Here is a 57,671-nt window from a genome sequence, read left to right as displayed (position 1 = left end):
AGTACCCGTAAAGGTTATTTCTCTTCAAACAAAAAAGGTGGTATCGGAAATGATGATATCTACAAATTTACAGAAACAAAAAAACTGATTTGTGAAAGAACACTTACTGGAACCATTTTAGATAGCAAAACGAATGAAGCCATAGAAGGGGCGAAAGTAACACTATTAGACGAAAATAATCAAGTCATTCAGGAAATTGTTACCGGAAAAGACGGAACCTACAATGTAAAAGTAAATTGCAACAAAAAGTATTCGGTTAAAGTGGAAAGAAAAGGCTATCCAGTCAAAGAAAGCCAGATTACAATTTCAACAAATATTGAAAATAAATTAGATTTTACTTTAGAAAAAGAGAAAATTACTACGATAGAAATTCCAGAAATAAAAGGAATCAAAGCAGGAACAGATTTAGCTAAAATACTAAATATTTCGATGATTTATTTTGATTTAGCAAAATGGAATATAACAGATAAAGCAGCAATTGAGCTAGAGAAAATTCTAGCCGTAATGCAGGAATATCCACAGATGAAAATCGAAATCCGTTCACATACCGATAGCAGATCATCGACAAAATCAAATCTTGTTTTATCTGATAAAAGAGCCAAATCGATTATGGCATGGCTGGTTCAAAAAGGAATCACTGCTGATAGATTAAAAGGTAAAGGATTTGGCGAAAGTAAATTAATAAATAAATGTAAAGACGGTGTTAAATGTTCTGAAGAAGAACATTTGAAGAACAGAAGAAGTGAGTTTTTAATTTTACAGAACTAACTTGTAATTGTTATATTATCCTGGAGAAATGAAAAAAAATAAATGGAGCAGTGGATATACAAACAAAAACTATACCTCTAGTTAAGTTACATTTTGTATTTAATTTGTCTGTTTTTTAATAAATTAGAAAGCTTTGAGAAGTAAAATTTTCTAGAAAAGGAGTTAAATCATTGCTAAAAATAATCTTTGGATTTTTGATTTCTTTTAATATCCTGTCGTAGTTTTCTAAAATATATTTTGGCTTCATATATTAAGGGTGGATTCAACATATAAATGCAACAGTATTCAATTTATTGATTTTTTCGGCGAAAATTTCATTAGGTGTTTTATAGCCAAATCTTTTTCTGGGTCTGTTGTTTAATGTATTAACTACTGTTTTTATTTGTTGTTCTTCGATGTTTTCAAAGTTAGATTTTTTAGGAAAATATTGTCTTATTAATCCGTTTAAATTTTCATTGGCTCCTCGTTCCCAGCTATGGTAGGGTTTGGCAAAATAATAATCGATATCTAAATCTTCTGCAATGGCCCGATGATTGGCAAATTCCTTTCCATTATCCGAAGTAATGGTCTTGATTATTGGTTTCCAATCTTTCAATAATTCAATTGTTTTCTGCTGTATTGCACTAGCTTCTTTGCTTTCTACTTTTCCCATAAAAAGTATTCCAGAGGCTCTGTCATTGATAGTTAGTAACGCTCCTTTGTGATTCTTACCAATGACCAAATCAATCTCTAAATCGCCCAATCTACTTTTCTTTTCTACAATCTTTGGACGCTCGCTAATATCGACCCTACCAATAATAAGTCCTCTTTTATCCTTTAAATGTCCTCTTTTTTTATACTTTTTACCCTTGGTCCTAAGATGTTTATATAAGAGTCCTCCTTTGCGTTTATTTTCCCAAATATATTGATAGATTCTTTCTTTAGAAACCATTGCTCTTTTGTCAATTTTTGCTCTGCCAACAATTTGTTCAGGACTGTAATCTTGCTTTAAATAAAACAAAATATTTGCTTCAACTTCTGAGGTTAAAGTGCATTTTTTGATCTTAACCTTATGCCTGTTTAAAGCTTTTTTATCCGCCAAAACAGCTTTATAAACACCACTTCTTTGATCAGAATTACGTTTTATTTCTCGAGAAATAACTGATTTGTTTTTATCTACCAATTCAGCAATTTCGGAAATACTGATACCGGCATTTCTATATACTTCTATTTTGTATCTTTGTTCTAACGTTAAATGTGCCATCTATTTTGAGTGTTGCAACCCAAAGATATGATGATTTTTTCGCCAACTCTAGTGTTATTCTTTTGACCTAGGTCAAAAGAATAACACTAGAGTTTTTTTTCACGTTGCATTTATTACTTGAATCTAAGAAGGATAGAAATTTAGGTTTAAAAAAAAGACAACCAATAATTAAATAATATTAAAGTTATTACATAAAGAAGCCCTGCGTGTGTCAGCATCAACAGGGCTTCATACTAACCAATTTAAAATAAATCCGGATCACTTTTTAACGAATATATTTCTGTAAATGGCAGTGTTTTTTAGAATACCCTGTTTAAAAAATATTTATCCAGGGTATTCAGACCAATTCTATGGAAATGAAACTTAGAGCCTGTTTAAATTTTATTCAATAATAATTTTATAGTTGAAATTTTGACCATATTCTCGGATGTTTCAAAAAGTAGTTCATAATTTCTACATAATCTTCGGTCGTTGTCAAACCAAGAGAATGTTCTCTCTACAATCCATCTTTTATGTATAGGTTTAAACCCTATTTTTCTATCATCTGAACGCATTACCACTTGAATAATATAGCCAAATTTATTTTTTATGTTTTCAATCACTTCGCCTCTGTAACCACCATCGGCAAGGATTACTTTTATAGGACATAAAAAATAGTGAAGCGTCCTCATTAGTAAATCTGCCGCTTTACTATCATGGACATTGGCAACTGTTACCATTATTGCCAAAAGAAACCCATTTTTATCAACCACAATATGCCGTTTAATTCCTTTTACTTTTTTATTGCCATCAAAACTATTTAAGTAACGATTGTTTCCCCATCGTACACTTTGACTATCCATTATTCCTAGACTTGGCATTGTATTTTGACCTCTATTAAACCTGACTTTTTCTCGCAATTTTGGCAGTAATAAATCAAAACATTCCAAATTTGACCATTTCCAATAGTAATAATACACTAATTGCCATTTTGGAAAATCTTTAGGTAACATTCGCTACTGACAACCTGTTTTTACGAGATAATTAATCGCATTCCAAATGACTTTCAAATTATATTTCCGATTTCTATTATCGATTTCTAAAGTCTTTTTTATAAATTGCCACTGGGTTTCTGTCAAATCGGTTGGATACATCTTTTTATGGTTTGGTCACTACAAAAAGACAAATTTCAATCGGTTTCTTTAACCCATAACAATTATTTATTTTAAATTTTTAAACAGGCTCTAAATATGTAAAGTTTTGGTTATTAGTTCTTTGTTTTTTTTTATGTAAATATAATTAACACTTAGTCTTTAAATATTTTTTTATTTAGAAAAAGACACTATATTTGCACTCGCAATCAGGAATTGATGGCAACATACTGGAGAAATGGCAGAGCGGTCGAATGCGGCAGTCTTGAAAACTGTTGACTGTAACAGGTCCGGGGGTTCGAATCCCTCTTTCTCCGCGAGCTGAAAAGCAAATGGTTACAAGACCCACTAAATTCAACGATTTAGTGGGTTTTTTCTTTTTGGGTTATATCAAATTATTCATTAAATCTCAAAGTTTAGGTGTCTAAAAACCATTAAGCATAGGATAGGAGAGTTTATAAGCGATCCTAAAAAAAATATAACCCCTGAAAATCAAATGAGTTGCAGGGGTCTGTTTTAATTATAAAAATGTTTGTCTATTTTTTTGCATCACTGGCGTTGGTCTCCTCAGGTTTTGTTTCCTCGCTTTTTACTTCAGTAGTCTTATCTTTTTCTGGAGTTACTTCTGGTGCAGGCTGCGTTTTCTTTGAAAGACTGAAGGGTATATTATAAGAAATACCAATAGCGGGTCGGACACTAAATTTTGAAACATATTTAATGGTGGTTTCCGTTGAAGGGATAAGGCCATAGTCAGATCCAGGCAAACCATTATTGTCATCTTTTCTATATACATTGCTTATCTGATCAACATTTCCGGCTGCAATTCCCAGATTGATAGCTATTCTGCCGCTCTCCCGCCCAAATAACAAACTTAAACCTGTAAAATAACGCGGTCGTACCTGATTATTTAAACTTAGTCCGACACCAATATGACCTCCCAAGCTAAACGATGGCATGTATTTTCTATAAAAGTGAAGATAGCTACTAAATCCGAATTCACCTGAATTGGTCCTGTCTTTAATAATCTTTTTATACTTGAGAGTATCATTTACAGTACCATTAGTTACAATAGAAGTGGTATCACGAAGATTGTAAACATCATCTTTCAACCAAGCATAATATAAGCCGGTGCTTACATCAACTTTAAAATTACCTGTAATATAAACTTGTATTGTTTCATCTTTTGCTTTGTCCATGAACGGAGTATTTTCTCGTGCGAGAATACTGTATTTAAAATCAATCCTGTCTTTATCATATTTAGCTCTGGTTAGATACTCCATATGGTATGGAGATGCCGGCAATAAATTATAAAGGTCTTTTGCTATTTTATAAAGTGTAGAATCTGATTTTTTAATTTCCAGTTCCGACTGCATAAACTTATCAAAAGATATACCTACAGGCTTATGTACCTCAGTTTCTAAAAAATTATCAATATTTAGCTTCGCTGTTGTTTTACTTTCAATAAGCTTGAAATGTAAGTTATCACAGCTACTGGATAATTTCTGCTGAAGTTCCATTAACCTTGCAACAATAAGAATTACTGCTGCACGAACCTCGTCTATGCGTTTAGCCGTTTTAGCTTCTGGCTGCTCTGCGCCGTCTGCAGTAGGAATGCCTGTATTAGTAAAGTTCAAATACTTTAATAACATCTCATTGGCGTCCTGCCATATGGATACCGATGTTTGATCAATAGACAGTTTGTAAGATGAGGGATTAACATTTATTATTTCAAACGCAATATTGTTGCCGGCTTTAACCTCAAAATATTTACGTTTCTTTTGGGAAAGCACAGAGGTTATGCCTTCAAAATCAAACCAATAGATATCATTTGCTTTAGCATCATATATTAAACGATTTTTGATTTTTGTGCCCTCATCCTTTAATTTCAAGATTTCTGTCTGTCTGGTGGTAATTAAACCTTTAAGATTATCAACATCTTCTGGTAGTTGGTCTTTGCTGAGGCTAGTAACTTTAGTTTTGTTTATTTTATTAATTTTGCCTTGGTATCTAACTATTAACGGATCAGAAATAATTTTTATATATTCAGCAACACTGCTATTCAGACAAGGGTAGGTATCCTCCTCACAGCAGGAACTCGCAGTAGGAAAAAGACCGCTCAAATCGAGACTGTATTTCAGCGTTTCAATCAGAGCTACATAATCAATTTTTGCTTCAGTACCATCTTTTGACCCTTCCTCTACAAGATCACTCTCATCATCTGGACTTAGCTCAAAGCTATATACACATTCCAGTTCTTTAGGCTTTTTTTTATTTTTTATATATAAAATCTTATAGCTGATTTTTTTAGTATTAGATTCAACTCCTGAAAACGGATCTCCAGTATCTAATATCAAATTCTTATCAGACAGGTCAAATTTATTTGGTAAAGGCTTACCATCTCTTTCTAATGAGTATCTGTCGAGAACTTCTTTTGCTTTCGCTGCTGTTGGGAATTGTATATAAATCTGATGTGTCTCGCCCTTTTTAAGTTTAAGCGGATTTTTTTGCGGTGATTTACTGCAATTTTCCGGCTTTAGTTCTTCAAATTCTATAGATGTCATTTTTTGCGCACAGAGAAGCAGTGGGCAAAACATTACAAGGGCAACCATAGAACAAGTTTTTAGTAATTTATTCATAGCTTAAGGATTTAATTAATCAATAGTGAATGGAAATCTATTAAAAATACTGCGCATCGGGATTGCCCAAGCATATCCGTTACCGGAAGCAAATATCATGGCTAAAAGCTTATTGTCTTCAGTTAATACAACTGAACCGCTGTCACCTTTGTCACATTTTATCTCCAATTGAATAACATCAGTAAAATTGAAATTAGTTGTGCCAAAATAATTAACGGTTTGAGTACAATAAATAGAAAAAACTTTTCCCCCTTCTACCTTTCCTGAAGTTCGTCCGCAAAATTTTACTGTAAGTTCTTTTTCATCTGATTTTTTCAGATCGTGAATCATTGTAGCATGAGGAAAATTATAAATGGTACTACCAATATCCTCGTCAGTTGTTCTAAAAAATGCGCAATCCATTTTCCGATCAAAAACACCATGACTTACTTTACCTAAAAAACTAAATTTTTTATTTACTTCGCCGCCGTCAATGGAAGCGGGAGAAATAATATTACTTTCGTCAATAATTTTCTGAGTTTCGTCCTGTATTATTTCGTGCGTACCTTTTAATAATTCTTCCGGAAATATCACATGATAACAACTAAGGCCATATAGCTTTCCATCAGATAATCTAACTCGCATCCCTAACGTTCCGGCGCTATTAATATTTTGTCTTCCTATGCTGACACCGGGAGGTTTGGGAAGTTGAAGATCTTTACCTGAAAAAATACTGCTTTTTGCAATCCCGGTTTCAATTACATCGGTTGGAATCTTGTAACCACGTGAGTAAATGAATGGTGGTATCGCATGAATGTGTTGATTTGTAAAATCAGATTCTTTTACAGATACATTAAATTGCAGGCAGTACGTTCCAGGATTTATAACAGTTTGGTCGATACCCTGTACTTTCTTGGCAATTGATACGCCGGTAAAACCTTTAATATTTTGTCTCCATGCATCTCCGTTTTCATATATAACGGCTTTTAGCAATTCGAATTGATCCTCTTCATTGAGTCTGGGAAAGGAATTTTCTCTTGACTCTGCATTTGCAGAAGTAACTTTACTTCGTTCCTTTTGCTCTTCAATATCGGCCTTGAGAGCTTCACTATGGGATTTAATCGATGCTGCTAATTCAGCTAGGTTTTCCTGAAATTCTTTCGCCCATGTTTCAGTTTCCTTTCTGATCGCATTATTGAAACTTTCTTGGAATTTTAGTTGCGCATCAATCATTATGGCAAAACCTTCAGGTGCTAACGGGAAATTATTAAGATAGAGAACTTGCCAGTTTACAATAAAAGAGTTTGTCATATTCTCCAAATCCATCTTTATTAGTGTAAATCTGATCCAGCTATTAGAAAAACCATAATATTTATCAAATAAAAGAATCCCCCCCGCCAGAGCAGCTAAAAAATAACCTATGTACAGGTTTTCTGGGTCATTAGAATGTAAAGAAATGTAAGGTACGAGTGAACTGCACATTAAGAGTAAGATTGCAAAAAAACGAATCCATTTAGATACTCTGCCTTTCCATACACGTTGTTTTTCGTACCACTTAATTTTACTTTTAGCCAATAAAATTGCTTGTGTATAAATCTCATTTACTTTTTTTTTGGCCTCCTGATTATCCCAGTCACTGAGTGGAATAAACTTGATAAAACTACTCATGATGTCATTTTTTTAAAATATTTTAATTATATATTTTTCTCTAAAAATCATTAGAGACTAGTGAGTTTAAAATTTTATAGATTTTAAAATTATCTATAACATAAACTTCAAAAAATAGGAGGAAAGGTTTTAAAAGAAACTAAATGATTATACCTCTCAACATATACATTATATTTTGATGATCTATTGTTAGATTGCAATAATCATCAACATTTTTATCCTTTATATATAAGCGGTATCAATAAAGTATAGAGGATCAATACCAAGGAAATAATTAAATCAGAGCTATAACCATCAATTACATTTGTAATAGTAATTGGTGCTGCTGTGGCAAAGGCCCAAATTAAAAATCCAATTGTTGAAAATATAATTTGGCCTATCTTGGAAATTTGCAAGATTTTCATCTGATAAACGGGGGTAAGGATTACTAAGATCAGGATGACAATAAGCAATAAATGATTGAGCTCATCAAGCTTACCGTTCGAAGAACTTTTTATTATACCCGCTATTGTGATGTATGCGGTTATAATTTCTACCGGAATCAGTTTTAATAATCGGTCTTTAAAATCATTTGGGGCAGCAGCTGGCAATTGCTGATTTGCTGATTTAATTTCTCTGGACATGATTTCTAATATTTAATTCTGCCTACTCTATATTACCCTTTTCGGCAACCTGGCATGATTCTTTGAATGTGTATCCCAAAACTACTTTGATCGGCAAATGGATTACTTAGGGAAATACCTAAAAGAGTTAAGGTTTTTACCTAAAAATTTGATTTTTAGTTAAATAAGTATTTTTTTGAAGAAAAATCGCTATTTTAGCCAGTAAATTGATTAGTAGGGAAAAAATCTGATGAATTAGGGTTTTACCCTAAAAGATAGAATTGGGAAATTGTAAAATTTGAAAAATAAATTATTAACCCATAAATAACTTTAATCATGAAAAAATGTATCGTATTATTATTGGTTCTTTTTGCTATAGCAGCATGTAAAAAAGGAGAAGTGAACACAGTTGAAGTTCAAACCGATGCCGTTAAGGCAGCTTCCTTGACTGATTCTTTAACTTTAGAAGATTATGACACAATAAAGGATATTGCAAAAAAAGCAGACTGGCTACGAGAGAAAGGCGATCGTGTTAAGCGTAAAATATTAGAAGCGGCCGTATTAAGAGATCATAAATTGAAAAGTAATATTATTCGTCTGGATGAGACTTATACTATTTCATGGAAAAAACTTAAAGGCACAATAGGGTCTTACGGATACGATAAATATCTTATTGTGGAACATAGAGGAAAAAAAATTGATACATTAAAAATGGTAGATAGATTTATTCCTAATAATAAGGCAGAATCTCAATATCGTTTTTCCACAACTTTAATAAGAACTCTGGCAAAAGTAGATGGTAAAAATGATGATAAGGCAGAGTTTAAATTCAGTTTTGCTCTCATAGAGGACGAAACTAAAAAATCACAACAGACTGCAGTTGTCATTCAAGTCAATGGAAACCCATATTATGATTATTCAACCGATCCTAAAAAAGTAGGTGAGGTTCCTACTCTTACTATGCCATTATAATAAATACGATTGAACATACTAGATATTATAAATCCAATAAAAGCGTGCGTTTTAATAACGCTGCTTTTGGGTTTATGGAATCTTCGATGGGAAATTAAAATGCATCGCTATTTGTTGTACATCCTGTTGGTAGTTTTTATTACCGAACTGGTAAATTCTATTTTAGTATATAATAATAAACCTATCCGAATACCATTTAACATCAGTATTATTTTTCATGATATTTTATGGATGGCCGCGTTTAGAGAAAATATAAACAGAAAAAAGACACCTAATGTTGTGCTATCCATTTTTGTGCTTTTTTCTGTTATTAATTTCATTGTTATTGAAATAATTGATATTTATAACTATTATACTTTTGTCTTTGGCGCCCTTCTGTATGTCATACTTTTTATTTATGAAAGTTACAGGCAGCTGAGAGAAGAGAATTTAATGTATTTCCTCTCCAATAATTATTTACTACTGTTTGCACCGGTATATTTCTTTTTTGGCATGGGTTTACTGATAGGATTTAAACCACTGAATGTTACTGGAGAAATTTTATTTGGCCAGGTTACATTATATGTTTTCATTGTCAATATAGTCTGTATCGCCTACTATACTTTAATTAATATTTACATCTACAGAGAAAAAAATAACCACAAATGAACCAAATCGTACTAGGAATAATAATTGCCTTTATATTTATTGGTTTAATACTTTTTTTTTGTGTTATACTGATTCGTCTTTATTTTAATAAAATAAAAAAATATACCAAGTTATTACATCAAAAAGATCTCGATTTTCAAAAAACAATCACCCAAACTGTAATTGAAACCCAGGAGCAGGTATTAAATAATATTTCTCAGGATCTTCATGATGATGCTGGTCAGCAGTTGACTTACATCAATTTTCAAATTGAAAATATGAAACTGGATTCCCTGGAACTGGAAAAAAAATTAGACCCTGTATCACAATCACTAGGCCATTTATCCAAATCCATACGAAGTATCAGTCATGCCCTGAACAGTCAATTGTTATTACAGCAGGATGTCATAAAAGCTATAGAAACAGAAATAATACGACTGCAAAAAAACAATAAAGTTGACATTAAATACTCTTTTGAAGAAATCGTGTTTAAGAAATTTGATGATAATGAAAAAATAATCATTTACCGTATTTTTCAAGAATGTATTAGTAATATTTTTAAACATGCTAAAGCTTCGACAATGAGTATTTTGATAACGACTAACCCTGATTTTAAAATGATTATTGCGGATAATGGTAAAGGATTTGATTCTTCCGATAAAAAAAACAAATTATCTTTAGGATTACTAAACATGATCAACAGGGCCAATAGTATAGACTATATTTTAGAGGTAGAAAGTCAAATAGGATCTGGTACTAAAATTATCCTTTCCGAAAATAAAAGAATTTAAAGTATGGAACAGACTACTATTTGTATAATCGATGATCATGCTATTGTAAGACAAGGCTTGAAAGAGTTACTACATAAAATAGGCAACTTCAAAGTAATTAATGAGTTTGATGATGGTGATGATTTCCTGCAGGCATTGCCGATAAATCCTACCCCAGATATTTACATTTTGGATTATTCCATGCCCAATATGAATGGTATTGAAGTATTAAAAACACTTGAAGAAAAGCAAGAAGAGTTCAAGGTGCTACTTTTGACACAGCATCTTGACGAGCAAATAATCGATGCTGCTTATCATCATGGCGCCAGAGGTTTTTTACACAAAAACTGTACAGCTCACGATTTGAAATTTGCTATTGATAACATTATTAAAATAGGGTATAATAATGTTTCCGAAATTCTTAAACGCGTACGTAATTATGATAACAACAGTGAGAAAAAAGAGAATATTATTTTAACGCAGCGGGAATTCGATTTCCTTAGACTGGTTTGCGATGAAAGGGAATTAACCTATGAACAGATGGCCGAAATTATGAATTTGTCTATAAAATCTATTGAAGTTTACAGAGCCGCTTTATTTGAAAAATACAATATAAGATCAAAAGTTGGACTTGTTTTATTTTCTTTTAAACACAGGCTAACTGAACCGTTCTTATAATTCAGGCAGCTATTTAGTAGAGAATTGCTTCTATTTCATATGCATATTTATTTTGGAGCGATCTCCAACAGTGCCAAAAAACTTTAATAAACTTCTTAAAGCTTTTACCAAGTTAAGTTTTGTGGCAGAATCGTGGCACATTATAAATTCTAGATTAAAAACCGATAAAAACAGCATCTTAGAATTAGGGTTCGAATCGGAGTGAGACCGATATGTTTGCTGATTTGGGTGCAGCAGATTCGTATCTTGTAATTTGTTCACTTTTTTAATAGTTCAAGTTTCGTGAACAATACGAAAAAATGAACATGATTTAACTTCATATAAGTTAGCTAAAAATAAATGCACTTTCCAGTTGTGATGTTATATCTTAAAAACACTCTAATTTTGAAAGGTGGGTAGAAAAGTAGGCAGATAACCTTATCAACAATTGAATTACAATCCTTGGGAAAGTTCAAATCCTGGTCTTCTATTAAAGACAAAAGTAGATAAGGTGGGCAGAACATGGGTAGAAAAAACTAGATTTCGATGTCACTTACATTGATCACCATTAAAACCTTCAATGAGCGTTAGTTGTAAAATATCTTCCAGTAAAATAGCATTTTCATATCCTATTAAGAATTAAAGTAATAAATTGTATCCGTCGAAATAGCTTTACACCATGAAATTCAGAAAATTAAAACTTTGTCACTGCAAAACCTGTCATTTTCACCTCGTTGGATATATCCAAGCTGGTTTGTTACTATATTTGTATTTCCAATTTTAAAATCCTTATTATTATAATGACTGTGTCCATAAATCCAGTAAATTGGCTGGAACTGTTTAATAAGCTCTGAAAGTTCTACAGCAAAAGCTTCGTTCAAGGGACTATTTTAATACATTTTTGGATATTCTTTGAAAGTCGGAACATGATGAGTTGTGACAACAGTTTTTTTAGACTCTGGAGTCTGTAGAATCTTCGTGATAAACTCTAGATTCTCAAAATATAACTTATTATAATCAATTGCTGAAAAGCTTGCCCCATTATATTTAATAACATGAAAATCACTGAGCCCTCTTTCAATATTTAATCTGGAAATCGGACTAATATGGGACCATAGAGTCGAGAAAACCAGTTTTAAATTATCATATTCTACAACATAATTATTTAGAAGGATTACATTATTTCTAATCTTTTCATAAAAAGTTCCTATTTTCAGAAGAGCATCAAAATAGTAATACTCATGATTTCCAGGAATCCAATATGTCATTTGGAAATTATCGGACAAGAAATCAAAAAAATCGTGATGTTTATCCATGAGCGAAAAAGGTACAATATCCCCAGCCAGAATTAAGATATCTCCGTTTGGAATTAAGGGATTATCTCTCAGGAATTCTTTGTTTTTAATAAACTCCAGATGCAGATCTGAAGCATATTGAATTCTGTTTATCTCCATATTATTATTATTTTTAAGAACCAAGACTCGCAAAAAGAAAGAAAGTTGCTCTTTATATTGTTATAAAAAAAAGATTCATTCAGATACAATTCTTACGAAGAGTTTCCTCAATCTTCACACTATCGTATAGAAATATATCTCCTAGTTTAGTATGTGGAAGAATCCCAGTCTGCCTGTATTTTATAATAGTATTATTAGACAGTCCAAATATTTTTTTTAAATCCTCATTTCTGTAATAAGCAGGTCTCAAGGTTTTTCCTTTACTGATTTTTGAATCGATCGCTTCCAGTTTTAACATTAAAGGATCAATAATATTTTTAATCTCCATTATAAAAGCTTGCCTCTTTTCTTTCTTTGTCATAATTGAATTGTTTGTTGATATTATATTTTTTTTTCCAGCTTACCAGTTCTCAAGTTTTCTTTTCCGCTCCGTCAATATCCCAATCAAGTCATCTAAAAATATCATCTGTTTCTCTTTATAAGTATAACCTTTACACTCGGAAAACTGTCTGCTTATCCTAGTTATTTTTTTCTGAACTCCTTCATTATCTCTATATGTGAAATTGCTACTTATGAATTCCTGAATACTGATTCGATTTTTTTTCACATCAGATGGATCAAAAAAGAACAGACCTTCATCCATCAGAATATAGAACAGAATTGCAAGCTCACTTTTACTATAAGAGCTTTTGCACCTTTCGTATGATAATAGATTAATCTGCGATTCGTTTAAGAGCAACAAATTTTCTATCTTATTTAATCTCTGATCAAGTTTAAAAAATTTATTGATAATCTTGTATCTCTTAGCTTTTTTCATTTAAGTAAGTTAGAATTCTAATTGTTTACTTGATTGAAGTTTTTATTCTAATATCAACAAAAACCTTAGTGGTTAGCCTTATAAAATTAATTTGATTTTTTAAAGACTGCTAAAATAGTTTTCGAATTGGAAATTATATGTATCTTTTGTCACAGTCTACTTTTTTATTTCTCTAACTTTTAAGTTTTTACTCTTCATTTATATAGATTCAAAAAAGAATAATTCCAACTGAGATGATCATGTTGATGAGATTTGGTATCTCCAACAACAACAACAAGAACAAGAACAAGAACAACAAGAACAACAAGAACAAGAAGAAGAATAGAAAGAAAACAAACAAATTGATTGTTATTTCAAACAAATTGATTAATTTTGTATGAAATAACAATCAACAGTAACATTAGTAATACATTGCAAAGATGAACAGGAAGAAACAAATCATTTATCCTAAATATAAGGAGGTGATGGAACAAATGGGAGAGAATATTAAACTAGCGAGAAAAAGACGTAAACTTACCACTAATCAAGTAGCTGAACGTGCAGATATCGCAAGATCTACATTGTATCTAATAGAACAAGGAAATGAAGGTGTAGCTATGGGTGCTTATTTTAATGTACTTCGGGTCTTAGGTCTTCATGAGGATTTTCTTAAACTTGCAGCGGATGATACCTTTGGACGAAAATTACAAGACCTAGAGTTATTATAATTAGAAGAGATGGCACAGAACAAATTCGACATATATGTTTATGCACACTGGATAGGTATGCAGGAACCTGAGTTAACAGGCATACTGTCGGCACATTTTGCCAAAGGCAAAAAATCATTCAGCTTTGAATACGACAGAACATGGATTAAATCAAAAGATCAGATGCTTTTTGATCCGGATATTCAGTTTTATTCAGGTCCACAATTCCCAAGTGATAAAGAAAACTTTGGAATTTTCCTTGATAGTATGCCAGATACATGGGGGCGAACACTAATGAAAAGACGAGTCAGCCAGCAGGCAAAAGAGAATGGAGAAAAACCACGGACACTTTACGATATAGATTATCTTCTTGGTGTTTACGATGAAAGCCGCATGGGAGCGTTGCGTTTTAAGACTGAGCCCGACGGACCATTTTTAGACAATAATAATACAAGCCCTACTCCACCATGGTCTTCCATCCGTGAACTTCAGAACGCCGCAAAAATGCTGGAGAATGACGATGATAACAAGGAGACCCAAAAATGGCTCTCTGTTCTCATGGCTCCAGGCTCTTCTCTTGGAGGAGCCAGGCCAAAAGCTAATATTCTTGATGAGAATAAGGAGCTCTGGATAGCAAAATTCCCTTCAAAAAATGATACGATTGATAAGGGAGCATGGGAAATGCTTGCCTATGAACTAGCACTTAAAGCGGGCATAAATATGACGCCAAGCAAAATAGATAAGATTGCCGGAAAGTACAACACTTTTTTCACAAAGCGTTTCGATCGGGAAAAAGAACAAAGAATACATTTTGCGTCGGCAATGACGATGACTTCTAATAGTGAAGATACAATTCGCAATAATACACCAAGTTATCTTGACATTGCTGATTTTATTCAAAACTATGGAGTGAATATTAATGAAAACTTACAGCAGCTATGGCGCAGGATTATTTTTAATATTGCTGTTTCTAACACTGATGACCACCTTAGAAATCATGGATTCATATTAACTAACGAAGGTTGGACACTATCTCCAGCCTATGATATTAATCCCTCAATAGATAAGGATGGCCTTGCCTTGAATATTGATACTCACAACAACGAGCTTGATTTTAATCTTGCAATAAGTGTTGGAGAATATTTTAGGCTAGATAACAGCCAAATGGATAAAATCATAAATGAAGTTATTGAGGCCGTAAGCAGTTGGAAAGTCATTGCGCAAAAAATTGGAATCTCTAGAGCAGAACAAGAATTAATGGCCGCCGCATTCAAAGTATCTTAATGCTATTATTAAAGTAAATTTCATTATATGCAAAAGCATATATTTTTAAAATTATATGTTTTTTTATATTCAAAAGCATATAATTAGGTGAACAGTAAAATATCGGAAGTAGCTATAATAATCTATTCTCATTAAACACAAATGCAAATAAGTGCGTCAGAAATTGATTACATTATAAAAAAATGTATTTTTGCCATATTAAAAAAATAGAATTATAACATGTTAAAAAAACAAGGTTTTACATGCAAAATTAACACGTTTTAAAGTTTGTGGCAGAATCGTGGCGCAGCAGGTAAAAAAATATTAGAAATGCAGTATAAGAGCGGGATGCTGAATTTAGGTTCTGATCCCTCTTTCTCCGCCAGTAGAAATACAAATTGAATTAAAACCCTTTAAATCATAGGATTTAAAGGTTTTTTTCTTTTACCCTATCGTCAAAATATTCATTAATGCGTGAACTGAAAGGGATAAATTCGGATCAGGTGCAAAAGTTGGGGATTAGGCAAAAATATTAGATAATCTGAATAGAAAGAAATCTATCTTTCTTACACCTCTAAACTGACTTCTAAATGCTTTTATTTTGGCATTAAAAGATTCTGCAGAAGCATTGGTACTCCTGTTATCAAAGTAGTTTAAAATTGTCTGATAGTTAATAGTTACCGTATTGAGTAATATATTAAAGTTTTTAAACCCTGATTCTTCTACATTCCTGTACCAATGTGCTAGTTTTGTCATCGCAACGTGCTTGTCGTTGTTGTTATTGTAAATACCTCGAAGTTGTTGACTCAAACCGTAAGCTTTCTTTATATCTGGATATAATTCAAATAACAATTGCGCTCTCTCATTTTGGTGCTCAGTCCATTTTTCGCGAGATTTATAAAGTACATATCTGCTTCTTGCCAAAAGCTGTTTTAAGGAATCTCCATTAGGCAAGAGCTCCTGTATAAATGTTTTATTCTCTTTTTTGGCTTGCATTATCAATTGATTCTCAAGATCCATAGCTTCCCAGCGATGTTTGATTCTGATTTCTTGCATGGCTTCCAATGCTAATTTTTGAACATGGAATCTGTCAGTGACCTGTATTGCTTTTGGGAAGCATTTTTTGGAGATCAGTTTCATAGAATTAGCCATGTCCAGTGTTATCTCTTGAACACCACTTCTTTTTTTATAATCAATCTTACTGATGTGTTCTATGACTTGATCTGCCTTTGTTCCAGCAATAATAGCCACTAAGCAACCTTGTTTGCCTTTGAACTTCTTGTTGGTTACAATGGTGTAAAGCTCTCCCTGAGACAAAGCTACTTCATCAATCGATAAGTGTGTACCTATGTTTTCAGGGTAAAGAATCCACTGATGGGCATGTTCTCGTGGAGCCCAGGTATTAAAGGAGCTCAGGTGTTTTTTATACTGTCTTTGAAGTTTTTTTCCGTTGACCCCGAAAAACCTTCCGATGGTATGGCAGTCGGTGGCGCTGTTATCTATTGATTTCTTTTAAAAAAGCCGCAAACTCTTGAGTCATGCGGGTTCCTTTAGCAACTAAGGTCCAATCTCTTTTAAGGATTTCTCCATTGGTTTTATTAGTCCAACGACGTCTTTTGATATGTAAATACACAAACTTACCTCGTAGAGGGAAATCCTGAATGGTAATTTCATCCACAAATCCCTTTGATACTAATTCAAGTGTATCAAACTCTTTAGGGGCTTTGGCTTTTTCCTCAAAGTATAGGTGTAATATCTCCTGAGTTTCATTAGCAGAAACTACCTCAAAGTGGTCAACTAAAAAATCAGGCAGCATAAATTTCAAAAGGTCTATAGAAGTCATTACAAATTGTTAGAGCGACAAATTTCTAATTTTTTTTCGACATTTCCTCCCCAGACTTTGTTCTTGATCCATAAATTCGGTTACCCTAAACTATCCAAAATTAGGGTAACCGATTTTTGTCTCAGACTAGCATTTACAAGGTATTGCAACCAGTTCAATGACCTGTTTAAAAACTGTACATCTTGTGTGCTAGCCTTATTAAAATTAAATTTAGTAATAACGAAAAGGTTACCACGATGAAAACAAAAGTATCTATTCTCTTTTACGCAAAGAAAGCAAAAGCCAATGTAAATGGTTTAATTCCTATTTACACTCGAATTACTATTGATGGCAAAAGAATTGAATTAAGTTCTAACAGATTTGTAGAAATATCTAAATGGTCCACAGAAGCCGGCAAAATGAAAGGCAACTCAGAAGAAGCTCGTTCAATAAACAATCATCTCAATATGTTGAGAATTCAAATTATTGATATGCAAATGGAATTAGTTCACAAGAAAATTCCAGTAACTGCCGAAACTCTCAAAAGTAAAATACTGGGAGTAGATGAACGAGTAAGGATACTGGTTCCAATCTTTCAAGACCATAACAATAATATCAAAGAACTCGTTGGTAAAGAATACGCTCCAGGAACATTAGAACGCTATAAAACATCTTTAAGTCACACCGTAGAGTTTTTACAGTGGAAATATAAAGTTTCCGATATTGATATTAATAAAATAGATCACGCCTTTGTAACCGATTATGAATTTTGGTTGCGAAGTGTCCGAAACTGTGCTAATAATACAGCTGTCAAGTATCTCAAAAACTTCAATAAAATAATTAAGATTTGTTTGGACAATGACTGGTTAGATAAAAATCCATTTGCAAATTACAAATCGAAAGTTAAAGAAGTGGAAAGAGTTTATTTATCTGAAGAAGAAATTCAAAACATTATCAACAAGGATTTAAAAACAGAGAGATTAGAATTAGTTCGTGACATTTTTCTTTTTAGCTGCTTTACTGGTTTGGCTTATATAGATGTCAAAAACTTAACAAAGTCCCAATAAGTCTTGGAATCTACGGTGAGAAATGGATATTCACACATCGCCAGAAAACCGAGAGCGCTTCAAAAATCCCAATCCTTCCAATTACACAAATGATAATCGATAAATACGAAAATCATCCACAATGTAATAATGAAGATAGACTACTGCCAATCTTATCAAATCAAAAAATGAATGCCTATCTAAAAGAAATAGCTGGTGTTTGCGAGATTGAAAAAGAACTAACCTTTCATATTGCCCGACATACTTTTGCAACGACTGTAACACTCACAAATGGCGTTCCTATCGAAAGTGTGAGTAAAATGCTAGGTCATAAAAACTTGCGAACTACGCAGCACTATGCAAAGGTATTGGATAGAAAAGTGAGTGAGGATATGAAAATATTGAAAGATAAATTTGCATTTAAAAATTCAACTGCTAAAGCAGCTAAGTCCATTTAATTTAGCGAGATAGCTATCTCTTCAAAGCAAAATGGCCTTTGAAACTTCTGCCGTCTTCCAGTTGAATCGTGTACCAATAATCAGTAGCTGGCATTTGCTGGCCTATATAAGTTCCGTCCCAGCCTTCTCCCATGGGATTGATTTCTTTTATCAATTTTCCGTAACGATCAAAAATCCGCACTGTTGTTCTTGCATTGAAAACAGTATTAACTCCTTTTAGATTCCAAGTATCATTATATCCATCTTGATTAGGTGTGAAATAATTTGGAATCCCTAAAATGGCAACTTCTTTAGGGACAATTCCACAACCATTTACGTCTTTTACATACACTATATGAATGCCTGCAGAAACATTGGCAAAAATATTACTGCTTTGATAGTCTGTAAATTCATTATCCAAAGAATAGATATAATTACCAGCACCGGCTGCCAAAACAGTTATGCTGTTTTCCGAAGATAAATCAACAATATTGACTTGCACTGTTGCTTTATCTGATGCATTTACAGTGATGATTCTTGTTGCAGAACAGCCTTGACTATTGGTTGTTTTTACCGTGTAGATTCCTTTTTTATTGACAGTTAAATCATAATTGGTTTGATCAGCAATTGGGTTTTCGTCTAATGCCCAATTATAACTAAAATTGCCTTTTTGGATTTCGTTCAATAATCCAGCATTGATAATTTTGGTAAAAGTTGGTAAGTCACTGCATACTAATTCATCTCCTGTTAATTGAATTTTTGGCACTGGGTTAACCACAAACGGAATAATTGCAGTTGCTATACAAGAAGGATTTAAGGGGTTTACAACTTCTACTTTTACATTTTGTGTGCCAGTTATAAAAGGATTCGGCAACGGACTGGAAAGTGAATTATTATTCCCGTCAAAATAGTTTACGATCATTCCAGTTTGCCCTTTCAAAATTGAAGTTTGAAAACTGGAAGTGTCAAAAGCATACTTTCCGTCCTGCAAAACAGGATCAGCTTCATCATCGCAAACAGTTGTTAATGATGGAGCAATTGGGAAAGCTTCGGGCAAATCATCCACAATAAACTGTAAAGTAGTCTCAAATGAACAAGCTGCTGGAGTATTGTTTTTTACAGCTGCTTTTAGCGTCTGTGAACCTGTTAAAAACGGATTTGGTAATGGACTCGGCAATGGATTATTATTTTGGTCAAAATAAGAAACCGTTACATTGGTCAATCCATTCAATAGCTTGGCTTGAATAGTCGAAGTGTCAAAAGCATACAGCCCATCCTGATTGTCATCACAGTGATTTTGTTTCATAGATTGTACAATAGGAATAGGTTCTACAGTAAGTGTAATATGGCTTCCTAATCCCAAACAATCATTATTTAGTTTGCTATCAACACGGATATAGATATTTTGTGTTTTTGGAGAGCTTGTATTTCTGTAATTCGAAATATCAGCAATTGCATTTTTTTCAGCTAAAGCATCGGCTACATTTTGATAATAGGTAATATTTAATTGCTGTCCAACAGGAAATATGCTCTGGATTTGATTCGCAACGCTGCTAAAATCAAAAGAAGTAATACCATCAGTATTCGTGCCAAAATCAATATCGTCACACTGTATAAAATCTCTCTTAAAAGTCAACGGAATTTGAGTGGTAGAAACAATAAGATTCAGTTGCGCCACTCTGAAACAGCCGTTGCTATTGGTTACTCTTGCAAAAACCTTGTCAATGCTGACGGTTTGATTGGTATAGTTTGTTTGATTTAGAATAGGGTTGGTGTTGTTTTGGGCATCTAAAGCCGTTTCAAAAAAAGCAATTGTTTCAGTTGCTGCATTAGCCGTTATTTTATTGATGGCTTCTTCCAGATTAAAAACACTAAATCCATCAATATCATCGTCACATTGTTTTAAATCCTCAACTGAAGTTACCATGGGTAAGGCAAATACCTCAATTTTGAATGAAGTAGTCGCTGTACAATTCGGATTATCTTTGTTAGCCACTTTTATATGAATAGTTTCTATTGGAATGGTATTTTGATAAGCTGTTGGATTCAATATGGGTTGTGTCAACCCAGCATCTTTGTAATATGAAATCAAAAATTGGCCAGCAGATTGACCATTTAGAATACTAGTGCCTTTTTGAGTCAAATCAAAGATGACTTTACCGTCATGATCCGTCCCGAAACTGATATTGTCGCAACTCGTCAGACTGGAAATAATTGTATTCGGTTTTGGTGTATCAAAAACATCAATGTTAAATGTGGTGTTGCTTTTGCATTCACCATTTGCTTTGTTGGAAACTTCGGCTGTTATGGTTTCTTGGTGATACGCAGCTGTATTAATATAAGAAGTTGGCGAAGGAATGGCTGTATTATTAGCAAAATAATTTACCGAGTATAAATTAGGGTCTTGTCCGTTTAAAATAGCGGTATTTTGTGTGGTTAAATCAAAAAGATGCAAACCATCATTATTGTCATCGCAAACCAATATATCTTGTGGTTTTGTTGAACTTGGCATTTGATAGATAATTACGTTCTTAGTTTTGGTACTAGTTCCAGTTGTATTAGTTGCTGTGACAGAAACGTTATATGTACCAGCCACGGAATAGATATGGGTTGGATTTAGATCTGTTGATGTAGTCCCATCACCGAAATTCCAATTGGCAGTGTTTATGGTTTGGGATCCACTTAATGTAAATTCGGTAGCGGCACCCAGACATACATTTTTGATTGAAAAAGAAGGGTTGAAGTAGGATTGAGAAAAAGCAGGCAAACCTAGCAGCGACCTTTTTCCTCCCAAATCTACGGCACTTGTTTGTACATCACAACCTAATCCTAGAACATTCGGATTATTAATTACTCCAAGGCTAGAGGTTTTATAATTTGCTATATAAATTTTATTGTTAACCTGAACTCGATTAATAAAATACAGCCAATTGGTTAGTTTTAATCGTTTCGTATTTCAAAGAAGGTTTTTTAGGCAGAAAATTATAAGCAATTATTCCAGCGATAAGATTTGACAAAAAGTTGGTAAATGAACGATGTCTAGAATGTTCAACTTGGCAAATATTTTTAAGTTCATCGTTAACCGTTTCTATTATTGAACGTTTACGGAGTAAAATTTTATCACTCATTTCCATCAAACTATTTTTCATATTATTTCGAATACTTGTAATTAATTGGATTCCATCAACAAATAATAATTGAGAGAGTTTCTCGCTTATATATCCTTTATCACCAAATAGTTTTCCGAAAATAGCATTCAAAAAGCCCTCATTTTTCAGTGGCTCTCTATCATCTACGTTGGCTTGAGTTACAGCAAAACTTAACAATTCTCCTTTGTCATTAATGATGATGTGGAGTTTAAACCCATGAAACCAGCCCATTGTAGATTTCCCTGTAGTGGCAATACCTTTAAAAACTTTGTTTCTACTGATTCGTTTGTTTTTACAAACTCTAATTGGTGTTGAGTCTACAAACGAAATGCCTGTGCAATTGCCTAAGCAACAGGTTTTGGCAAAAATTGTCATTGGCAAAAGAACACTTTGCATTAGTTCTAAAAAGCGATTATAAGAAACTGTATTAGGAAATTCATTTTGCATATGCTTTTGGACATAAAAAATGTAATAATGCTTGAAACAGCGAAAACCACTCAAATGAAAAAGTAAATAAATTGTAATTACTTCTGATTTTGACATAATCGAAGGACGTTTGGAAGGTTTTCCTAGCAGAAAAGACTGTGTGGTTTTATCAAAATCTTTGCAAAATTCATCAACAATAGAAAAAATATCTGTAATTTTATCAAAACAAATCATAAGGTAGAGTTTAGTTAAATATTTAATTGTCAGAAATTTAAATATACTAAATTTTACCTTTTTCTACAAAATTTTCAACCAAAATTATTAATCGAGTTCAGGTTGTTAGATCCCAGTTGTAAAGCTCCTAAGAAATATGGAGACTGAACAATCAAATTTTGGCTTAAAGCTATATTTGCTGCATTCAAATCATATTGATAAACTTCACGGGTTATTCGAAGAGTTACATACAGCACTTCACTGTTTGGTGAAAATTCAGCCCCATAAGGTTGGTTTCCATTATTTATATTGACTGGGTTTGATACAATTCCAGTTGAAGCATCAAAATCAAACAGTTGTGTAAGGCTTAAAAATTGATGACAAGCTACTATTTTTTTTCCATTTGGGGATACTTTCATATATCCCATTACATTATCCGTTGATGAATTATTAACTACAGTACCTGAATTTGAAATTACGGGAGCTATACTTACACCTGATGAGGACACTAAGTGAGAATAAAACGAATTGTTATTCCAGCCATGAGTTATAACCCAATAATCAATTCCATTTGCATGTTTTACTATCGAAAGTTTTTCACATATAGGAGTGTAAAGCGGGACATTTTTATTAGTAGTTACAGCTCCTAATCCACCATCTAGGTTTATATCAACTTCGCTGTATTCTACCCCATCGATTAAAGCATTTACTGTTGTTGTAAATATATAAAATAAATTAGAAGACCCTGGCTTTTGAATGATTGTAGCCGATTGCGAACTGGAATTATGCCCCTTTAAACCCGTGCCGTTTAGCATAATTTGATGATTTTTATTGTAAACGGTTACACCGTCTGTGTAAAACATTAAATCGCCATTACTGTCCGACAATGCAGCACAGCCTTCTAATGTATTCAATTGCCCATCAAAAAGCGGAATAACAGAATCATCTGTTTGGAATTTAATTCCTGCATTTTCTCCAAAATACCATACACTAGCTTCTTGCTGTGCAAAAGAAACTAGTGTGAAAAAAAAGCATATAAAGAGTAATTTTATTTTCAACTATTGTATTTTAAATTTTTAAATTTGTTATTTTTAATATGGTTGCAAAAACACCTATTCATTTTCTAATTTTACATTAGAACCCTATCGTTCGGATATGTACTGCCTATCGTTGGCTACATATCCGAACGGTCGGGTTCTCCAGTTTATTTCAGGCTAATTAGCATCATAAATTATCTCCCAATTCATTTTTTCTAACTCACTTTGCGTAAATTGATAGCGTTTCAATACTATATTATATTTTACTATGCTATCCCAAGGGGTTTTCTCTATAACATCGGAATCAAAGATAAAAATCTGGGCAGTTGCGTTAAAACTGAGTATACTCGTTGAAAAAGCTTCTGTTTTTCCTGGATAAATTTTATAAGCTGTATTTTTACTCGGCACATTTTCTATGTTTTTTAGGCTTGTATCTGGGTAGGAGTAAGACATTCCCCAGTATATTAACTTCCCGGTGTTGTTTTTAAAGTTAAAATAAAAGGGAACATTTCTTTCGCTAGAACAAGCAATTAGACTTAGGCCTATTGCTAGAAAGATGATTTTTTTTAATGTATTTTTCATAATTATTTATTGTTTAATTTTTAAACACGAAGTGCTAGGAGAAATACTAATTTTCATCAAGAACTATCTATATTTTTTGTAATTCAAGTCAAACGGATTATTAAAACCACTGTCAAAAATAGGATGATTTATATAATCCCATCCATAATTTTTAAAATAATCTCTTCCTCGTATGTTAGCATCTTGCTCAGCCCAGAAAGCCTCGTGTTGATAGTGACCGTCCTTATTATCAGGAACATTATTAGCATTTATTGCGCTTGGAATTGCGTAATCATAGATGTAATTCCACCCAACTTCTTGGCTTTGCAAATAATGCCCATATTCGTGTTGAAATAAGGAGTTGCTTGGGTCAGCTTCTATTTTATTATTCCCATTATAAAACTACCTAATGTAACACCGTTAACACCAGAGTTCCAAGGTACACGGTTTCCAAAAGTTTTTATAACCGTTGCTCCTCCATAATATTGAACATTATCTACTTTTCCTGCAACATTCGCTACTTGACCATATAGATAACCTAAAAATGGCTTGCGGTTGTTCAAAAGTAAACCTACTTGCAATTTGCCCTATGTTTCCTTGAAACCAACCTGAGTCAATTCGCCAAGCATTTCTAGTTTTATCCCAGTCATAGTTGTTTACGTTTACTCCGTGAGTAACAACATTGGCTACTGTTTCAAATAAACCTACGATGAAAGAGAAAAACTCTCCATTCTTGTCTGTGTACTTGAGTGGGGTGTTTATACAATACCCATACCTATTATAGTTCTGTGGCTTACCCTGTTTATTTCTAGCTAATTCCCAGTATAAACAATCTCGTAATTAATAGCTTTTAACTGTTCTAATGTGAAATCATACCGCTTGTCATACAAACCTTGGTCTTTGATTTCCTACCAAGTATGAGTGTCTAATATGGATTGTTTATAAACTAAAATCCAAAGTTTATTCCCATCTTTAAAAGAAATATTGGATATCGGCTGATTATATTTTTTTCCTACCGAAATAACATCAGTTGGTGAAGCAGGGAAGTAATCAACCCCAACTGTATTATTTGAAATTTTAGAATGAATAAAAATATCTTCATTCGAAGAATTAGTTAATATAAAATAGCTATCTGGTTGTTCATCTTTCTCCATGGTGATACAACAATTTAATGTAATCAGAGAGATGACTAATAAAAGAAATTTTAGAGTTTTCATATTTTACTATTTACAGATGAGGAATTAAACTTAAGGCTAATGGAGTTAAAAGTGGGAGGTTTTTTGTTTAAATTCTACTATTTTAAGCTAATTCCCAGTATAAACAATCTCGTAATTAATCGCCTTTAACTGCTCTAACGTGAAATCATACCGCTTGTCATACAAACCTTGGTCTTTGATCTCTTGCCAAGTATGCGAGTCTAACGTGGATTGCTTGTAAACTAATATCCAAAGTTTATTCCCATCTTTAAAAGAAATATTGGATATCGGCTGATTATATTTTTTCCCTACCGAAACAATATCAGTTGGTGAAGCAGGGAAGTAATCAAGCCCAACTGTATTATTTGAAATTTTAGAATGAATAAATATATCTTCATTCGAAGAATTAGTTAATACAAAATAGCTATCTGGTTGTTCATCTTTCTCCATGGTAATACAACAATTTAATGTAATCAGAGAGATGACTAATAAAAGAAATTTTAGAGTTTTCATATTTTACTATTTACAGATGAGGAATTAAACTTAAGGCTAATGGAGTTAAAAGTGGGACACCAACATCCCACCAGCTAAATCGCCCTCCTGAAGTTGGATGAGGAAATTGATATTTAGGAGATAAATTAGGGTAATAAGTATTTCTAGGATTGGCATAAGGCGAAAGACCTCCATTTGAAAACGACTCATAATCAAAATAATCAGCAGAACCTTTAGTATATCCATCAACACCACTACCATACCGTTTATCAAAATATTTTGCACCCATATGACTGGCTTGTACTTCAAACCATCGTGTTTTGTGGTCATCGCCTCCAATACCAAATGTACTTGCCAAACTTGAAGTAGCAACTATGGGCATATATAGCGGACCAAAGTAAGATTGTTGTATGGTATGCCCATATTCGTGTACAAAAAGGTGGTCGTGCCAATCGGCTTTAAAACCTTTTGGGCCATTTATGTAGGAACCAATAGTAAAAGCTTCGGTACTGCTTCGTTTGGTTTCTATGGCAGTTGCTCCTGCCAAATAGGTAACACCTTCTACTTGTCCGGCAAGGTTGTATCCGTGAGCAAGTAAATTGCCTATGTCGTTATTTACAGACCCCCAAGTAAATCGATTTACCATTTGACCAAAGTTACCTTTAAACTGACCTATGTCTATTTTCCAAGCGTTGTTTAATTCTTTCCAATTATATTGATCCGTATTTACTCCGTGCTTGATTACATTTTGTACTCCGTTAGTAATGGCAGTTATTATTGTTCCTAAAAAGAACTCTCCATTCTTGTCTGTATACTTGAGAGGGTTGTTAATACAATACCCATACCTGTTATAGTTCTGTGTATTAAAAGGCTCTTGTACAAAATTATCCGGCTGTAAAAAACGATGCAGTTTAGGATCGTAAAGCCTTGCGTTCATGTTGATTAATCCCACACTCTGCAAATGTTCATGCCCCGTATATCCACGATCCAGAACTGTTAACCCAGATAGCGCATTCCCTGTGCCGTCTTGTATTTTTATAATAGCTCCCCAAGGATCAAAAAGACGTTTTTCTACAATTGCGCCGCCATCATTGCTAATCGCTGCTATTGAACCTTGATAATCTCTATGTAAATATAAATAATTTTGTGTAGTTCCATCACTTTTTACAATCATTGGTGCAGTGTAGCCATCTCCTCCAATATAAGTTATAATTTCTACCGCATTATTATTGAACAGATCCTGTTTTATCTCCATTGTTCCATCTGAAGAATAGTATTTGCGATAACGTCTGGATTCTTTAGGTCCTAAACCACCATAAAACATTGTACTGCGTTCGTTGGTGTCATTATAAGTAAAGTTTATGATGTCAACTCCCTGTTCTGTTATGCTGACAGGTGATTTAAAAGTATTGTAGGTTATGGTTTGTAATGGTTTTGTTTGATAATAGGTTGCCGTTGCCGGAGTAGGATTTATCGAACTGTTTTGATAAGGTTTCCCCGCAACATTGTATGCATAAGTTCCTAATTCATTTTGAGTTATTTTACCAGCAGCATCATATTGTTGTGTCTTTACATTATATTTTTGTACAATGAGATTATTAATTAAAAAAGTTGGAGTTCCAGCATAAACTGAAGCATCAGTCTTTATTATCTTGATTACAAGCTCAGAGTATGTTTTAACCTTATAATCTTGATCAATTGGTCCAGATACTAAGGATAATACTGTGTCAATAAAGTTTGTTCCGGATGCATCTTGCTCTCTTAAAATTACAGAAATTTTATCTCCGGAAGTCATTAAAAGCTGGATTCTAAATGTATCGCCAATAGAAGCTCCACTCACAATTTTTTTACTAATCCCTAAATTTGCAGTTGTTACTTTAACACCTAACATTCCTGAATTAGAAAAATTTGGCATAGGAGTAACACCAGAGTCGGCAGTAAAACCATCAGCAGAGGTGTCAAAAGTATTGTTTAAAATGAGTTCTGGTGAATCAGTCCATTTTGTCAAGCGGTCTTGCTCATCATACTCAAAGCTTTGATTCGTTCCGAAAAAACTATTGGTACGACTGGTTAAATTTCCTTTTTGAGCATCAAACACAGTGTTAAGAGTCATCATGTTTGTGCTTGTCGTGCTGTTGTCATGCTTGGTTTGACTTAATAAACCATAAGTGTCATAGGTGTTTGTTACATTTATGTAGCCCGCATTATTATAGATAAAGCCATTAAGCAGCTGGCCTCTTGCATTTACTGTATTGGTTTGTAATTTTGGGCGATGAGAAGTGTCATCTATAAGCATATAAAGTTGTCCATAGCTATAGGTATTCATCATTGTTTTTGAGCTTGATTTACCACCTATTTTTGCTTCGGCTTTAGAAGTCTCCTTATCTACTCTGCCAAATGCATCATAGGTTACCGTCTTTGTAAAAATAGCAAAGGGTGTAGTTTCCGTAGACTTAATTATTCTTTTGGATGAGTCATATTCATATGCATTTACGATAGTACTTGTCCCTTCATTTAAATCTTCAAAAGTACTAGTAGTAAGGAGTTTTGATGAAGGGTCATATAAATAGGTTGTTCTAGAATTGACTGCATCTCCTACTATTGTTTTTTGTGTTAGCTTGCCAACATCGTTAAGGGTGTAAGTAGTGACTCCTTTCGGATTTGGTGCAGTTTCTGTTAGGAGTTCGCCAAAACCATTATAGCTGTACTGATATAAACCTGCCGACGGATCGGAAAGAGTTAATTTTCTCCCCCAGCCGTCTTGTGTAATTGTAGTAGTTGTATTATTGAAAGTAGAAGATTTTAGATTTCCATTGGCAAAATAGGTATAAGTAATAGTGCCTCCAGGATTATCTGTTATTGAGATTACGTTGCCAATAGCATTCTTAATAGATGATTTGGATTTTGTACCTTCATCAGCTACTGTTGTCAAACCTGTATATGTTATATTTACTGTTTTTCCAGTATAAGAAATGTTTTGTATGGGTCTGCCATATATGTCGTATTTGGTTTCATTCCACTGACTAGGGCTCGAATTCCCCAAATAGGGTTCGCTTGTGTTATAATTCCTATCGTAGAGGTCATACAAATAAGTTTTATATGAAAAAACACCTTGTACATTTTTTGCTCCTGACTTAATTTTTCTGCCTAGATCATCAAAAGTTTCTTCACTGCTGCTGCCGTCATCTCCTGCAGTAGAAACAAGTGTATATACACTATTGGTACGGGAATATACATAGGTGTTACTCTTCCCCAAATAATCAGTCGTTTTTGTCTTCTTGAACCAAGAATCATATAAATATGCCGTTGTCAAACCATACGGATTAGTTTCGGAATTTAAAACTCCACTGCTTGTATTATAAGCAAATGTTGTTGCTAGTCCTTCAATATCGGTGCTTTTAGTCAAAAATCGCCCAGATATGTCATATTCATAATTGGTTACCCTTGGTGCTGGAGCCGGATTGGGAGCTATAGTGGGAACGGTTATCGTTTTTTTGGTGATATTTCCAAAAGCATCGTATATGTTATCTTCTGTAATAAAATCATTTGGATCATTGCCTCTTTTCTTAATTTGTGAAAGTAAATGATCGGTGTAAACATATTTTTCTTCACTGGTCATAACATCACCTGTTACAGTTACGCTTTGCGTCTTATTGGTAGGCCTTCCTATATAATAAGTTCCAGTTGTTTGGTTTTCGTATACAATATCGCTAATACTTGTTTGTTCTACTGTAGATCCATTTTTGACTACTGTGGTGGATTGTGTAGGATTATTGTAGGCATCATAAACGGTTGTTGTTTCAGAACTGGTATTATCCAGGCCATTAAACTGTTTTGATGAAGTATTTTTTATATTGAAAACTTTATTGTTTCCAAGTGAACTGGTATAGCTTAATACTGATTTTGTAATAAAATTACTTGGAGAAGTAGATCCAGAAGCCATCATAGTCCCTAGGACGGAATAATTTTCAGTATTTGCACCCCGCAAACTGATATCATATTTTGAAATATTCGATATGCTATTTGACGATATGTCAAACCAGTTTGTCCGTCCAAGTGACCTGAACCCGAGAAAACCAAGCCCTTCTACATTAGTTACCGGACCATAATATGAAAATAATTGTGTTTTAAAAGTTGTATTGCTGGTTTTCTCGAGTTTAGTAACAACCTGAATACTTGGTAATTCTGTTAAATCCATATTTGGATAATTTTCAGTAAAACGACTATCAGAATATATAGAAGAATAACCTTCCTTAGATTTTGAACTTAGAGGCTGATAAGTAATAGATTCTGTCACTCCGTTTCCAGTTTTAATTGTTTTTAGCAGTTGTTCTTTACTAAAATCTTTTACGGAATTAAATTTAAAAACTGTATTGTTATTGACAAAGCAAAGTTCTAATTTTCGATTTGGTTCATTTGACGTAAGAAATACAGGAAGAGCATTGGGATAAATGTCTGCATGGTTTGAAATAGTTCCGGTATAATAATTTCCAGCCGCATTTGAGAATACGCCATTTTTGTTAGCATAGCAGGTTACACTAAGGCTTCCCACCGAATAGCTGGTTCCACGGCTGGCAGAGGTTAATATTAAATCGGTTTTTCCATCATTGTTGTAGTCACTTGGAATTAATGTATAGGTGTACTCAGAATTATTTGGTGGATAATTGATATTATTGGATAACGTTTCATTATAAAAACCAATACCCGTAGAAGAATATTTGTATAAATCAGAGTATCCAGCTCCTTTAGGAATAATAAAATCAGTTTTCCCATCGCTATTATAATCTCCCATCAAAATAGGTTTGTCAAGTGCAATATTAGCATCAGCAGTGATTGTTTCGTATAGTAAAACAAACCTTTGATTATCATCGAGACCATATATTTTGACTTTTCCTGTGTCAAAAACATAAATATCCGACTTACCGTCTCCATTAAAATCATTTACTTTAACTATACTGCTGTCTGCTGTTGCTAAATTACCAGCAATGTTTGCAAAATTACTTGTTACTCTTGTGTCTAAATTAATTAAAAATGTTCTGCCTCCTGAATATGTCGATGTATAAGTCACACATCCACTTTGGTAGGGATAAGTAAAAGACTTTTCAATAGCTACGATATCTGTTAAGCCATCTCCATTGTAATCACCGCTATAAAAAGTTCTAGGTATATCCCTCTCGTAGTGAATGGGAGTTGGACCCGGATCAACTATTTTTTGAGTCGTTGCAATTTGGAATTCTTGTGCTTGAATACCACCACATTCATACTCATAATCTAATACAAAGCGAGGAAATGTATATATTTTTTGGTCTTGTTGTACTATTCCAGTTCCAGCAAGCGCATAGGTTGTAAAAGTACCATTTTGTATTACAGTAAAACCTTGTAAAGGCATCAATTTATTCTGATAATTGATATAACTAACGGGAAAAATATCATCAAAAATACCTGCATAGGGATATGAAAAATCAATTGTAGAGCCAGAATTTACGCCTGCATAAACCCAGAATTTCTTTTTTGCATCTGTGCCTATTGTTGGATAAATAATAAAATCCATACTGCCATCTCCATTAAAATCGCCAGAAACAGTTGCCGCATTTGAAAAGCCTATATTACTTAAATCCAATTTTGTCGTACTTGCAGCACCTGCTATTGAATCTGCTGTAGTATCATAAGTAAAAACTGTTGGGTTATAACTTTTAGTACCATCTCCGGATATTTCGGTAATACTCGTCAAGCGTTGATAACCAAGTGATGTATCTCCGTACACCATAGAATAACTTCTAAATCCAATACCATTTCCTGTAACAGCAATATTATCTAAAATAGTATTGTTAGTAATACTAAGTCCTCCAATATAAGTTTGTTCAGGGTGTTTTGCTGCAACATAATTAAATTGAACTGTGTTGATTGGGTTGATTGCGCCTAATGTACCGTATTTAATTGTAGCTATATTTAAATTATTGTTTGAATTATTATAAGCATAATTTATTCTAACGCCTTGAGGATTTTCCCAGTATGTAATAGACCAATTCGTTATTGTACGTGAATCAGTTGAATTTCCGTAATATGCCTTTGAACCGTCGGGATATTCAACTATAAAATAGGCAGGACCATAGTTAGCCCCACTGGAATGAATACCATATGAAGTTATTTTTACATTCGAAAAATTTTCTGTTTCATAAATCGTACCATCCGCTCCATAAGTTCCTGATTTAATCATTAATCGCTGTCCATTAAAGGCAAAACGGTCTAAGGCATCAAAATCAACTTCATCTATAGTTCCGTCATGGAATTTGGTAGAGGGAATTCTCGTAATAGCAGAAATGCCCGATATATTCCAGCCATAACCGGCTAATCCGTTACCTCCCTGGCTATTATATACCAGACCGACTTGAGGAACCACCCCGTTTATTCCTGGAGGTACAGCTATTGGAATGGAATAAGTGGCTGACCCTGTTAATGAGACTGACAACTGTCCTTCTGTTATTCCAACCTCGGTTGAACCTCCTGTAGGTGTTTGTGCAGAAATAAATAAACTATTAACTAATAATATAAGTGTAAAGTAAAAATGCTTCATATATTATTGCTTTATAATTTTAATAGATTTTTGTTCATTGTTGCTATAAAATAATACTACAGCGTAAATGCCTGTTGGATAGGATTGAAAAGGAATATTTTCAGCATTTTCTTTTTCAAGGTTGGAATATGATTTCACTAATTGACCGTTTAGGTTATAGACCTGTATTGAAGTTACGGTATTGCTGTTTATAAGTTCCCATTTGAGATATAATTCTTCTTTTACGGGATTAGGATAATAAGAAATAACATCTTCAGGGAAGAATTTTTGCATATCTTCAGGAACTAAAGCTTCTATTTCCTTGGGTTTAGTATCGGATTTTTTAGCTGTGCATCCACTTATACAAAGTTTACGGATTATTTGATTCCCTGCTGTATCGTAGCTAAATGTAATTAATTGAGCATGACATAGAATACCAGTTAAGAGTAATAATAATGTAAAGTATTTATTCATAAGTAGTTTTTTAGATACATTAATTTGTATTAATTTTTCTTTTAAAATTTTCATAAAAAGAATTCTACAACATTATTATATTTTAGTTGAAGATACAATACCTGCTTTTAGTGATTTTGACCATAAGTTCTTTTGTTATGAAACTCTTTAACATGAAGCATTTATACAACAAAAAAGATTCATAGCACCATCCTACATTTGTTTATTTTCTTCCAATTCTCATTATAACCACTATCCCTCAATCGTTCATAAAATTTTCATCTAAGAAAATCCTTTCTACTTCCTAATTAGGAAATAATGAGTTTGGAATAGAATTGAAATTACAGTTGAGAAAAGTATACTGCTCAAAAGATAGAGTTCAAACATTAGTTGATTTCTAATAACATTTTAAAATTTGTAGTGCATTTATTATACTCACAGAATTGTTAAAAGAAAATTTAAAACGATATGATGTCAAGAACTATCCAAACACTAAAATTCTTATTAATAGAATATCGTTTTTATTACTTAAGCATTGCATTGCTATTGGTTTAAAAACATGCAGCAATCAATATCAAAAAAGCAAAAGAGGCGATTTAGGGTACTATATTTCAATTATCAAGATGATGGCTCCTGAAAACATTTTAAAAAAGGATATGCAATTGTTAAGGTCAATAATAAAATAACGAGCAATCCCCGCGACATAAAAAATGTAAGAGATATTGGTATTATACTTTCCGATACAATTATTAAAACAACCGTTAAACAAAAAACATTCTACGATGGAAAAGATAAAACTAACTTATGAAGAGGCTTATAAAGAGCTGGCTCTAATTGCTTCTGAGATCGAAAACGAAACAATTTCTGTAGATATATTTACCATTAAGGTAAAAAGAGCATCGGATTTAATCACTTTTTGCCAAACTAAGCTCAAATCGACAGAAGCTGAAGGAAACAAAATTATTGCTCAAATGGAAATTCAAATCAGTAATAATCTTAGAAATAAAAATAAGGCTATTTCTTAATCACTTAATAAGATTGCTCTGGATCATTAAAAAAACTGGGAAAATGACAATAATTTCAAAATTAAATCACATCATTTCTTTCTCATCGTTTAATTCTAATCCTTCAGATTTTTTTAAAAAAAAAGTTAAATTTTTAGTCTTAATTATTTATTATTCAGTCAATTATGCTTATATTTTAATGCTTTGAGTTTAAGATAATTGTATCCTAATAGAGAGGTGTCAGTCGAGGTGTCACTTAAAATAAAATGCTTTTCGAAGTATTGATTTTATTGATGTCTTTTATAGTAGACAAATCCCTCTTTAAAACTCTATCACTATTTTTTGACAGCTTTCAATAAATAGATGTTAGCTGTTTCAAATGAAGTTTTTTTTTCGAAAAATTATTCCAAAACCCTCCGTAAATAGCTGTTGGTCGAAATAGTATGAATGGGTATGTTAATTAAGTTTAAATTTATTGTTTTAATTAGCTAACTAATAAAATATTAATTAGAACCTTGATGAAAAACATTTTTCTATTGCTGAGTTTTTTTAGCGTTGTACAATCAATCTATTGTCAGGAATTGGCAAAAGCTCCAGCACCTTGTTATCCTGTACCCACGCAAAAACAAATGGATTGGCAGGAAATGGAATTCTATGCTTTTGTCCATTTCTCATTAAATACATTTACGAATAAAGAGTGGGGCTATGGCGACGAATCTCCCGAATTGTTTAATCCTACAGCTTTGGATGCACGCCAATGGGCGCGTATAGCTAAGGAATCAGGGATGAAAGGAATTATATTAGTTGCCAAACATCACGATGGTTTTTGTTTATGGCCATCTGCTTACACTGAACGTTCTGTGAAAAATTCTCCTTGGAAGAATGGTAAAGGCGATGTGGTAAAGGAACTAGCCGAAGCCTGCCGGGAATACAATCTGAAATTAGGATTGTACCTTTCGCCTTGGGACAGAAATAATCCGGATTATGGTAATCCAAAATATATTACTTATTTCCGAAATCAGTTAACGGAGTTACTGACCAATTATGGAGATGTTTTCGAAATGTGGTTTGATGGTGCAAATGGCGGTGATGGTTATTATGGCGGTGCAGACGAAACTAGAAAAATAAATACACTTGAATATTATAATTGGGACGAAACCTATAAGCTGATTTATAGACTTGCACCAAAAACACTTGTCTGGGGAGTTGGTCCATCAGAAGCGCGGTGGATAGGAAATGAAGAAGGACGGGCGAATACTACCAATTGGTCACTTTTGCGCCAAAAAGATGAATTGGCAGGAAAAGTACATTATACCGAGTTTATGTCTGGACATGAAGACGGCGAAAAATGGGTGCCAGGCGAGGCCGATGTTTCAATCAGACCCGGCTGGTTTTACCATGCTGTTGAGGATGATAAAGTACGTTCTTTGGATGAATTGGTAGATATTTATTATGAATCAGTTGGCCGTAATGCGACACTTTTGCTTAATCTGCCTGTTGACAGGAGAGGTTTGGTGAACGAAAATGATGAGGAAAGATTGAAAGAATTGGTTGCTGTTATAAAAACTGATTTTAATAAAGAACTTTTAGCAGGTTCTAAAGTTAGTGCTGATAATGTTAGAGGAAATGATAATAAATTTGGTCCTAAAAATACAATTGATAATGATAAAAATACGTATTGGGCTGCAGATGATAATGTGAAAGAAGCTTCTATAGAATTTGAATTTGAAAAACCTACAGCAATTAACCGCATCCTGATTCAGGAATATATAAAGCTGGGACAACGGGTTAAAGCATTTAATGTTGAGGTCAAAACTAACGGAAAATGGGAGACAATCGCCAATGAAACAACTATTGGCTATAAAAGAATTTTAAGAACAAAAAGAGTTCTTGCAGATGCACTTAAAATTAACATTACAGCGGCAAAGGCAAGTGTAGTTATTTCCAATATTCAAGCTTATAATGCACCAACTTTCGTTCGCATTCCAACGATACAAAGAGATAAAAAGGGTGAAGTTACTATAAAAGCTGAAGAGGGAAATAGTATTTATTATACTGTTGATGGGAGTGTACCATCCGAAAAAAGTATTTTATACAAAGGAGCTTTTGCCTATAATAAAGCTTTTACACTCAAGGCAATTGCCAGAAACACTAAAGAAAATATAAGCAGTGCTGTAAAAACCGCAAAGTATGGAGTATCCAAAGAAAAATGGAAAATCATTGCGGTTTCCAGCGGCGATTTAAAAACAGCAGACCGGATTATTGATGGTAATCCAGATACAGATTGGAGTTTTGGCGGAGACGCAAATAAGCTTCCGCAGCAGCTAAGTATCGATATGGGAGCTGTTCGTAAAATAACTGGTTTTACTTATGTGCCTCAGCAAGTGGGTAATAATCTTAATTTGATATCTAATTATGAATTTTATACCAGTACAGATAATGTGAAATGGATAAAACAATCACAAGGTGAATTTTCAAACATTAAAAATAATCCAATAGAACAAGTGAAAACGTTTAGTAAAGTTACTGCCCGATATCTGCGTTTTGTCGCTTTGGCAGCAGTAGGAAAAGGGCAGGTGGTTTCCATTGGAGAAATAAATGTTATTGAAGAGTAAATAAACAATTATCCATTAAGGATTACTAATAACTCTGAAAATAAGTGCTTTGCTAAATAAAAACGGATCGTTAAATTAATTAATTACGAAACGGGTAAAAGCAAAAAATAATTTTAAGTTTCTAATAATGTCTTTTGCCGAAGTTCACGGGTTATTAGTCGAATATTTATTTTTTTTGAATAATAGATACATAATTTTATCTTAATAAATTAAATGAATAACCAGAAATGATTAGAGAAGGTATAAATTTTAAAGAGGCTGGAAAGTTTGAAGAAACACGTTTTGAGAAAATTCACAATGTAATTTTCGATTCATCGCAAGAAGCTTCATTATTAGTGGCACAAGAAATTGCAAATTTAATTCAGAGAAAAGAAGAGTTAAATGAACCATGTGTTTTGGGATTAGCAACAGGATCTTCGCCAGTAAAAGTGTATGAAGAACTTGTTAGAATGCATAAAGAGGAAGGTTTAAGTTTTAAAAATGTAGTAACCTTCAACTTAGATGAATATTATCCTATGGATAGTACTAACATTCAGAGTTATTATTATTTTATGCATGAGCATCTTTTTAATCATGTAAATATACTTCCTGAAAATGTAAATATTCCAAACGGAAAAGTCAGTAATGAGGAGCTGCAGCAATATTGCATTGATTATGAAATGAAGATTAAGTCTTATGGCGGATTAGATTTTCAGCTTTTAGGAATCGGAAGGACAGGTCATATCGGTTTTAATGAGCCAGGATCTCACATAAATTCAGGAACTCGCAGTATTACATTAGACCACTTGACGCGTATGGATGCTGCATCTTCTTTTTTAGGTATCGATAATGTACCTAGAAAAGCAATCACGATGGGTATTGATACTGTTCGAAATGCTAAAAGGATTGTTCTTCTTGGCTGGGGCGTCAGTAAGGCATCAATTATAAAAAAAACCATAGAGGGCGAAATTACTTCTCAAGTGCCGGCAAGTTATCTGCAGGAACATAAAAACACAACTTTTGTCCTGGATAGTGAAGCGTCTTCGGAACTGACAAGAGTAAAAACGCCATGGCTGGTTAAGTTATGTGTATGGACTGAGGAATTAAAACTCAAAGCCGTTGTATGGCTGAGCGAGTTAACAAATAAGCCTTTTCTTAAATTAACGGACAAAGATTATAACGATCACGGTATGTCGAGCCTTTTGACAGAAGAAGGGACTGCTTATGATTTGAATATTAAAATGTTTAATAAAATGCAGCAGACTATTACGGGCTGGCCAGGAGGAAAACCAAATGCTGATGATACTTACAGACCAGAACGTTCTGCTCCGGCAAGAAAAAGAGTCATCATTTTTAGTCCACATCCGGATGATGATGTTATTTCGATGGGAGGAACTTTTGACAGGCTTGTAGAGCAGGGACATGATGTGCATGTTGCTTATCAGACATCAGGTAATATTGCAGTTTCTAACGAAGAAGCTTTAAAATTTGCTGAAATTTCAAGAGCACTAAATGTAAATGCAGCAGAATCAGAAAATATTATAAACCTGATAAAGAACGGTCCTAGTAATAATATTGATGCATTAGAGGTTAGAAAATTAAAAGGATTAATAAGAAGGAGCGAGTCTCTTGCAGCTACAAGATATTTAGGTCTTGCTGATTCGAATGTTCATTTTTTGAACCTTCCTTTTTATGAAACGGGAACAGTTAAGAAAAATAATCTTACAGATGCAGATATCGATATTATGTGTACTCTTATTGATACTATAAAACCGCATCAAATATATGCCGCAGGAGATTTGGCTGATCCCCACGGTACTCATAAAGTTTGTCTGGATAGTTTGTTTGAAGCATTAAAGAGATTAAAATCGAATAGTTATATGGATGACTGCTGGGTTTGGCTGTACCGTGGTGCTTGGCACGAATGGGAATCGTATCAAATTGAGATGGCCGTCCCGATGAGCCCGGATCAGGTACTTAAAAAACGTCATGCCATTTTTTATCACCAGACTCAAAAAGACGGTGTTATGTTTCAAGGGGATGATAATAGAGAATTTTGGGTACGTGTTGAAGACAGAAACCGCTTAACAGCAAAGAAATACCATGATTTAGGATTAGCAGATTACTCAGCAATTGAGGCATTTAAAAGATATTATTTTTAGTTTGTTAGTTAGCTAATAATAATTTTGGTTAGTTACGTTTTTTTTTTCTTTGAAAATGCAGTCTTGATCCGGCTGCATTTTCTATTTTATGATTCTTTATTTTTTTAAAGATTATATGACTATCCTTAACTAAATACCAAACAGATCGAATTAGCTACAGATTAAAAAGATTTACACAGATTTTTTTAAAAAAAAGTAATGAAATCTGTGAGAATCTGTGTAATCAGTGGCGAAAAAAATACATGGTATTATTTGCGGACAGTCATAAAAAATTATATCGAAGTATTTAAGATTATTTGTTTTACTTCATCAATATAAGATCTTCCAATAACGTATCTGATGCCTTCTATTTCGATACTGTTTCCTTCCACAGCATCAATTTTATCAATGGCTATCGTGTAAGATCGATGGATTCGTATAAAATCTTTTTCGGGTAATAAGCTGGTGAAGTCTGATAGGGTACTGTGTATGATGTATTTACCTGTTAAGGTGTTTATTTTTAAATAGTCTTTTAAGCTTTCGATAACTAAAATTTCATTTAACAGTATTTTCTTCATTCTCTTCTTGTCAATTTTAACAAAAATAAAAGGGTTTTCTTTACTGTTTTCCGAAGCAATTTTTGGGATATTGCTGAGTCTTTTGTTAATCTTATTTACAGTTTTCATCAGCCTAGGGAATTCGATGGGTTTTACTAAATAGTCTAACACATCTAATTCATAAGTTTCTATAGCAAATTGGCTATAGGCACTGGTAATAACTAGTAAAGGATGATTTTCTAAACTTTTAATAAAATTAATACCATCCAGAACAGGCATATTTATATCTAAAAAAATTACATCTACTGAATTTTCTTTTAAGTAATTTAATCCTTCGATTGAGTTCCTAAAAGTGTTTATTACTTCAAAATTTTCAATATGTTCCAAATGGTTTTTAATAATATTAATAGCCAATGGCTCATCGTCAATAATTACACAAGTTGTTTTCATTTCTTTTATTATTAATTTCCTGGTAGATTATTAGAGGGGGAATTCAGGAAAAAGGCGTTTATTATGAATTATACCACCTTAATTACAAGCTTCACAGCAAAAATATCCTTTTTATTTTTAAATGAAAGCGTATAATCGCTTTTATTATACCCCAATTCAAGTCTTTTTTTGACATTTTCGATTCCTATCCCACTTGACTTGTTAAAATTATCTGCATGCATGGTAACTTCGGGTTTTGGGTTTGAAATTGAAAAATAAAGATGTTCTTCTTTGACCTTGAAACTAATATCAATTTTTACTTTTCCGGTGTTTTTGTTGACTCCATGCTTGAATGCATTCTCAATAAAAGTCAATAATATGACGGGAGCAATTTTCTTGTTGTGTATGTCTCCAGAAATAGACATGTTTATCTCCAGACGCTCGTCATTTCTAATCCGCTCCAGATCCAGATAGTTTTGAATGCAGAGTATTTCGTTTGCTAACGTTTGTCTCTTCGTTTTAGTTTCATACAGCATATAACGCATTAATTCCGCAAGTTTAAGAACAATTTTTGGAGTTTTATTCGACTTTTCAACGGATAAAGAATAAATATTGTTAAGGGTATTGAAAAAAAAGTGCGGTGAAATTTGAGATTTTAAGAAAAGTAATTCAGTTTCTAATTGCGTTTTTTGAAGATCAGTGGCTCTTTTTTGTTCTTTTAATAAATCAAAAGTAATCTTAATAGCTGTAACAAAGGTGATTACATATAATTCCCCCATCATCATGTCAATAGTATAATTGAGCGTTAGTTTATCTATTGTTTCAGGTCCTTCGGGCCAGACTTCATGGGTTATAAAAAGATAGGTCATATTAAATTTTACAATTACCATAATAAATATGGCAGATAAAATAGAAATAACATACAAAGCATATTTTTTCTGATAAACCAAATATGGCATAAGTATCAAAATATTCAGATAACATAATGTCATGTGAATGGGGAAGCCTAATAAATTTGTTTTTAAAGAATAAACATAATCATTGAAATAACTTCCCCAGCGAAAGGTGTTAAAGATGAAATAAGTTAACCAAAATATAATATGGTAGCGCAATGGTATTCTATATAATTTGCCTGTATTTAAAATCATGATACATATAGTGTTTTGTGACTTTTTTTGATGTTTATCTAAGTTTATGTGTTGTCCGTCTAAATTTGTTTTAATAAAAAGTAAATTTATTTAAATTTAAAATTAAATTAAGAATATTTATATGAGGAATTTTACTTTGTTTGTTTTATGTATAATTTTTGCTACAAGTTGCAAGATAAAATTAGAAAAAAATAACCGTAATGAAGCTTTTCTTGTCGATAATGTAAATCCTTTTATTGGTACTGGTGGTCACGGACATACCTACCCAGGGGCAACAGTTCCTTTTGGGATGCTTCAGGTAAGTCCAGATAACGGAGTGTCAAACTGGGATTGGTGTTCAGGATATCATTATTCAGATTCTATTATTTCAGGGTTCAGCCATTTGCATTTAAGCGGCACTGGAATTGGTGATTTGGCAGATATACTAATTATGCCAATTAATAAAAAAGTAGATCTAACAACAAAAGCAGCTACCAGAGATTTACTTCCTTATAAATCAGCTTACAGCCATCTTAACGAAAAATCAAAACCTGGCTATTATCAGGTTTATTTGAAAGATCCTAAAATTAACGTGGAGTTAACTGCCTCGCTGCGCACCGCTTTTCATAAATATACTTACGCTGAAAGTGACAGGCAATCAGTAGTAATTGATCTTGGTTTTGCAATTAACTGGGACAAAGCCTTAAAAACTGCTATTACAATTGAAGATAAATACACGGTAAGCGGTTATCGATATAGTACAGGCTGGGCAAAAAACCAGAAAGTGTTTTTTGTGGCTAAATTTTCAAAAGCAATTTCAGAATCAACGGTAACTGCTGATAAAAAAATAGTTTCAGGCAATAAAGCAGAAGGAGAAAATACGGCGGTACAATTGTTTTTTGATACAGAAAAAAGTGATGAACTTTACGTAAAAGTAGCATTATCATCTGTAAGTGCAGAAAATGCAAAAGATAATCTGGATTCGGAAAGTTCTGATTTTGAAACAGCAAAATCTAAATCGGCTGCTGTTTGGAACGATGCTTTGAGTAAAATAACTGTCGAAACTCCCGTTGATTCTCTTAAAACAATATTTTATACTGCTTTGTATCATGCTCAATTAGCACCTGTTACGTACAATGATAAAAACGGACAGTTTCGAAAAGAGAATGACGAAATCAGTACTGCAAAAAACTACACTGCGTATTCCACTTTATCACTTTGGGATACTTTTAGAGCCGAAAATCCTTTATTGACATTATTGGCTCCAGACAAAACTTCGGATATGGTAAACTCCATGTTAGCGTATTATGATGCAAAAAAAATATTGCCAGTCTGGACACTATATGCCAACGAAACTAATACCATGACAGGTTATCATTCGATTCCTGTAATTGCAGATGCGTATCTAAAAGGCATTAAAGGTTTTGATGCTGAGAAGGCATACCAAGCTATGAAAACCACGATGATGCAGGATGAACGCGGCTTGAATCTTTACAAGCAATTTGGCTACATTCCCTATAATTTATTGGATGAATCAGTTACTATTACTCTTGAGTATGCTTATGATGACTGGTGTGTGGCACAAATGGCAAAAGCATTAGGAAAAAATGAGGATTATCAATTTTTTATAAAACGTTCTAAAGCATATCAGTATCTATTTGATCCAGCAACCGGATTTATGAGAGGAAAATCGGAAGACGGGAAATCTTGGAATGAACCATTCGATCCTAAACATTCCAACCACAGAGAACATACTGATTATACTGAAGGAAATGCTTGGCAGCACAGCTGGTTTGTACCGCAAAATGTTGAAGATTTTATTTCGCTTCACGGTAGTAATGAAATTTTCACCAAACGTTTAGAGCAGTTATTTACGGAAAGTTCTGAGATTACAGGAAGCAATGTTTCTGCCGATATTTCGGGATTGATTGGCCAATATGCACATGGAAACGAGCCAAGTCATCATATTGCTTACATGTTCAATAGAGCCCATGAGCCTTGGAGAACGCAATATTGGGTACATCATATTTTAGATACACAATACAATACAACACCAAACGGATTGAGCGGGAATGAAGATTGTGGCCAGATGTCAGCTTGGTATGTTTTCAGCTCATTAGGGTTTTATCCGATGAATCCAGCTTCGGGCGAATATGAGATAGGAAGCCCAATATTCGAAAAAGCAGCACTTCATCTTCAAGGCGGAAAAAGTTTTATAATCGAAGCAGAAAATGTTTCCAATAAAAATTTTTACATCCAATCGGCAACCTTGAACGGTATTTCCTTCAATAAAACCTTTATCACACATCAGCAAATTTTACAAGGAGGTATTCTGCATTTTGTAATGGGAGCTGCCCCTAATAAAAACTGGGGATCAAAAGGGAAGAAGTAAGCAGTTTACAGTGGGCAGAAAGCAGTTTTCACTAAGCAGTAACAACTAGGGACTGAGGACTAATAACTAAGGACTAAACAAAAACTAACTAATAAAAACTAAAATTAATGGATATTATTGACGTATCAATCATCGTGATTTATATTCTGCTTTCGGTAGGAATAGGAATCTGGATTTCAAGAAAAGCATCAAAAGGGTTAGATGATTATTTCCTTGGCGGGAAAACAATCAAATGGTATTTCTTAGGTCTAAGCAACGGATCAGGAATGTTTGATGTTTCGGGAACTTCCTGGATGATTGGAGTACTGTTTTTGTATGGTGTAAAAAGTTTCATGTTTATGTGGCTCTGGCCCATTTGGAATCAGATTTTTGTGATGATGTTTCTGGCTGTCTGGATTAGAAGATCCAAAGTAATGACAGGCTCTGAATGGATTTTAACTCGTTTTGGGAGTGACCGAGCAGGAAAAGCATCCCATATTATAGTAGCAATTTTTGCTATCATTTCGACCATTGGTTTTATCGCTTACTTTTTTGAAGGAATCGGAAAATTTATAACCATAATTCTTCCTTGGGATTTATCGCTTCATTATGGTGATTTGCTGCTATTGACATCAGAACGTTCTTATGCTTTGATAATTATATTTTTAACTACAATTTATACGGTTAAAGGGGGAATGTTTTCAGTCGTTGCAACAGAAGTTGTGCAATATTTAATCATGATTATTGCAGGGGTTCTTATTGCAGGTTACGCTTTTATTAACTATTCGCAGCTTGAGATTAATTCGGTTATTACTGAGGAATGGAAAAATGTCTTTTTCGGATGGCAGTTCGAAACCCAGTGGAGTGAAAAATTTCAAACCTTCAATCATTTAATTGATTCTGAAGGTTACAAAATGTTTGGTGCTTTTATCGGGATGACTTTATTCAAAGGATTTTTTGCCAGTGTTGCGGGACCTACGCCAAGTTATGATTTACAGAGAATTCTTTCTACTAAATCGGTAAAAGAAGCGGCATATATGAGCGGGTTTACTAATTTAATATTGTTTATTCCCAGATATTTATTGATCACAGGAATTGTGGTAATTGCCTTGATGAATTTAGCGCCAGAATTGAATGCCAATTCAGGTTTAACCGGCGCTGACTTAGAACTATTAATGCCAAAAGTTGTTAATTTATATATCCCAGTCGGAATCAAAGGAATTTTATTAGCAGGTTTATTAGCTGCATTTATGTCTGGATTCTCTGCTTTTGTAAATGCAGGACCAGCCTATATTGTAAATGATATTTATAAAAAATACTTTAAACCTGTTGCAACAAATGCACATTATATCAAAGTAAGTCAGATCTCTTCTTTTATTGTTGTTGGTCTGGGTGTTTTTATGGGCTTCTTTGCAGATTCTATTAACTCTTTAACGCTTTGGATTACCAGTGCATTATACGGAGGTTATGTGGCTGCCAATTTCTTAAAATGGATTTGGTGGCGTTTTAACGGATGGGGGTATTTTTGGGGAATGTTCGCCGGATTGATTGTGGCTTCCTTACAATTTGCTTTAGGCCAGGCCAAAGGAAGTTTATCCGAAGAATCTTTTTTATACGAATTAGCGCAAGTGCAGGCAATTTATTTGTTTCCAATAATATTTGGTTTCTCTATTTTAGGTTGTCTTTTAGGAACTTTCTTTAGCAAACCAACAGATATTGAAGTCTTAAAATCTTTTTACACTAACGTGAGACCTTGGGGCTGGTGGAGTCCAGTATATAAAACATTAAAATTAGAAGATAATTCTTTTCAAAAAAATAATGATTTTTATAAAGATATGCTCAATTGTGTCATTGGAATTGTATGGCAGTCGAGTATGATCCTGCTTCCGATTTTCTTCATTATTAAAGATTATCCAAAAGCAATTGCTGCATTAATCGTGTTTTTGGCTACGACCGTTACTTTAAAATTTACTTGGTTAGACAGAGTTCGTAAAATAGAAGATTAAAAAATAAAAACATAAATTTAAAATAAAGTAAAATGAGTACTATTCCTTGGCAAGACAGACCCGAAAACAGTAATGATGTAATGTGGAGATATTCTGAAAATCCTATTATTGACAGATACGCAATTCCTTCATCAAACAGTATTTTTAATAGTGCTGTAGTACCTTTTGGAGATGGATTTGCAGGCGTTTTCAGATGTGATAACAAAGCAGTACAAATGAATATTTTTGCTGGTTTTAGTAAAAATGGTATCGATTGGGACATTAATCATGAACCCATTGTAATGCAGTCTGGGAATACCGAAATGATTGAATCGGCATATAAATATGATCCTCGTGTAGTTTTTATAGAAGATCGTTATTGGATCACCTGGTGTAATGGGTACAACGGACCAACAATTGGTATTGGTTATACTTTTGACTTTAAAGAATTTTTTCAATGTGAAAATGCTTTTTTACCTTTCAACAGAAATGGAGTTTTATTTCCACAAAAAATAAACGGAAAATATGCCATGTTAAGCCGTCCTAGTGATAATGGACATACGCCTTTTGGAGATATCTGGATTAGTTACAGCCCGGACATGAAATATTGGGGAGAACACAGATTGGTAATGAAACCAAGCCCATTTGAGCAAAGTGCCTGGCAGTGTACCAAAGTGGGGGCAGGACCAATTCCTATTTTAACTGAAGAAGGCTGGTTAATGATCTACCATGGTGTTATTAATACCTGCAACGGTTTCCGTTATGCAATGGGAGCAGCTTTATTAGAAACAGACGCACCAGATCAGGTAAAATACAGAACTCAGCCTTACTTATTAGGACCTGCAGAGACTTATGAAATGGTTGGGGATGTACCTAATGTAGTATTTCCTTGTGCTGCCTTGCACGATACAAAAGAAGATAAATTAGCCGTATATTATGGTGCCGCAGATACCGTCGTTGCAATGGCATTTGGTAAACTAAGCGAAGTAATACAATTTACAAAAGATAACAGTTTATAAAAAGAGCATGCATTTAAAAATTCAATGGTTAGCAATTGCTTTAGGGCTTATTTCGATAATTGGTTATTCACAATCAAAGAACCGAATTACTCCTAAAACGTATACAGCATCTAAAACGGAGAATTCAATTGTAATTGATGGAGACGAGTCTGATGCGGCTTGGAACAAAGCGGCTTGGACAGCTCTTTTTACAGATATCGAGGGTGTTGAGAAACCCAAATATGGAACAAAAGTGAAAATGCTCTGGGATGATACCAATTTTTATATACTAGCGAAACTTGATGAGCCTGATGTATGGGCAAATTTGAAACAACGTGATACGATTATCTTTTACAACAATGATTTTGAGGTTTTTATTGATCCGGACAGCGATACTTTTAACTATTATGAATTAGAAATAAATGCATTAAATACAGCTTGGGATCTTTTTTTATCAAAACCTTACCGTGAAAATGATAATGTTGTTTTGAATGACTGGAATATTCCAGGTCTAAAATCGGCAGTAAAAATCAATGGAACGCTTAATAACCCAAACGACAGAGATGAAGGCTGGGTATTAGAAATGGCGATTCCCTGGGCATCCTATAAAACTTCTTATTTTGACAAAAATGTACCTGTAGATAAGTTTTGGAGAGTAAATTTTTCGAGAGTAAACTGGCAGCACACGGTAATAGACAAAGGTTACGAACGTAAGAAAGGTACTGATGGAAAATTTTTGCCAGAGTACAACTGGGTCTGGTCACCAATGGGAGTCATCAATATGCATGAACCCGAAAAATGGGGGTATGTTTATTTCTCTTCGAAAGAAGCTGATAATAGTTTTGTAATTCCAAAGGATGAAAAAGTAAAATGGGAATTATACGCACTTTACAGATTGCAAAAAGAATATTATCAAAAGCATAAAACATGGGCTAAGTCTATTGCAGATCTCACTAAAGAAGGGATTAGTATTGATAATAGAGTTTTAAAACCAATACTCGAAAATCATGCAGCAGGATATAATATTTCAGTAAAAAGTCCTTTTAGTAATACAAAGTACATTATTAAAGAAGATGGTAAAATTATAACGAATTAAAAACAAGCAAAAATGAAACTAACTAAACTATTCCTTTTTTTAGTAGCACTGAGTATTTTTTCATGTGCAGAAAAAGAGGAAAAAACCACTTTCAAATTTGGTGTATGGATTACAGCTGATGCGAAAAGAACGAATGAAGATTACGCAAAAGAATTTAAAAAATATAAAGATGGCGGTATTGATGAAGTTTTGATTAATACCAATACTGATCCAAAACTTTTAGAAAGATTAGTGCCAATTGCAAAAGAAAAAGGGTTAAAAGTACACGCCTGGATTATGGCTATGAACAGACCTGGAGATTCAGTAGCCTTACAGCATTCAGATTGGTATCAGGTAAGTAAAGAGGGAAAATCATGTTTTGATAATCGTCCATACGTAGATTATTATCAATGGCTGTGTCCTACAAAAAAAGAATCAAGAGATCACGTTTTAGGTTTGGTTGAAGGTCTGGCAAAAGTAGAAGGAATCGAAAGCGTACATTTGGATTACATCCGTTTCCCAGACATCTTTTTGCCAATCAGTTTATTGCCAAAATACAATTTGGTTCAGGACGTAGAATTGCCACAATTCGATTTTTGTTACTGCGATGCGTGTGTAAGCAAGTTTGAAAAATTGCATCATAAAAATCCAAAGACAAGCCACAATACATCAATCGATATGGAGTGGAAAAACTTCCGGTTAAATGCGATAAAAGCAGTTGTTGATGATGCATATAAAATTGCTCATAAATACAATAAAAAACTAACAGCAGCCGTATTCCCTTATCCAGAAATGGCAGATCACATGGTGCGTCAGCGCTGGGACAAATGGAATATTGATGAAGTATATCCGATGATTTACCACAGTTTTTATGATGAGGAAATTGACTGGGTTGGTTATGCGACCAAACAAGGTGTAACTGATTTAGAAGGAAAACAAACAAAAATTAATACCGGAATTTACATTCCGGGATTAAAATCGGATGCAGAATTGAAAGAAGCTATTTTAGAAGCAAAACAGAATGGTGCAAAAGGTGTTTCTTTCTTTGATGGCAATGCTTTAACAGAGAGTAATTTAAAAACGATAAAAGAAACCAAGGCAAGCTTAAAATAAAATAATGAAAAAACAATATCTGATATATGTATTATTTGTATTGGTTTTGTCTAATTGCGGACTGCATAAAAGCTATGCTCAATTAACTAAGTATGTAAATCCATTCATTGGTACAGCTGGTCCTGGGAATACCTATCCCGGAGCAGCTGTACCTTTTGGGATGGTACAATTAAGTCCTGATATTGGCATTCCGGGATGGGATAGAATATCAGGCTATTTTTATAAAGATTCTATTATTTCTGGATTTTCACATACACATTTATCAGGAACTGGTGCGGGCGATTTATACGATATTTTGGTGATGCCCACCAACAGCAGATTTTCAAAACGGATTAAAGACAATAATTTCATGCCGTTTTCCAGATTTTTACATGATAAAGAAACGGCAGTTCCAGGGTATTATGCAGTAGATTTATTAGATTTTGGAATAAAAGCCGAACTTACAGCCACAGCTAGAACAGGTATTCATAAATATACATTTCCTAAAGATAATGCATCACAAATTCACATTGATTTAGGCTATGCATTAAATTGGGATGCACCTACAGATACCTATATTAATGTTGTGGATAAAACGACTATTGAAGGGTATAGGAAATCTACCGGCTGGGCCAAAGTGCAGCGCGTATATTTTGTAATAAAACTTTCAAAACCGTTTAAATCCTATCAGATTTTCAAAAATGATTCGCTTACAACCAATCCTTCAAAAGGAATTAAAACCAAAATTACTTTAAATTATGATACTGCTGTTGCTGAAGTAATAGTTTTAAAAACAGGTCTTTCTACAGCCGCTATTGAAGGAGCTTACAAATCCTTAGCAGTGGAAGCTCCCGATTTTAATTTTGAAGGGTATAAAACGAAAGCTTCGGCTCTTTGGGAAAAAGAACTGAATAAAATTCAAATTGAAACGCCAGACGATACCAAAAAGAAAATTTTCTATACAATGATGTATCAATCGATGCTGGCACCTACATTGTTAAGTGATTGTAATGGGAACTATAAAGGGGCAAATGATAGTATTATAAATGCTAAAGACTTTGATCGATACGATACGTTTTCGTTATGGGATACCTATCGTGCGGCTCATCCTTTGTACACTATTTTACATCCAAAACGAGTGTCGGATATGATTAATTCATTATTGGCACATTATAAAGAAACGGGTTTGCTGCCTGTATGGTCATTACAGGGAAATGAAACCAATATGATGATTGGTAATCATGCCATCCCCGTTATTGTTGATGCTTATTTTAAAGGAATAAAAAACTTTGATACTGATTTAGCTTATCGAGCATGTAAAGAAAGCTCAATGGTTAATTCAAGACAGTTAGATACTTATAAAACTTTAGGATATGTTCCTGCAGATGATTCCAATGAAAATTGGTCAGTTTCAAAAACACTGGAGTATGCTTATGATGATTGGTGTCTGGCGCAGTTTGCAAAAGCATTACATAAATTAAGCGATTACGAATATTTCTTGAATCGTTCTGAAAACTGGAGAAATCTGTATGACGCCAAAAGTAAATTCATGCGTCCTAAATTAGAAAACGGCAATTTTATCAATAATTTTATACCAAAAGAATATATGCCCTATTTCTGCGAAAGCAATGCATGGCAGTATTTTTGGTCTGTTCCTCAAAATATTGAAGGATTGATTAATGTGCTTGGAGGCAATGATGCATTTGAAAAAAAATTAGATACCATGTTTTCTTTAAAGCCAGTTAAAGGAGATAAACTGCCCATATTCAGTACAGGAATGATAGGACAATATGCGCATGGAAATGAACCCAGTCATCATGTAGCTTACTTATATAATTATATTGGTAAACCATGGAAAACACAAAAATTAGTCAGGGATATTTTAACGGCTCAGTATAAAAATGCTCCCGATGGACACTGTGGAAACGAAGATTGCGGACAAATGTCTTCATGGTACGTACTTAGTTCTTTAGGCTTTTATCCGGTAAATCCTGCGCAGGGCGTGTATAGTTTTGGGTCACCTTTATTTAATAATGCAACAATTAATTTAGAGAACGGTAAAAAATTTGTTATCAAAGCAATCAATAACAGCAATAAAAATAGCTGCATACAATCTATTGAGTTGAATGGACAAAAAATAGAGAGAAACTATATAACACAAAAAGAAATTAACGAAGGCGGCATTTTAGTATTTAATATGGGATTATTACCAAATAAAAACACTAAAAATAATATGGCATTATCTTCTAAAATATTTAACTAAAAACTAAAACTTATGTCAAACAGAAGAGATTTTATAAAAAAAACTACTTTAGGCACGTTGGCCGTAAGTTCATTTTTTGGTCATAGCGGATTTGCTGCTACAGAGAATAAAACGGAAGGCATCGGAAAAAAGCAAAAAAAACCTGTTGTTATTTCAACATGGAATCATGGTTTACCTGCTAATGAAGAAACATGGAAACAATTAAAAGCAGGAAAACCAGCCTTAGACGCACTTGAAGCCGGAATGAAAATCCCAGAAGCAGATCCAAAGATCCGAAGCGTTGGCTATGGCGGCTATCCAGACCGCGATGGAAAAGTAACTTTAGATGCCTGCATTATGGATCACAATAGCAATTGTGGTTCGGTTTGTTTTCTGCAAGGTATTATGCATCCTATTTCGGTAGCCAAAAGAGTATTGCAAAACACACCGCACGTGATGCTGGCGGGTCAGGGAGCACTTCAATTTGCACTTTCTGAGGGGTTCAAAGAAGAAAACCTGTTAACGCCAGAATCTGAAAAAGACTGGAAAAAATGGCTCGAAGATTCTAAATATAAGCCAGTAATCAATATAGAAAATCATGATACCATAAGCATGCTAATGTTAGATCAAGATGGAAATCTTACCGGTGGCTGTACTACTAGCGGCGCCGCCTGGAAAATGCACGGTCGCGTCGGTGATTCCCCCATAATCGGCGCGGGTCTTTTCCTGGATAACGAAGTTGGTGCTGCAGCAGCAACTGGTTTAGGTGAAGCCGTGATTAGAACAGCAGGAAGTGCCATGGTGGTTGAATTAATGCGTCAGGGGAAATCCCCTTTTGATGCCTGTAAAGAAATTACAGAACGCATTTACAACAAGCATAAAAACCATAAAGACATGGAATATCTGCAAGTTGGGTTTATTGCTTTGAATAAAAACGGAGAATATGCAGGTTACAGTCTAAGGTCAGGTTTTAATTATGCTGTCTCTGATGATGAAAAAGGACATAGAATGGAAGATGCAAAGTTTAAAATGCCTTGGAAATAATTATAAAATTAATTTGATGAAAATCAGTCTCTCAGCAACATTATTATTTTTAACAGTCTCTTTATCTTGTTTAGCGCAGGAAACTACTCCTTTTTGGCAGAACGAAAAAATAAACGAAGAGAATAGAGAGCCAATGCATGCTGCCTATTATGTTTTTAAAAATGAAGCATTAGTCACCAAAAACGATTGGAAGGAATCTAAAAATTATCTGGATTTAAACGGGCCATGGAAATTTAAATACGTAGAAAACCCGAATGATTTGCCGACCGGATATGAAAACAGCAATTTTGATGATCATGATTGGGATAACTTCAAAATTCCTGCCAGCTGGGATGTAAACGGCTACGGGTATCCAATTTATACTAATACCACTTATGATTTTGCTAAATACATTGCAATAAAACCACCTTTTGTTCCAGTAAGTCATAACCCGACAGGAGTTTACAGAAGAGAAATTACGGTTGATAAAAGCTGGGAGGGAAAAGATATTTTTCTGCATGTCGGCGCTGCAAAATCTAATCTTACAGTTTGGATAAATGGCATTTATGTTGGCTATGGTGAAGATGGTAAATTACCGTCTGAATTCAATTTAAATAAATTTTTAAAAACTGGTAGAAACAATATCGTTTTAAAAGTAATGAAATGGAGTGACGGTTCCTATTTAGAATGTCAGGATTTCTGGAGAATGAGTGGTATTACAAGAGATACGTATCTGTTTGCCAGAAACAAAGTCCACTTAAAAGATTATGAGATTATTCCAGATCTGGATGCTTCTTATGTAAATGGGAGTATGAAAATTTCAACTGAATTTTCAGATTTAAATAAAACAGGCAGCTACACATTAGAAGTAAAACTAAAAGACGGCGAAACGATTATTGCTTCAAAAAATATCACAGTATCTGAATTTACAAAAAAACAAACATTTGAATTTGCTGTAAATAATCCAAAAAAATGGAGTGCAGAAATTCCAAATTTATATCAGGTAGATTTTATTTTAAAAGATAAAAAAGGAAAAGTTGTAGAAGTTATCCATCAAAAAGTCGGCTTTAGAAAAGTAGAAATAAAAAAAGGACAGCTGTTAGTAAATGGAAAACCAGTTTACATAAAAGGAGTAAACCGTCATGAAACGGATCCCGTTACTGGACAAACCGTTTCCCGAGAACGAATGGAAGAAGATATTAAATTGATGAAGGAATTTAACATCAATGCGGTGAGAACATCACATTATCCAAATGATGAATATTTTTATGACTTATGTGATAAATACGGAATTTATGTAGTGGATGAAGCCAATTTAGAATCCCACGGTATGGGTTATGATATTATCAAAACACTAGGAAATAAACCAGATTGGGAATTGGCACATCTACAGCGGATGCAACGTATGGTGGAAAGAGACAAAAACCATGCGTCTGTAATTATCTGGAGTATGGGCAATGAAGCAGGTAACGGCTACAACTTTTACAGAGGATATTTGTGGATAAAAAATCGTGATAAATCAAGACCAATTCAGTACGAGAGAGCAACTGCGGGAGCTTGGGACGGAAAAGATTTAAAATACGATTGGGACTCTGATATTATTGACCCAATGTACAGTTCTCCTAATAAAATGGAAGAATATATTATGGCAAATCCACATCCGGATCGTCCGTATATTCAATGTGAATATGCGCATGCTATGGGAAATTCGATGGGGAATTTTAAAGATTATTGGGATGTTATTAGAGCGCATCCTAATTTTCAGGGAGGATTTATCTGGGATATGATCGATCAATCGGTTTATAAAACACAGCCAGACGGAACAGTTGTTTTTGCTTACGGCGGTGATTTTGGTCCTAAAGATGTGCCAAGCGATAATAATTTTCTAAACAATGGTGTTTTCAGCCCGGATAGAAAACCAAATCCGCATGCTTTTGAAATGCGAAATGTATATCAGGACATTCATACTTCTTGGGTTAATCCAGCCACAGCAACGATTAAAGTTTACAATGAATTCTTCTTTAAAAATTTAAGCAATGTAAGTTTACAATGGAGATTAGTTTTAGATGGTAAAGAAGATACAGGCGGTGTTATCGATAATTTAGACATTAACGCTCATGAAACTAAATCGTATGCTTTACCAGTTAATCTGGAAGGAAAACAGTTTAGCGAAGCTTTTATAAATGTTACGTATCATATCAAACAAGATGAACCATTGTTACCGAAAGGTTTTGAAATTGCAACAGAACAATTAGCCTATAAAGGAAGCTGGAAAAACGATATAAAAATTGAAGGAGCTGGAAAAATTGCTGTAGAGAAAAAAGAGAACAGTACCTTATTTAAAAGTGATAAAGCTGAAATAGTTTTTGATAAAAAATCAGGATTTATAAATGCTTATTCATTCAACAATCAGCCCATTTTAAAAGAGGGTTATCAATTGCGTCCTAATTTTTGGAGAGCACCAAACGATAATGATTTTGGAGCTAATTTTCAAAGGAATCTTGTGGCTTGGAAAGAAGCTTCAGAAAATCCAATGCTTGTAAATTGGAGTTATACAATTACAAAAGACAATAAAGTGCAGGTAAAAGTAGCGTATAGTCTTCCTCAGGTTTCTTCACAATTAGAACTTACTTATGAAATAAACAGCAAAGGTGAATTAAATGTAAAAGAGCAGCTGTATATTGATAAAACGAAAGAAGTGCCAATGCTGCCAAGATTTGGAATGGAAATTATTCTTCCGAAGGATTTTAGCACTATGAGTTACTACGGAAGAGGCCCTCATGAAAATTATATCGACAGAAATTACAGTTCTCAAGTCGGAATTTACAACCAAACCGTTTCAGAACAATTTTATCCGTATATCCGTCCGCAGGAAACAGGAAATAAAACAGACGTAAGATGGCTGGAATTATCAAATGCTGATTTAAAAATAAAGGTTACTTCGGATGAACTTTTGAGTGTTACGGCTTTACACTTTTTAAATGAAGATCTTGACGATGGATTAGAAAAAAATCAAAGACATTCTGAGGAACTTAAAGAAAGAGATTTGACGAGTTTAAAGATAGATTACAAACAAATGGGAGTAGGAGGAATCGACAGCTGGCAGGCTTGGCCAATGGAAAAATACCTGCTGAGAGACAAAATGTATCAGTATCAATTTAAAATAACACCATCATTAAATAAATAACATGAAGAAGTTATCCTCTATCATACTTGTGATTACAGCATTTGTATGTAATTTTTGTTTTGCACAAAAAGTATTTACAGAAAATGACATTCAGATCATTCCGAAACCTGCCTCGTTAAAAATTTCTGAAGGTGTATTTGAATTTTCAGGAAATACAAAATTGGTAATTACTGATAAATCTCAAAAGGAAAGTGTTACTGCATTTGTCAGTAAATTCGGGAAAGCAGTAGGATTGAAATTACAAATTACAGCTAAAGCTCCAAAAAGCAATTATGTGCAATTTGTTGTCAATACTAGTTTTGAGAACGAAGCCTACGAATTAAAAGCATCCAAAAACAATGTAATTATTACGGCAAAAAGCAGTGCTGGTTTTATGTACGCGCTGGAAACGTTGCGTCAATTACTTCCTGTGGCTATAGAAAGCAAAACAGTTATTGCTAATACAGCATGGATAATTCCTGCGATAGAAATAAAAGACAAGCCCCGCTTTGAACAAAGAGGTTTAATGCTGGATTTATCCCGTCATTTTTTTGGAAAGGAGTACATCCTAAAGACAATAGACCGTTTAGCAATGCACAAAATGAATGTTTTGCGTTTGCACATGGTCGATGATCAAGGCTGGAGAATGGAAATTAAAAAATACCCTAAGCTGACTGAAGTTGGTGCATGGAGAGTCGATCAGGAAGATAAAGCATGGAACGCAAGAGCCGTTAATGATCCGAACCAAAAAGGAACATATGGAGGCTTCCTGACACAGAAAGAACTGAAAGAAATTGTGGCTTATGCAGCAATTAAAAATGTTGAGATCATTCCCGAAATCGAAATGCCGGCACACGTAAGTGCCGCAATTGCAGCTTATCCTTTTTTATCTTGTGTAGAAAAACCAATCGCAGTTCCTTCTGGCGGTGTTTGGCCAATTACCGATATTTTCTGTGCAGGAAAGGAAAGTACTTTTGAATTTTTAGAAAATGTTATAGACGAAGTTATTGCTGTTTTTCCATCAAAATACATTCATATTGGCGGAGATGAAGCAACCAAAGATCATTGGAAAACGTGTCCTTATTGTCAAAAAAGGATTCAGGCTGAAGGCTTAAAAGATGTAAATGAACTGCAAAGCTATTTTGTAAAAAGAATAGAAAAATACATCAATTCGAAAGGTAAAAAAATGATTGGCTGGGATGAAATCCTGGAAGGAGGTCTGGCTCCGGAAGCAACTGTAATGAGCTGGAGAGGAACAAAAGGCGGAATAGAAGCTGCGGAACAAAAACACGATGTTATAATGACGCCGGAATCTCACTGCTATTTTAATTTTTACCAAGGACCACAAAATGATGAACCTACAGCTTTCAATGCATTTTTGCCACTGCATACCGTATATGAATTCGACCCAATTGCCGATGCGATGAGTCCAGAAGTTGCAAAACACATATTAGGAGGCCACGCTAATTTATGGGCAGAATTTATTAATACGGATGCACTTTCAGAATACATGCTTTTTCCAAGATTAGCCGCTTTTTCAGAAACGTTATGGAGTACAAAAGAGTCTCGTAACTGGGATGATTTTTCATCTAGGCTTGGTGCTTTGTTCCAGCGTTATGATTATTTAGGAATCAATTATGCGAAAAGTGCCTACTTAATAGTGGCTTCAAGCAAAGTAGATATTGCAAGCAAAAAAGTATCAATAAGCTTGCAGAATGAATTCCCTAAACCAGATATTCGATATGTGTTGGGAGATCAGGAAATTACTCAAAATGCAGTAAAATACCAAGATGCTATTCAAATAGACAAAACTACGGTTATAAAAGCCTCATTGTTCAAAGACAATCAGCCGATAGGTAAAACTTTTACAGATACTATTACGTTTCATAAAGCATCAGGAAGTGCAATACAATTTAAAACTCCATTTAATGAAAATTATAAAGGAGATGGTGATTTAAGTCTCGTTAATATCATCAGAGGAACAAAAAACTTTCATGACGGACAATGGCAGGCTTGGCTTAATAGCGATATGGAAGCAGTGATAGATTTAGGAATTAAGCAGGACATACAACACGTTATCTTGGGCAGTTTAGAGAGTCAGGGTTCGGGTATTTATTTCCCGACAGCTGTTACAGTGTATGTTTCTGATGATGGAATTAATTATAAAGAAACTGCAAAAACGGAACGAGCATTCGCTCCAAATATAAATACAGAACTGAAAGATTTTAAAGTGAATTTTGACACAAAAAAGACAAGGTTTGTAAAAGTAATTGCTTCAAATTTAGGAAAAGCGCCAAGCGGCGGCGGTACTTGGTTATTTGTAGATGAAATTGTAGTGAATTAACAATTACACTAATGAAAAAATTTAAAATAGCAGTGGTCTTATTTTTTTTGGCAGTAATTCAAACTATTGGGCAAGAAAAAAAGGGGACAAATGAAGACCGGATGGAATGGTTTAAAGATGCTAAATTAGGTGTTTTTATTCACTGGGGTATTTATTCCGTAAACGGTATCGATGAATCATGGTCTTTTTATAATAAATACATTTCCTATACTGATTATATGAAACAGTTAGATGGATTTACAGCTAAAAATTATGACCCTGAGCAATGGGCGCAGCTTATTAAAGAAAGTGGTGCTAAATATACTGTAATTACGACAAAACATCATGATGGTGTTGCTCTTTGGGACACCAGACAAAGCGATTTAAATGTGGTAAAAAAAACGAAAGCAAAGAAAGATTTAATTAGCCCGTTTGTAAATGCAGCCCGTAAACAAAATTTAAAGATTGGACTTTATTATTCATTACTCGATTGGTCAAATCCAGATTATCCTAATTTTTTGAGAGACCAAAAACGCTATACTAATGATGATACCAAGTGGGATGCATTTACTAAATTCAATTTTGGACAATTAGAAGAACTAACAAAATTCAATCCAGATTTATATTGGTTTGATGGTGATTGGGAACAATCTGCTGAGAAGTGGAAAGCTAAAGAAATTAGAGAATTATTATTGCAAAAAACACCTAATACCATAATCAATTCAAGATTACAGGGTTATGGTGATTATGCCACTCCCGAGCAAGGTGTTCCCATCATTAAACCAGATAATAATTATTGGGAATTATGTATGACAATGAACAATTCGTGGGGATACCAGCCCAATGATAAAAATTACAAAAGTGTTAATCAGCTTATTCGAATTTTT

General features: G+C 33.7%; 44 protein-coding genes and 1 tRNA gene (2 of these 45 only partly in view). 23 read left to right on the top strand and 22 right to left on the bottom strand.

Features of this window, described 5'->3' with window-relative positions; all coding sequences use genetic code 11:
• Positions 1-768, top strand: the 3' portion of a protein-coding gene (locus OZP07_RS13900) for an OmpA family protein (RefSeq protein ID WP_281635566.1). It extends 1,194 nt beyond the left edge of the window; 768 of the gene's 1,962 nt are visible here — the last part of the coding sequence; its start codon lies off the left edge, out of view; its stop codon occupies positions 766-768.
• A 262-nt stretch (positions 769-1,030) separates the two neighbouring features.
• Here OZP07_RS13900 and OZP07_RS13895 read toward each other — a convergent pair whose 3' ends face one another.
• Both OZP07_RS13895 and OZP07_RS13890 read right to left on the bottom strand, forming a co-directional pair.
• Positions 1,031-2,011, bottom strand: a complete 981-nt coding sequence (locus tag OZP07_RS13895) for an IS30 family transposase (RefSeq protein WP_281635297.1) — start codon at positions 2,009-2,011, stop codon at positions 1,031-1,033.
• Positions 2,012-2,385: 374 nt separating this feature from the next.
• Positions 2,386-3,003, bottom strand: coding sequence for an IS5 family transposase (locus OZP07_RS13890; RefSeq protein ID WP_281635565.1), 618 nt, complete (start codon positions 3,001-3,003; stop codon positions 2,386-2,388).
• Positions 3,004-3,373: 370 nt separating this feature from the next.
• On the opposite strand from OZP07_RS13890, the gene OZP07_RS13885 reads away from it, so the two are divergent.
• A tRNA-Ser gene (locus tag OZP07_RS13885) sits at positions 3,374-3,458 on the top strand.
• 219 nt (positions 3,459-3,677) lie between these two features.
• Here the strand turns inward: OZP07_RS13885 and OZP07_RS13880 are convergent.
• From OZP07_RS13880 to OZP07_RS13870, 3 genes are all read right to left on the bottom strand, one after another.
• A complete protein-coding gene (locus OZP07_RS13880; RefSeq protein ID WP_281635564.1) occupies positions 3,678-5,777 on the bottom strand; it encodes a hypothetical protein in 2,100 nt (699 codons plus the stop codon).
• Positions 5,778-5,792: 15 nt separating this feature from the next.
• Positions 5,793-7,424 carry an SLATT domain-containing protein gene (locus OZP07_RS13875; protein WP_281635563.1) on the bottom strand — a complete coding sequence of 544 codons (1,632 nt, stop codon included), beginning with the start codon at positions 7,422-7,424 and terminating at the stop codon, positions 5,793-5,795.
• Between the two features lie 215 nt (positions 7,425-7,639).
• Positions 7,640-8,047, bottom strand: coding sequence for a hypothetical protein (locus tag OZP07_RS13870; RefSeq protein ID WP_281635562.1), 408 nt, complete (start codon positions 8,045-8,047; stop codon positions 7,640-7,642).
• Between the two features lie 315 nt (positions 8,048-8,362).
• On the opposite strand from OZP07_RS13870, the gene OZP07_RS13865 reads away from it, so the two are divergent.
• The 4 genes from OZP07_RS13865 to OZP07_RS13850 are packed head-to-tail and all read left to right on the top strand — an operon-like array spanning position 8,363 to position 11,073.
• A complete protein-coding gene (locus tag OZP07_RS13865) occupies positions 8,363-8,998 on the top strand; it encodes a putative periplasmic lipoprotein (RefSeq protein WP_281635561.1) in 636 nt (211 codons plus the stop codon).
• Positions 8,999-9,007: 9 nt separating this feature from the next.
• Positions 9,008-9,646 (top strand): hypothetical protein, encoded by a 639-nt coding sequence (locus tag OZP07_RS13860; protein ID WP_281635560.1) that lies wholly within the window; start codon positions 9,008-9,010, stop codon positions 9,644-9,646.
• Positions 9,643-10,416, top strand: coding sequence for a sensor histidine kinase (locus OZP07_RS13855; protein WP_281635559.1), 774 nt, complete (start codon positions 9,643-9,645; stop codon positions 10,414-10,416). The genes OZP07_RS13860 and OZP07_RS13855 overlap by 4 nt, the downstream gene beginning before the upstream one ends.
• A 3-nt stretch (positions 10,417-10,419) precedes the next feature.
• Entirely contained in the window at positions 10,420-11,073 is a 654-nt protein-coding gene (locus tag OZP07_RS13850) for a response regulator transcription factor (RefSeq protein ID WP_281635558.1), read from the top strand.
• 869 nt (positions 11,074-11,942) lie between these two features.
• Here the strand turns inward: OZP07_RS13850 and OZP07_RS13845 are convergent.
• From OZP07_RS13845 to OZP07_RS13835, 3 genes are all read right to left on the bottom strand, one after another.
• On the bottom strand, positions 11,943-12,506 hold the full coding sequence (locus OZP07_RS13845) for a metallophosphoesterase (protein ID WP_281635557.1): 564 nt from the start codon (positions 12,504-12,506) through the stop codon (positions 11,943-11,945).
• Between the two features lie 79 nt (positions 12,507-12,585).
• Positions 12,586-12,867, bottom strand: a complete 282-nt coding sequence (locus tag OZP07_RS13840) for a helix-turn-helix domain-containing protein (protein WP_281635556.1) — start codon at positions 12,865-12,867, stop codon at positions 12,586-12,588.
• Between the two features lie 39 nt (positions 12,868-12,906).
• On the bottom strand, positions 12,907-13,323 hold the full coding sequence (locus OZP07_RS13835; protein WP_281635555.1) for a hypothetical protein: 417 nt from the start codon (positions 13,321-13,323) through the stop codon (positions 12,907-12,909).
• A gap of 419 nt (positions 13,324-13,742) precedes the next feature.
• On the opposite strand from OZP07_RS13835, the gene OZP07_RS13830 reads away from it, so the two are divergent.
• On the top strand, positions 13,743-14,030 hold the full coding sequence (locus OZP07_RS13830) for a helix-turn-helix domain-containing protein (RefSeq protein ID WP_281635554.1): 288 nt from the start codon (positions 13,743-13,745) through the stop codon (positions 14,028-14,030).
• Between the two features lie 9 nt (positions 14,031-14,039).
• Positions 14,040-15,293: a type II toxin-antitoxin system HipA family toxin gene (locus OZP07_RS13825; RefSeq protein ID WP_281635553.1), complete on the top strand. Its 1,254-nt coding sequence runs from the start codon at positions 14,040-14,042 to the stop codon at positions 15,291-15,293.
• A gap of 498 nt (positions 15,294-15,791) precedes the next feature.
• Here the strand turns inward: OZP07_RS13825 and OZP07_RS13820 are convergent, their stop codons facing one another.
• Both OZP07_RS13820 and OZP07_RS13815 read right to left on the bottom strand, forming a co-directional pair.
• Positions 15,792-16,745, bottom strand: a complete 954-nt coding sequence (locus OZP07_RS13820; protein ID WP_281638462.1) for an ISAon1 family transposase — start codon at positions 16,743-16,745, stop codon at positions 15,792-15,794.
• A gap of 22 nt (positions 16,746-16,767) precedes the next feature.
• The gene (locus OZP07_RS13815) at positions 16,768-17,115 is read right to left on the bottom strand and encodes an ISAon1 family transposase N-terminal region protein (RefSeq protein WP_281635552.1); all 348 of its coding nucleotides are present in this window, start codon (positions 17,113-17,115) and stop codon (positions 16,768-16,770) included.
• Positions 17,116-17,351: 236 nt separating this feature from the next.
• Between OZP07_RS13815 and OZP07_RS22160 the strand changes: the two genes are divergently transcribed.
• Positions 17,352-18,161: a phage integrase SAM-like domain-containing protein gene (locus tag OZP07_RS22160; protein ID WP_349293637.1), complete on the top strand. Its 810-nt coding sequence runs from the start codon at positions 17,352-17,354 to the stop codon at positions 18,159-18,161.
• Between the two features lie 89 nt (positions 18,162-18,250).
• The gene (locus tag OZP07_RS22155) at positions 18,251-18,598 is read left to right on the top strand and encodes a site-specific integrase (protein WP_349293636.1); all 348 of its coding nucleotides are present in this window, start codon (positions 18,251-18,253) and stop codon (positions 18,596-18,598) included.
• Between the two features lie 13 nt (positions 18,599-18,611).
• Here the strand turns inward: OZP07_RS22155 and OZP07_RS13805 are convergent, their stop codons facing one another.
• The 10 genes from OZP07_RS13805 to OZP07_RS13760 all read right to left on the bottom strand — a co-directional run bounded on the left by OZP07_RS13805 (position 18,612) and on the right by OZP07_RS13760 (position 32,732).
• Positions 18,612-21,371 (bottom strand): T9SS type B sorting domain-containing protein, encoded by a 2,760-nt coding sequence (locus OZP07_RS13805; RefSeq protein WP_281635551.1) that lies wholly within the window; start codon positions 21,369-21,371, stop codon positions 18,612-18,614.
• A 118-nt stretch (positions 21,372-21,489) separates the two neighbouring features.
• On the bottom strand, positions 21,490-22,386 hold the full coding sequence (locus OZP07_RS13800) for an IS982 family transposase (RefSeq protein WP_281635207.1): 897 nt from the start codon (positions 22,384-22,386) through the stop codon (positions 21,490-21,492).
• Between the two features lie 74 nt (positions 22,387-22,460).
• Complete coding sequence (locus OZP07_RS13795) at positions 22,461-23,423, bottom strand: hypothetical protein (protein ID WP_281635550.1); 963 nt, start codon at positions 23,421-23,423, stop codon at positions 22,461-22,463.
• A 156-nt stretch (positions 23,424-23,579) separates the two neighbouring features.
• Positions 23,580-23,984 carry a hypothetical protein gene (locus OZP07_RS13790; RefSeq protein ID WP_194642634.1) on the bottom strand — a complete coding sequence of 135 codons (405 nt, stop codon included), beginning with the start codon at positions 23,982-23,984 and terminating at the stop codon, positions 23,580-23,582.
• 63 nt (positions 23,985-24,047) lie between these two features.
• Entirely contained in the window at positions 24,048-24,293 is a 246-nt protein-coding gene (locus OZP07_RS13785; protein ID WP_194642633.1) for a hypothetical protein, read from the bottom strand.
• A 47-nt stretch (positions 24,294-24,340) separates the two neighbouring features.
• The gene (locus OZP07_RS13780) at positions 24,341-24,544 is read right to left on the bottom strand and encodes a hypothetical protein (RefSeq protein WP_194642632.1); all 204 of its coding nucleotides are present in this window, start codon (positions 24,542-24,544) and stop codon (positions 24,341-24,343) included.
• 327 nt (positions 24,545-24,871) lie between these two features.
• Entirely contained in the window at positions 24,872-25,117 is a 246-nt protein-coding gene (locus OZP07_RS13775) for a hypothetical protein (protein WP_194642630.1), read from the bottom strand.
• Between the two features lie 150 nt (positions 25,118-25,267).
• Entirely contained in the window at positions 25,268-25,609 is a 342-nt protein-coding gene (locus OZP07_RS13770) for a hypothetical protein (protein WP_281635549.1), read from the bottom strand.
• A 73-nt stretch (positions 25,610-25,682) separates the two neighbouring features.
• Positions 25,683-32,225: an RHS repeat domain-containing protein gene (locus OZP07_RS13765; protein WP_281635548.1), complete on the bottom strand. Its 6,543-nt coding sequence runs from the start codon at positions 32,223-32,225 to the stop codon at positions 25,683-25,685.
• 3 nt (positions 32,226-32,228) lie between these two features.
• Positions 32,229-32,732 (bottom strand): T9SS type A sorting domain-containing protein, encoded by a 504-nt coding sequence (locus OZP07_RS13760; protein ID WP_281635547.1) that lies wholly within the window; start codon positions 32,730-32,732, stop codon positions 32,229-32,231.
• 707 nt (positions 32,733-33,439) lie between these two features.
• Between OZP07_RS13760 and xseB the strand changes: the two genes are divergently transcribed.
• From xseB to nagB, 3 genes are all read left to right on the top strand, one after another.
• Positions 33,440-33,682: an exodeoxyribonuclease VII small subunit gene (xseB, locus tag OZP07_RS13755; RefSeq protein ID WP_281635546.1), complete on the top strand. Its 243-nt coding sequence runs from the start codon at positions 33,440-33,442 to the stop codon at positions 33,680-33,682.
• Between the two features lie 497 nt (positions 33,683-34,179).
• Positions 34,180-36,276 carry an alpha-L-fucosidase gene (locus OZP07_RS13750; protein WP_281635545.1) on the top strand — a complete coding sequence of 699 codons (2,097 nt, stop codon included), beginning with the start codon at positions 34,180-34,182 and terminating at the stop codon, positions 36,274-36,276.
• Positions 36,277-36,503: 227 nt separating this feature from the next.
• On the top strand, positions 36,504-38,417 hold the full coding sequence (gene nagB, locus OZP07_RS13745; RefSeq protein ID WP_194642626.1) for a glucosamine-6-phosphate deaminase: 1,914 nt from the start codon (positions 36,504-36,506) through the stop codon (positions 38,415-38,417).
• Between the two features lie 272 nt (positions 38,418-38,689).
• Here the strand turns inward: nagB and OZP07_RS13740 are convergent, their stop codons facing one another.
• Positions 38,690-39,403 carry a LytR/AlgR family response regulator transcription factor gene (locus OZP07_RS13740; protein ID WP_194642625.1) on the bottom strand — a complete coding sequence of 238 codons (714 nt, stop codon included), beginning with the start codon at positions 39,401-39,403 and terminating at the stop codon, positions 38,690-38,692.
• A gap of 68 nt (positions 39,404-39,471) precedes the next feature.
• Positions 39,472-40,530 carry a sensor histidine kinase gene (locus OZP07_RS13735; RefSeq protein WP_281635544.1) on the bottom strand — a complete coding sequence of 353 codons (1,059 nt, stop codon included), beginning with the start codon at positions 40,528-40,530 and terminating at the stop codon, positions 39,472-39,474.
• A 121-nt stretch (positions 40,531-40,651) separates the two neighbouring features.
• Between OZP07_RS13735 and OZP07_RS13730 the strand changes: the two genes are divergently transcribed.
• The 10 genes from OZP07_RS13730 to OZP07_RS13685 all read left to right on the top strand — a co-directional run.
• The gene (locus OZP07_RS13730; protein ID WP_281635543.1) at positions 40,652-42,901 is read left to right on the top strand and encodes a GH92 family glycosyl hydrolase; all 2,250 of its coding nucleotides are present in this window, start codon (positions 40,652-40,654) and stop codon (positions 42,899-42,901) included.
• Between the two features lie 107 nt (positions 42,902-43,008).
• The gene (locus OZP07_RS13725; protein ID WP_281635542.1) at positions 43,009-44,886 is read left to right on the top strand and encodes a sodium:solute symporter family protein; all 1,878 of its coding nucleotides are present in this window, start codon (positions 43,009-43,011) and stop codon (positions 44,884-44,886) included.
• Between the two features lie 32 nt (positions 44,887-44,918).
• Positions 44,919-45,884: a glycoside hydrolase family 130 protein gene (locus OZP07_RS13720; RefSeq protein WP_194642621.1), complete on the top strand. Its 966-nt coding sequence runs from the start codon at positions 44,919-44,921 to the stop codon at positions 45,882-45,884.
• Between the two features lie 7 nt (positions 45,885-45,891).
• Positions 45,892-46,959 (top strand): carbohydrate-binding family 9-like protein, encoded by a 1,068-nt coding sequence (locus OZP07_RS13715; RefSeq protein ID WP_281635541.1) that lies wholly within the window; start codon positions 45,892-45,894, stop codon positions 46,957-46,959.
• A gap of 12 nt (positions 46,960-46,971) precedes the next feature.
• Entirely contained in the window at positions 46,972-48,051 is a 1,080-nt protein-coding gene (locus OZP07_RS13710; protein ID WP_281635540.1) for a putative glycoside hydrolase, read from the top strand.
• Between the two features lie 4 nt (positions 48,052-48,055).
• Positions 48,056-50,293, top strand: coding sequence for a GH92 family glycosyl hydrolase (locus OZP07_RS13705; protein WP_281635539.1), 2,238 nt, complete (start codon positions 48,056-48,058; stop codon positions 50,291-50,293).
• A gap of 12 nt (positions 50,294-50,305) precedes the next feature.
• A complete protein-coding gene (locus OZP07_RS13700) occupies positions 50,306-51,316 on the top strand; it encodes an isoaspartyl peptidase/L-asparaginase family protein (protein WP_281635538.1) in 1,011 nt (336 codons plus the stop codon).
• Between the two features lie 16 nt (positions 51,317-51,332).
• A complete protein-coding gene (gene lacZ, locus OZP07_RS13695) occupies positions 51,333-54,482 on the top strand; it encodes a beta-galactosidase, LacZ type (RefSeq protein ID WP_281635537.1) in 3,150 nt (1,049 codons plus the stop codon).
• 1 nt (position 54,483) lies between these two features.
• On the top strand, positions 54,484-56,805 hold the full coding sequence (locus OZP07_RS13690; protein ID WP_281635536.1) for a glycoside hydrolase family 20 protein: 2,322 nt from the start codon (positions 54,484-54,486) through the stop codon (positions 56,803-56,805).
• A gap of 11 nt (positions 56,806-56,816) precedes the next feature.
• On the top strand, positions 56,817-57,671 hold the 5' portion of the coding sequence (locus OZP07_RS13685; RefSeq protein WP_281635535.1) for an alpha-L-fucosidase. The gene runs 471 nt beyond the window's last position; only the first 855 of its 1,326 coding nucleotides appear in the window; it begins with the start codon at positions 56,817-56,819; the stop codon falls past the right edge of the window.

Origin of the sequence: Flavobacterium marginilacus, assembly GCF_026870155.1 — a bacterium.
Classification (GTDB): Bacteria; Bacteroidota; Bacteroidia; order Flavobacteriales; family Flavobacteriaceae; genus Flavobacterium; species Flavobacterium marginilacus.
Note: the sequence above shows the minus strand (reverse complement) of the source record. Positions and strands in the feature narration are given on the sequence as shown.

Coding starts and splice junctions, on each gene's coding strand:
- OZP07_RS13895 (WP_281635297.1), bottom strand. CDS start 2,011: ATGGCACATTTAACGTTAGAACAAAGATACAAAATAGAAGTATATAGA.
- OZP07_RS13890 (WP_281635565.1), bottom strand. CDS start 3,003: ATGTTACCTAAAGATTTTCCAAAATGGCAATTAGTGTATTATTACTAT.
- OZP07_RS13880 (WP_281635564.1), bottom strand. CDS start 5,777: ATGAATAAATTACTAAAAACTTGTTCTATGGTTGCCCTTGTAATGTTT.
- OZP07_RS13875 (WP_281635563.1), bottom strand. CDS start 7,424: ATGAGTAGTTTTATCAAGTTTATTCCACTCAGTGACTGGGATAATCAG.
- OZP07_RS13870 (WP_281635562.1), bottom strand. CDS start 8,047: ATGTCCAGAGAAATTAAATCAGCAAATCAGCAATTGCCAGCTGCTGCC.
- OZP07_RS13865 (WP_281635561.1), top strand. CDS start 8,363: ATGAAAAAATGTATCGTATTATTATTGGTTCTTTTTGCTATAGCAGCA.
- OZP07_RS13855 (WP_281635559.1), top strand. CDS start 9,643: ATGAACCAAATCGTACTAGGAATAATAATTGCCTTTATATTTATTGGT.
- OZP07_RS13850 (WP_281635558.1), top strand. CDS start 10,420: ATGGAACAGACTACTATTTGTATAATCGATGATCATGCTATTGTAAGA.
- OZP07_RS13845 (WP_281635557.1), bottom strand. CDS start 12,506: ATGGAGATAAACAGAATTCAATATGCTTCAGATCTGCATCTGGAGTTT.
- OZP07_RS13840 (WP_281635556.1), bottom strand. CDS start 12,867: ATGACAAAGAAAGAAAAGAGGCAAGCTTTTATAATGGAGATTAAAAAT.
- OZP07_RS13835 (WP_281635555.1), bottom strand. CDS start 13,323: ATGAAAAAAGCTAAGAGATACAAGATTATCAATAAATTTTTTAAACTT.
- OZP07_RS13830 (WP_281635554.1), top strand. CDS start 13,743: ATGAACAGGAAGAAACAAATCATTTATCCTAAATATAAGGAGGTGATG.
- OZP07_RS13825 (WP_281635553.1), top strand. CDS start 14,040: ATGGCACAGAACAAATTCGACATATATGTTTATGCACACTGGATAGGT.
- OZP07_RS13815 (WP_281635552.1), bottom strand. CDS start 17,115: ATGACTTCTATAGACCTTTTGAAATTTATGCTGCCTGATTTTTTAGTT.
- OZP07_RS22160 (WP_349293637.1), top strand. CDS start 17,352: ATGAAAACAAAAGTATCTATTCTCTTTTACGCAAAGAAAGCAAAAGCC.
- OZP07_RS22155 (WP_349293636.1), top strand. CDS start 18,251: ATGATAATCGATAAATACGAAAATCATCCACAATGTAATAATGAAGAT.
- OZP07_RS13800 (WP_281635207.1), bottom strand. CDS start 22,386: ATGATTTGTTTTGATAAAATTACAGATATTTTTTCTATTGTTGATGAA.
- OZP07_RS13790 (WP_194642634.1), bottom strand. CDS start 23,984: ATGAAAAATACATTAAAAAAAATCATCTTTCTAGCAATAGGCCTAAGT.
- OZP07_RS13775 (WP_194642630.1), bottom strand. CDS start 25,117: ATGGAGAAAGATGAACAACCAGATAGCTATTTTATATTAACTAATTCT.
- OZP07_RS13770 (WP_281635549.1), bottom strand. CDS start 25,609: ATGGAGAAAGATGAACAACCAGATAGCTATTTTGTATTAACTAATTCT.
- OZP07_RS13765 (WP_281635548.1), bottom strand. CDS start 32,225: ATGAAGCATTTTTACTTTACACTTATATTATTAGTTAATAGTTTATTT.
- OZP07_RS13760 (WP_281635547.1), bottom strand. CDS start 32,732: ATGAAAATTTTAAAAGAAAAATTAATACAAATTAATGTATCTAAAAAA.
- xseB (WP_281635546.1), top strand. CDS start 33,440: ATGGAAAAGATAAAACTAACTTATGAAGAGGCTTATAAAGAGCTGGCT.
- OZP07_RS13750 (WP_281635545.1), top strand. CDS start 34,180: ATGAAAAACATTTTTCTATTGCTGAGTTTTTTTAGCGTTGTACAATCA.
- nagB (WP_194642626.1), top strand. CDS start 36,504: ATGATTAGAGAAGGTATAAATTTTAAAGAGGCTGGAAAGTTTGAAGAA.
- OZP07_RS13740 (WP_194642625.1), bottom strand. CDS start 39,403: ATGAAAACAACTTGTGTAATTATTGACGATGAGCCATTGGCTATTAAT.
- OZP07_RS13735 (WP_281635544.1), bottom strand. CDS start 40,530: ATGATTTTAAATACAGGCAAATTATATAGAATACCATTGCGCTACCAT.
- OZP07_RS13730 (WP_281635543.1), top strand. CDS start 40,652: ATGAGGAATTTTACTTTGTTTGTTTTATGTATAATTTTTGCTACAAGT.
- OZP07_RS13725 (WP_281635542.1), top strand. CDS start 43,009: ATGGATATTATTGACGTATCAATCATCGTGATTTATATTCTGCTTTCG.
- OZP07_RS13720 (WP_194642621.1), top strand. CDS start 44,919: ATGAGTACTATTCCTTGGCAAGACAGACCCGAAAACAGTAATGATGTA.
- OZP07_RS13715 (WP_281635541.1), top strand. CDS start 45,892: ATGCATTTAAAAATTCAATGGTTAGCAATTGCTTTAGGGCTTATTTCG.
- OZP07_RS13710 (WP_281635540.1), top strand. CDS start 46,972: ATGAAACTAACTAAACTATTCCTTTTTTTAGTAGCACTGAGTATTTTT.
- OZP07_RS13705 (WP_281635539.1), top strand. CDS start 48,056: ATGAAAAAACAATATCTGATATATGTATTATTTGTATTGGTTTTGTCT.
- OZP07_RS13700 (WP_281635538.1), top strand. CDS start 50,306: ATGTCAAACAGAAGAGATTTTATAAAAAAAACTACTTTAGGCACGTTG.
- lacZ (WP_281635537.1), top strand. CDS start 51,333: ATGAAAATCAGTCTCTCAGCAACATTATTATTTTTAACAGTCTCTTTA.
- OZP07_RS13690 (WP_281635536.1), top strand. CDS start 54,484: ATGAAGAAGTTATCCTCTATCATACTTGTGATTACAGCATTTGTATGT.